Source organism: Alsobacter soli, from assembly GCF_003004785.1.
Lineage (GTDB): Bacteria > Pseudomonadota > Alphaproteobacteria > Rhizobiales > Beijerinckiaceae > Alsobacter > Alsobacter soli.
The window spans coordinates 55,230-109,709 of record NZ_PVZS01000002.1 but is presented as its reverse complement, the minus strand read 5'-3'; the positions used below and the strand labels follow the sequence as shown (position 1 = coordinate 109,709).

Here is a 54,480-nt window from a genome sequence, read left to right as displayed (position 1 = left end):
GACAGGCACGTGCGCGGCTGGGAGAAGGCGAGCGATCATGCGCCGGTCTGGATCCAGCTTGCCGAACCGGGCGACGGACCTGAGTGACGCGGCAGCTGTTTGACCGCCGGGCGGAGCCAGCCCGGGCTCGACTACCTCTGTTGGCAAAATGGCGAGCTACATGGGACCGTGTGAGACTGCCGCCGGCATTCATCCAGCAGGAGGAAGCCATGCTCTTCATGCTCAAGTGGAGCGAGAAGCCTCAGGGGTCCCCGTCGGCTTATGATGACGCACAGAAGCGAATCCTGGCCTTGTTCAGCCACTGGGATGTCGGCCCAGACGTCACGATTCACCAGTTCCTCACTCGAGTCGGCACGTTCAGCGGGTACATGGTCGTGGAGACGAGCGATCTCGCCAACTTGCACAGGATCTCCACGATCTACTCGACATTCAAGGTCGAGATCGAGCCTGTGATCGACGTGACCACGGCCACCAAGGTGGGGGCTGAAGGCGTGCATATGCGAGAGCAGTTGCTTCAGCGGCATTGATCGAAAGCGCCTCAAGCAGGCGCGAGGAGGCTTCCCGATGACGATCTCCGACCTGATCGCCGAGCTGGAGGAGCTTCGCGACGAGGTGGGCGGGGACGCTCCAGTTGCGATCGAGCGCGTCGCCCACGTTTTTGAAGACTTGGCCATCTGGACGGATCTCGCCATGAGGCAAGGAGCCGGTTGGCGCCTGGCCAGAGACGCTGAGCATGGGACCGCGACCCTGGTCGTGGTGCTCGGCTGATTTCCAGAGCGGTCGCGGCACAGCCTTGTCGCGCTGAAGTGGCCGAGCACACGATCCTCGGCGCGCTAACCATGCGGTGTTGGGCTGGCTGCTGCGCTTTGACAGGGCCTCACTCCGATTCGAGAATACCTGAGCGTCGTCAGCCCCCTGGCGGCATCGAGGCGTTCGCCTCGCCCTTGTTGGACGGCACAAAGGAGTTCTGCATGCGTCTCCACGCCCGTTGGACCATGGTCCCCTTCGCAGCCCTGGTCTCGCTCGTCGGGACTGCGACAGCCGCGGGGGCCGCCCAGTGCGGCAACTCCGCAGGGGGGTTCGAGGCCTGGAAGCAGGAATTCGCCAGCGAGGCGCGGGCGCGGGGCGTGGGGCCAACGGCCATCTCCGCCCTGATGAGCACGCACTACGCCACGGCCACCATCGCGGCGGACCGCGGGCAACACAGCTTCCGCCTGTCGCTGGACCAGTTCCTCGCGAAGCGCGGCGGCGCGGCGATCGTGTCGCGCGGACGCAGCCTTAAGCAGTCGCATTCGGCCATGTTCGCATCCATCGAGCAGCGCTACGGCGTGCCGCCTGGCCCGCTGATCGCGATCTGGGGCATGGAGACCGCCTTCGGCTCCCAGCGCGGCAACCAGAACACGCTCTCGGCCGTAGCCACGCTGGCGTATGACTGCCGGCGGTCCGCCTTCTTCACCGACCAGCTCTACGCCGCGCTCACCCTGGTCGACCGGGGCATCCTGACGGCCAGCACGCGCGGGTCCATGCACGGCGAGATCGGCCAGACCCAGTTCATGCCGAAGAACATCCTCAACTATGGCGTGGGCGGAAACCTGGACGTCACCGCCAACGCGCTGGCCTCCACGGCGAACTTCCTCAAGGCCCACGGCTGGCGCGCCGGCGCGGGCTACCAGCCGGGCGAAGCCAACTTCGCCGCCATCCAGGCCTGGAACGCGGCGTCAGTGTACCAGCGCGCCATCGCGCATATCGCCAGCCAGATCGACTGACGAGGCGCGCCCCCGGGATCGCCGGGGGCGCTTGCCCCTACTTGCGCATCAGCGACATCAACATGCAGGCGACCAGACCCACGCCGACCGCGGCGGCGAGCGGCTCCTTGGAAGCCTGGCTGCTCAGCCGGTTGGCGTAGTCGCGCCCCATGTCGTAGGCGCCGCTGAAGTCATAGTCGCCAAAGCGGCTGCGGGCCTGATCGGCGTAGTCGCTCGCCATGTCGCGGGCCATGTCGCGCGCCTGGCGGTACTGCGGCCGGAAATCGTAGTCGGACGACCGGCTCGGCCGGAACAGCGCATAGGCCACGAGGGCCCCGATGGCGGCCGTCGCGAAAGGATGCGACGTCACCGTGTCATAGGCGTATTCGCCGCCCTGGCGGGCCATGCGCGCCGCATCGTCCGTCGACATGTTGCGCACCGCGTCCGTGGCGTCGCTGACCTTCTGGCGCGCCGTATCGGCAGCCCTGGACGCCATGTCGGTGACATTGCCCAACGCGCCCGTGCCGGCGCCTTCGTTCTCAGCCATGTTCGCCTCCTTCTCGTGTTTGGAGGCATGGCAACGGGCGAAGGCCGAGCCTGTTCCAGCGGAACCGCGTTTCGCAGCCCCCGCCCGGGGCGGAGGCTGCGCTTGCTACTGCACCAGCTTGGAGCCGTTCTGGAGGGTGGCCAGCGGCTGCGAAGGCTGCATCTTGCTCGTGTCCACCCTGGTCGTCGTGGAGCCGGCGAACTTGATCTGGTCGGCGATGATCGGCATGAACGCGCTCGACTGGCCGAAGCTGCTGCCGCCGTTGAGGGTGAGCGTCTGGGTGGGCGTATAGATGGCGCCCGTGAGGGTCATGTTGGCGCCGCCGTTCAGGGTGTTGCCGGCGCCCACGTTGGACGCCTTGTCCTGCACGAGCAGCATGCCCGAATAGGTGCCGCTCGTCGGGGCTGAGAGATTGATGGTGCCCCCGGCGTTGAGCGTGAAGCCTGCGTTGCTCCCCGTCATGTAGAAGGTGACGCCGGAGCCCGAGACGCTGCCCTGGCTGTTGAGGGTGAGCGGGCCGTCCTTGATGATGTAGACGCCCGGCGAGAGGGTGACCGTCCCCTTGATGGTCAGGCCGCCGCAATAGACGCCCGGCCCGAGCGCCTTGGTCTGGCTCGGCTGCACCTGCATGTTGTTGTAGGCGCAGCCGCTTCCGGAGGCGGCCGGCAGGGCGGCGAAGGGGTCGGAGACCGGGAAGCACCCCGTCAGCGGCGCGGGCGTGAGCCCGGTTCCTCCGGCGACGCCTCCAACCGCGCAGAACCCGGCCGCGCTGACGACCGCGCCGCCCTGGATGGAGATGGCGCTGGGGCTCGCCGAATTGCTGTAGAGGGCGCAGCCGTCGGCCGCCAGCGTGGACGAGCCCGAGATGGTGATCGCGCCGCTGACCGAGCGGTTCAGGGCCAGGACGCAGGAGGAGGGCCCGCTGCGGGTCGGCTTGGCGGAGGATTTCACGCGGGCCGGGATGGTCGCGATGCCGGCGATGCCCAGCATCGACGTGCGGACGTCGAGGCTGGCCGTGACGGTCGTGGTCTGGCCATCCCAGGCGACGTTCACGGCGGGGGCGCCGGCCGACGCGTCGGTGAACATGGCCTGGGCGGCGCTGAGCCGCTGGGCGCCCGTGGCCAGCGCGCCCATGCTGGAGACGCGCAGCGCGGCGGCGTCGGCCTCGGCCTGCAGCTTCATCTGCACGGCGTATGCCTTGGAGAAGTCGACTGCGCCCGCCACCACGGCGGTCATGGGAACGCTGGCGACGGCGAAGACGATCGCAGCGGAGCCGGCGACATCCCGGCGAAAGGCTTGCAATGCACGCACGTTGAGGCCCTCTGCAACTCTCGGTTGCTAAGAGCCTGCCGCAAACCTTTCTAAAAGGTGTTTCCGAGCGGGGCTAAAGTTAAGGGATTTTAATCGGAAAAAATACGAGTCCTTTTGTTCGCATTCCCGGGCGGCTGGCCCCCTTCCCTCCGGGCGCTGACGATGGCTGAAACCTCAGGCGCGGGGCGCAGTCGTCCTCGGCCGGGGCCCAGCCCCGCTTGTTCCGGTGGCCGCCCCCCTCAGCGTCCGCCGTAGAAATAGTCCACCAGCAGCAGCGACAGTGCCGGCACATAGGTGCACAGCAGGAGCACGAGCACCAAGGCCAGGATGAAGGGCAGGTTGACCTTCGTGGTCTCCCAGATGTCCGCCTTGGCGATCGAGCACGCGGCGATGAGGACGCTGGCAACGGGCGGCGTCTGCTGGCCGATGGCGAGGTTCAGCGTCACCACCATGCCGAAGTGAATCGGGTCGATCCCGACGGCGGTGACCATGGGCATCACGATCGGCACGACCAGAATGATGGCGGCGGCCGAGTGGAGGAACATGCCCAGGATCAGGAAGGCTATGTTGAGCAGTAGCAGCACCGCGTATTTGTTCGTCGTGACGCCGCTGACGGCGTGCGCCAGGGCCTGCGGCAGCTTGGCCTCGGTCAGGAAGGTGCTGATGAGGGCGGAGGAGGCGACCAGCAGCATCACGACGGCCGTCTGAAGCCCCGCGTCGAGCAGCGCCTTTCGCAACTCCCGCCCGCTGAGCTCGCGGTACACGACGGTGCTGACGAACAGCGCCGCCGCGACCGCAAGGCCCGCGCCCTCCGTGGCGGTGACGAAGCCGCCGAACATGCCGCCGAGAATCACGAGGGGCAGGACAAAGGCCCAGATCGCCTCCTTGAAGGTCTTCCAGACGTTGGCGAGGGCGAAGCGCTCCTCCACGGGAAAATTGTAGCGCACCGCCTGCACGTAGGCGGCGACCGCCAGGCCGATCGCGCCGAGCAGGCCCGGCAGGAAGCCCGCCACGAAGAGCTTCACCACCGAGGTGTTCGCCATGACGGCATAGAGCACCATCGGAATGGAGGGCGGGATGATGATGGCGAGCGAGGCCGCCGAAGAGCACACCGCGGCCGAGAACTCCCGGGAGTAGCCGCGCTTGCGCATGGCCGGGATCAGGATGCTGCCCAGGGCCGCCACGTCGGCCACCGCCGAGCCGGAGATCTCGGCGAAGAAAAGCGAAGTGGCGATGGCCACCATGGACAGGCCGCCGCGGACAAAACCCACGAGGGCCGACGCAAAGGCGATGAGCCGCCGCGAGATCGACGAGGCGTTCATGACGCCGCCCGCAAGCACGAAAAGCGGGATGGCGAGCAGCGGGAAGGACCCGGCGCCCTCGTGCATGACGAGTGCGACGTTGGGCAGCATGCCTGCGCCCTGCGTGAGCACGATGGCGAGCACCGCGACCAGCCCCAGGGCGACCGCAATCGGCACGTTCAGGGCCGCAAGGCCCAGCATGCCTGCAAGCATCAGGCCGATGGTCATGGCGCCGCGCTCCCGGTGACGGCGCGGCCGAGCGCGGCGCCGGAAGCCTGGGACCGGTCGGCTTCGGCCGCGTTCAGGGCCTCCTCGATCTCGTGGTCCACGAAGCCCTCGCCCGCTGCGGCCTTGAGCAGTTCCGGCAGGCGCAGCGCCTCGGCGATCATGAAAAGAACGGCTCCGATGGGGATGGACGACTGCGTCAGCCGCAGAGGCACCTCCGGCAGGCTCACCATGTGGTCGCCGGCCAGCACGTCCAGCACCTCGAACCCCGTCCAGGCCAGGAGGCCGAAAAACAGGAACACGCAGGCCTCCGAGAAGATCGTGGCGGCCACGCGCAGCCTGGGCGGAAAGGCATTCACCAGGCCGGCGAATCCGATGTGAGCGCCCTTCAGGGCTGCCAGCGCGCTGCCGTAATAGGTCAGCCAAACCAGACCGATGGACGCGGTCTCGTCGTACCAGACCAGGGAGGCGCCGAGATAGCGGCAGGCGGCCCCAAGGACGATCAGGATCGTGAGCGCGCCGACAAGGGCGATCACGATCCATTCGAGGAAGCGCTCGAAGGCGTTGCGGATGGAAGCGAGGCTTTGCAAGGGGGAGGCCTTTCGCAGCGGCGCGGGGCGAACCGGCCGCAGCGCGGCCGGCCGGGCTTTCGGGCTCAGGCGGCCTTGCCGAGGGCGAGCGCCTTGTCGATGAGGTCCTTGCCCTCGGGCACCTGTTTGCTGAACTCGTCGAAGACGGACTGACTGGCCTTCAGGAAGGCGGCCTTGTCGACCTCGTTCACCTGCATGCCGGCGTCCTTGAGCTTCTTCAGGAAATCGTCGTCGAGCTCCGCCGCCAGCTTGAGTACGACGGGCTCCATCTCGCGCGCCGTTTCGGCGACAGCCTTCTGGACCTCCGGATCGAACCGGGACCAGCTACGCCCGGCGGTGAGGTAGGCGGGCGTGTAGACGTGACCGGTGAGGGACAGGTACTTCTGAACCTCATAGAAGCGGGCCGGATAGATCTGGGCGAAGGGGTTCTCCTGGCCGTCCATCACGCCCGTCTGCAGGGCGACGAACACCTCCGAGAAGCTCAGCGGGCTGGGGTTGGCGCCATAGGCCTTGAACATCTTCACCCGCCACTCACCGGCGGGGACGCGCAGCTTGATGCCCTGCAGGTCCTCGGGCTTCACGATGCGCTTCTTGTTGTTGGTGATGTGCCGGACGCCGTTTTCCCAGGTCGCCAGAATGCGAAAGCCATCCTTCTCGGCGGCGGGGGCCATGCTGGGGTAGAGGATCTGGTCGCGGATGCGGGCCATGTGCTCGCGGTCCTTGACCAGGTAGGGCATCTCGAACAAGCCGAAGAGGGCGACCAGGGAGGACATCACGGTGGACGGCAGCGCCAGGTCCACGGTGCCGAGCTTCAGCTTCTTCAAGAGATCGGAGTCGCTGCCGAGCTGGCTCGACCCGTAGACGGCCAGCTTGGCCTTGCCGCCGAGCCTGGCGTTCACGCGCTTGGCGAACTCCTGCGAGCATCGGTCGAACAGCGACCCGGGCTCGCCGACGTGGCCAAGCTTGATCTCCGTTTCCGCGCGGGCTGGGGCGGCGGCGAATACGCCGGCGCCGATGACCATCATGGCGGACCGCCTATTCATCTCCATGGCGTTCTCTCCCTTGTCACGCCGGCTTCTTGGCGAGCCGGCTGTGGCGATCCCTGCTGACGCTTACTGCATTCCTGGCGCTTCCTTGAGCCTCCCGTCTGTCCCTTACTCGGCCGCCCTGGCGGTCGCGAGGTTGCCGTTCAGATAAGACATCGCGGCCTCCACGCCTCCCGGGCGGTGCGGGACGCCGCAGGCGGCCAGCCCCATCTCCACGCCAGAGAGCGTGCCGGTGACCATCAGGTCGTGAAAGTCGCCCAGGTGGCCGATGCGGAACACGCGGTCCGCCAGCGGCCCAAGCCCGTTGCCGAGCGACAGGTTGGAGCGGCGCAGGATCTCGGCCCGCAGGCGGTCCGCGGAATGGCCTTCGGGCAAACGCACCGCGGTCAGGGCGGACGAGTACTCGCGCGGGTCGGCGCACTGGATCTCGAAGCCCCAGTGGCGCACCGCCCGGCGCGTCGCCTCGGCGGCCCGGTCGTGGCGGGCGAAGACGTTGTCCAGGCCCTCGTCGTGGAGCATATCGATCGCGACCTTGAGGCCCTGCAGCATGTTGGTCGCGGGCGTATAGGGGAAGAATCCGTTGGCGTTGGCGGCCAGCATCTCGTCCCACGCCCAGAAGGAGCGGGGGAAACCCGCGTCGCGGCTCGCCGCCAGCGCCTTCTGCGAGATCGCGTTGAAGGACAGGCCCGGCGGCAGCATCAGGCCCTTCTGGGAGCCTCCGACCGTGACGTCCACGCCCCACTCCTCGTGGTGGTAGTCGATCGAGCCGAGCGAGGAAATGGTGTCCACCATCAGAAGGGCCGGATGGCCGGCCCGGTCGAGGGCGCGGCGCACGGAGGCGATGTCGGAGGTGACGCCCGTCGATGTCTCGTTGTGGACCACCGCGACGGCCTTGACGGCCCCCCCGCGGTCCTGGCCGAGCCGGGCCTCGACCGCATCCGCCTTCACGCCGCTGCGCCAGTCGCCGGGCAGGAGCTCGACCTCGAGCCCCAGGCGCTTCGCCATGCGGCTCCAGAGCGTCGCGAACCAGCCGGTCTCGACCATGAGCACGCGGTCGCCCGGGGAGAGCGTATTGACGAGAGCGGCCTCCCAGGCCCCGGTTCCCGAGGCCGGATAGATGATGACCGGGTCCTCGGTCTGGAAGATCGTCCGGATCCCCGCCAGCACCTCGCGGCCGAGCGCCTGAAACTCCGGCCCGCGGTGATCGATGGTCGGCTTCGCGATCGCCGCCAGCACGGGCAAAGGCGTGTTCGTGGGGCCGGGAATCTGGAGGAAGTGACGGCCGGGTTGATGCGCCATGGTGTCCCGCGACGTTTGCGTTCTGAGTTTTGAATTTTGTATTATCTTTGGGCTGGCGCAACCGCAAATACTTCCGCGCCGTCGGGGAGCCCATCGGTGCTTGGAATGACGAAACGGCCAGCGCAGGCCATGGCCGCAGCGGGGAGCCGCGACATGGCGCTGGAGCGCCGTCTGTCCAAGGCCATGCAGGGGGAGGTCCGTTTCGACGCGTTCACGCGCGGGCGCTACGCCACGGACGCCTCCATCTACCAGATCATGCCGGTCGGGGTGACGTTCCCAAAGAGCGCCGCGGACGTCGAGGCCGCCCTCGTCATCGCACGCGAGAACGGCACGCCCGTCATCGCCCGCGGCGCCGGGACGTCGCAGAACGGCCAGCCGCTCGGGGCCGGCCTCGTGCTCGATTTCAGCCGGCACATGAACCGGGTGGAGTTCTATGATCCCGCTTCCGGCCACGTCACGGTGCAGCCGGGACATGTGCTGGCGCGCCTCAACGCCCGGCTCAAGGCCGACGGGCTGTTCTTCCCCGTGGAGCCCTCGACGGCCACCCGGTGCACCATCGGAGGCATGACGGCCAACAACTCGTCCGGGGCGCGGTCGCTGCGCTACGGCAAGATGGTGGACAACGTGGCCGCCATCGAGGCGCTGCTGCCGGACGGCCAGGCGTTCGCCTTTGGCGCGGGCGGGGCCGTGAGCGGCGCCAGCGTGGCCGGGACCCTCGCCAGGGCGATGACGTCGCTGGCGGACCGCGAGCGGGAGGAGATCGAGCGCGTCTTCCCCAAGGTCCAGCGCCGGGTCGGCGGCTACAACCTCGACGCCCTGCTCTCCCCTGCCCCCAACCTCGCCCACCTTCTGGTCGGGTCGGAGGGCACGCTGGCCCTGTCGACCAGCGTCACCCTGCAGCTGTCGCGCCTGCCGCGGCATCGGGTAATGGGCGTCTGTCATTTCCCCAGCTTCCGCTCGGCCATGGAGACGACCCGCCATCTGGTCGAGCTCGAACCCGTCGCGGTCGAACTGGTGGACAACAACGTCCTCGTGCTGGGCGCCGACATCCCGCTGTTCCGGCGCACGCTGTCCGACATCACCCGCGGCCAGCCCGATTGCCTGCTGATCGTGGAGTTCGCCGGGGACGACCTCACGGCGCTGCGCGCCGACCTGCGGCGGCTTGACGCCTGCATGGCCGACCTCGGCTTCCCGGACGCCGTGGTGGAGGTGGTGGAGCGCGCCCGGCAGGCGCAGGTGTGGGGCGTGCGCGAGGCCTGCCTCAACATCATGATGTCCATGCGCGGGGACGGGAAGCCGGTGTCCTTCATCGAAGACTGCGCCGTGCCTCTGGAGCACCTCGCCGACTACACCGACGCGGTGACGGCGCTCTTCGCCCAGCACGGAACGCGCGGCACCTGGTACGCGCACGCCTCCGTGGGCTGCCTCCACGTCCGTCCCATCCTCGACATGAAGACGGAGGACGGCGCCAGGCGCATGCGCGCCATCGCGGAGGCGGCCTGCGAGCTGGTCAAACGGTTCAAGGGGTCGCACTCGGGCGAGCACGGGGACGGCATCTCGCGCTCCGAGTTCCACGGCCGCATGTTCGGGACCCGGCTCGTTTCCGCCTTCGAACAGGTCAAGGACGGCTTCGACCCTGAGAACCAGCTCAATCCGGGCAAGATCGTCCGGCCCTACCGCATGGACGACCGCGAACTGATGCGCTTCGGGCCGGGCTACACCGCGGCGGAGCCGGCCCGCACGGCGCTGGATTGGAGCGCCTGGGGCGGCTTCGCGGGCGCGGTCGAGATGTGCAACAACAACGGCGCCTGCCGCTCGCACGCTTCGGGCGTGATGTGCCCGTCCTGGCGCGCCACACGCGACGAGCAGCACGTCACCCGCGGCCGCGCCAATTCGCTGCGCCTCGCCATCAGCGGCCAGCTCGGGCCAGACGCGTTCACGTCGCCCGAGATGAAGGACACGCTGGATCTCTGCGTCTCCTGCAAGGGCTGCCGCCGCGAATGCCCGACCGGCGTGGACATGGCGCGCATGAAGGTGGAGTTCCTCCACCATTGGCGCGCGCGCCACGGGTCAAGCCTGCGCGACAGGCTGATCGCGTTCCTGCCGCGCTATGCCCCTGCCCTGTCCCGGCTGCGTTTCTTCGCCAACCTTCGGGACGTCGTCCCCGGGCTCGCCCTCCTGTCAGAGAAGATGCTCGGCTTCAGCGCGCGGCGCTCGCTCCCGGTCTGGCGCAAGCCCTGGCGCGACGCCGCGCCGAGCGCGCCGGCGGCCGTGGTGGGCGATGGCCGGGACCTCGTGCTCTTCGCCGACACCTTCAACCGCTACTTCGAGCCCGGGAACCTGGCGGCGGCGCAGCGCGTGCTTGCGGCGGCCGGCTACCGGCTGCACGCGCCCGAGACGCCCGGCCGACGGCCGCTGTGCTGCGGCCGCACCTTCCTGTCCGGTGGCTTCCTGGAGCAGGCGCGTGAGGAGGCCCGCCGCACCGTGGCCGCGCTGGCGCCCTATGTGGCGGCGGGAGCCCGGGTGGTCGGGCTCGAGCCGTCGTGCCTGATGACGTTCAGGGACGAATACGAGGCGCTCGTTCCCGGGTCCGACACGTCGGCGCTCGCCTCGGCCAGCGCGCTCGCCGTCGAGACGCTGGCGGCCGACCTGGCGCAGGGCTGGGTGAGCCTGCCCCTGCGTGACCAGGGCGGACGCCAGGCTCTCCTTCATGGTCATTGCCATGAGAAGGCCTTCGGAGCTATGGGCGCGGTCGAAACCGTGCTTCGGTCCGTCCCCGGCCTCGCCGTGTCCGTGGTGGACTCCAGCTGCTGCGGCATGGCCGGCGCCTTCGGGTATGCGCGGGAGACCGCGGACGTGTCCTTCGCCATGGGCGAGCTCTCCCTGCTCCCCGCCGTGCGAAATGCGTCCCCGGGCGCGCTGGTGGTTGCCGACGGCGTGAGTTGCAGGCACCAGATCGGCGACGGCGCGCGGCGGGAGGCCGTTCACGTGCTCCGGGTGCTGGACGAGGCCCTGGAGCCGATGGAGGAGCCTGCATGACCGCGCCCGCCAGCCTTCGCGCCGAGCCTGCGGGCATCACGCGGCGCTACCTTCACGACGAGGTCGCAGGCCGGCTCCGGACCCTGATCCAGGACGGGGAACTGGAGCCGCGCGCCCGCATCAACGAGGCGGATCTCTGCGCCCGGTTCGGCATCTCGCGGACGCCCCTGCGCGAGGCGATCAAGATCCTGGCGACGGAAGGGCTCCTGGAGCTGCTGCCCAATCGCGGGGCGCGAGTGGCGAGCATTTCCGAGACCGAGCTCGACGACGTGCTGGACGTGATCTCGATCCTGGAGCGGCGCGCCGGGGAGCTTGCAGCCGCCCGGATCACGCCGGACGAGATCGCCGCCATCGCGCGGGACCACGACGCCATGGTGGAGGCCTGGAAGCGGGAGGACGAGCGGGCCTATTTCGTCCTGAACCGCCAGATCCACGACGCCATCATGGCGGCGGCGCGCAGCCCGACGCTGGCACAGGTTTACGCGAATCTCTCCGGCCGCGTGCAGCGGGCCCGCTACACGGCGCACAAGACGCCCGAACAGTGGCTGAAGGCCGTTCGGGAGCACGAGGACATGCTGCGCCTTCTGAAAGCCGGCGCCAGCAAGGAACTTGGCGAGCTCATGCGCAGACACGTGCTCGGCAAGCGGCCGGTGATCGCAGCCGCGTTCGGCTGAACGAAGGCGCCCGGATCAGGACCGGTCGATGCTGGCGCCTTGGTCCACGCGCGGAAAGTCGATCACGGCCGGTTGCGGCGGGGGCAGCAGGCGACGGCCACCGCCGGCATGGTACCGCAGGTCGGCCAGGGCGCGCATGGGCGGAGTCGCCAGGTCCATGGGCTTGGCGCGACGCCAGCGGAGTTTCACGGCGTTCTTGTCGCGGCTCAAACGGCGGGGCACTTCCTCCTCGACGATCAGGATCATCTTGCCGGTCATCGTGACCTCGAAGTCGAACTTACCGGTGAGCGGCATGGGAGCCTCCGATCGACGAGGTTGCGGGACGTCGGAGAACGCGCCGACAGGAGCCGCCGTTCCAGTCGGCCGACGCCATCGTCGACCCGGGAATCAGCTACACAGACGGTTTCCGCGCAGCCAGCGCGGGAAGCGGCGGGGGCGACGAAGCCATGCGGATCCTTCACACGGCGGACTGGCACATCGGCCAGACCCTGAACGGCTGGACCCGCGAGGCCGAGCACGGCGCCTTCCTGGCCCGGTTGCCGGAGCTTGTGGACGCGCACGGAGCCGACGCCCTGGTCGTGGCAGGCGACGTCTTCGACGGGGTCAATCCCTCGGCCGAGGCCACGCGCATGCTGTACGAGGCGCTGGTCGGCCTGCATCAGCGCCGGCCCCGGCTAACCACCATCATGGTGGCCGGCAACCACGACCCGGCGGGCCGCCTCGAAGCGCCGTCCGCCTTGCTTGAAGGCATCGGGGTTCGCGTGGTCGGGGTCATGCACCGGCGCGATGGCGCCATCGACCTCGACAGGCATCTCGTGCCGCTGCGGGACCGGGATGGCGAGGTCCGCGCCCATGTGCTGGCCATTCCGTATCTGCGCGCCGCAGACCTGCCCGGGCTGGGCCAGGCGGACGAGGAGCCCGGGTCGCCCGTGGTCCGCGCCACACGCCGGCTCTACGCGGAGGCTGTCGAAGCCGCGCGCAAGCGGATCGGGGGCGCCCCGCTGGTCGCAACCGGGCACCTGCATTGCGCGGGAGGCCTCGAATCCGACGGGGCCGAGCGCCGGATCCTCGTCGGCGGGGAGCATGCGGCGCCGCCGGACATCTTCCCTGACGACGTCGCCTATGTGGCGCTCGGCCACCTGCACCGCCCCCAACACGTCGGGCGCGAGACGGTGCGCTATTCGGGGTCGCCCTTCCCCCTGTCCGCCACGGAGCTGCCCTACGACCACGGCGTGAGCCTGGTCGAGTTGCGTCCGGACGGCGCGCACTGCGAGCACATCCGCGTGGCTCGCCCCGTGCCATGCCTGCGGTTGCCGCAGCGGGGCTCGCTCACCGCGGCCGAGTTGCCCGGCGCGGTGGCGGCGCTCGGCCTGGATCCGGCCTGCCCCCGCGAGGGCCAGCCTTTCGCCCATGTTGTGGTGCGGCCGGACGGGCCGGCGGCCGGCCTGGCGGGCGAGGTCGAGCGCGCGCTGGAGACGCTCCCGCTCCGCTGCGCGGGGGTCAAGATCGACTGGCCCGCGCGGACGGCAGCCGAGGAGGCGCCGCCTGCCCCCGTCAGCCTGGCGGATTGCGACCCCGGGGACCTGTTCGATCGCGCGTTCGAAGCCGCGCACGGGGCGCCGCCCGGCCCGGAGCACCGGGCGGCATTCGACGAAATCCGGCTGGGTGACTGACCATGCGCATCCTCGCCATCCGCGGCCGCAACCTGGCGAGCCTCGCCGAGAGCTTCGAGGTCAACCTGGACTCGGAGCCGCTGCGCTCGGCCGGGCTCTTCGCCATCACGGGCGAGACCGGGGCGGGCAAATCCACCATCCTGGACGCGCTCTGCCTCGCGCTCTACGGGGCCTGCCCGCGGCTGAGCGCCGGGGACGGCTCGCGCGAGACCGTCCCGGACGCCGGCGCGGAGATCCAGGCCACCGACCCGCGCTCCTGCCTGCGCCGCGGAGCGGCCGAGGGCTCGGCCGAGGTGGACTATGTGGGCGCGGACGGCGTCGCCTACCGGGCGTCCTGGACGGCGAGGCGGGCGCGGAACAAGGCCGATGGGGCTCTCCAGAACGTCGCGCGGAGCCTGAAGCGCGTCGAGGACGGCGCCGTGATCGAGGCCTCGCTGACCGGCGTACGGGCCGCGGTGGAGCGCACCACCGGCCTCACCTATGACGAGTTCCGCCGGACGGTGCTGCTCGCGCAGGGCGAGTTCGACGCGCTCCTGCGCGCCGACGCCAGCGCCCGGGCCGAACTGCTGGAGAAGATCACCGGCACGGCCATCTACCGGGAGATCTCGCGCCGCGCCTATGACCGCTGCGCAGGCGCAGAGGCCGCCGTTTCGGCGCTGGAAGCGCGCCGGGCGGAGCACCGGGCGTTGAGCGACGAGGATCGCGAGGCGCGCGCCCATGAGCGCCTCGCGCTTCAGGCCGAAGACGCCGCACAGGAGGAGCGCCGGCGCGCGGTCGAGGCCATGCTGCAGCGCCATGGCGCCATAGCGGCGTCACGCTCCGCCGCCATAGCGGCGGAGGCGGCCCTGGCCGAAGCCGAGCGCGCGGCTGAGGGCGCGGCCGAGGACCGGCGCCTCCTGGCCGCGATCGAGGCCGCCCAGCCCCTGCGAGAGCCCCTGGGCAGGCTCGCTGAGACGGAGCGCGCCCTCGCGGAGGCGGGCCCACGGGTGGAGGCCGCGCGGGGCGTGCTGGCCGAGGTTGAAGCCAAGGCTTGCGCGGCCGCAGCAGACGCGCAGGACGCGCGACAGAAGCTGGATCTCGCCGAGGCGACGATCGTGGCGTTCACGCCCGAGTGGGACCGCGCGGCTGGCCTCGACGCGGAGTCGGCCTGGGCGGAGCAGGAACTCGCGCGGGCCGAGCAGGCGCGATCAGAGGCGACGGCTCGGTCCGACGAGGCTGCGGCGGCGCTCGCGCGCAGGGAGAGCACGGCCGCCGCGGGCCGCGCCGCGGCTGGACTGGCGGAGGCGGAGGCGTCGCGCCTCGCGCCCCTGCGCGCCTTGGCGGAACGCTGGGACGAGGTGGACGCCAAGGTCCTGAAGCGGCGTGAGTTCGCCCAGGCGCGCGAGGCCCACCGGGCCGCCGCCGAGGCCGCCCGGGCGGAGATCTCGCGGCAGGAGGCGAGCCTGGCTGCGCTGGCCGAGCGGCACGCGGCGGCGGCGGCGGCCAGGCAGGCGGTGGAGGCGCAACTGGCCGAGCGCAGCGCGGCGCTCGCCGCCATCGACGAGGAGGGCGTGGCCAGGCGCAGGGACGGCCTCGGCGCCCTGCTCGAGCAATTGCGGGAGGCGGGCCGGGCGGCGGCGGAGCACGGGCGCGCGGCGGCGGCCGCCCTTGAGGCGACGCGCCAAGCCGCGGCGGCGGAAGCCGAGCTGGCGGAGGCGGCCGCGGCCGAGGGCGCCGCGCAGGCCCGGCGCGCGACCGCCCAAGCGCGCATCGACGCGCTCGAGGCGCCGCTCGCGCGCGCGGAGGACGCGGCGTCGTCCGAGGCCGCGCGCCTGCGCGCGCGACTCGCGCCCGGGGAGGCCTGTCCGGTGTGCGGGTCGACCGAGCATCCCGCTCACGCCAACGCGGCCCTGGCGGCCCTAGCGGCGGATCTGCGCGCCGGCGTCGAAGAGGCCCGGGCCGTCCGGGTCGCGGCTGAGACGGAGTTGCTGGCCGCGAGCGGCCGGAAGGCTGCGGCCAACTCGCGGATCGAAGAAGGGCGCGGGGCCGCCGGGCGGGCCGCACGCCAGGCCGAGGAGGCCTCGGGACGCTTCTCAGGGGCTCTGAAGGAGGCCCAGGGGCTCTGGACGGCGCTCGGCTTCCTGGCGCCCCTGCCCGACTTGCCCGAGGCGTTTACGGAGGGGCCGGCCGGGGCGGCCGCAGCCCAGCGGGCGGCCTGCGACGATGCGCTGACGCAGGCGAGGCGGCTGCGGGCCGACATCGCGCGGCTGGCGGAAAGCCGGGAGGCGCAGGCGCGCGCCCTCGAAAACGGGGTGCAGGCTCGCGCCGAGGCCGAGCAGGTGCGCTCGGAAGCCCAAACGGCTCTGCGCCTGTCGGAGCAGGCCTTGGCGACCACCCTGGAGAGGCTCGCCTCCGCAGACCGGGAGCTGGCGCCGTGGCTCGCGCCGGCGGGCGTCACGGGCGCGGACCTGGAGCGCGACGCTCCGGGCGCCCTTCAGCGCCTGCGAGGGCAGGCGCAGGCCTGGCGAGCGGCGCATGCCGCCCTGGCGCAAGCGGACGAGGCCCTGCGCGAGGCCGAGACGCGCCTCGTCGAGGCGCAGCATGCGGCGGAAGCGGCGGCCGGACGCCTCGACGAGGCCATTCGCGAGCAGGGCGTCCGCGGCGCCCAGCTATCGGAGAAGCGCAGGGCCCGCGCCGCCCTGCTGGGCGGCGAGGCCACCGAGGTCCACCGCGGCAGGGCGGCAGCGGCGCGCAACGCCGCGGCGCATTGGCGTGAACGCGCCACGCGCGACGCGGCCGAAGCCCAAGCCGCGCTCGCGGCCGCCCGCGAGGCGTCGAGCCTCGCGGAGGCCGCCCACACGCGGGCGGCGGAGGACCGCGAGGCGGCGGGGAACGCCGCCGCCCAGGCGCTCGCCGGCATGGGCCTCGCCCACGCGGAAGCCGCAGCCTTGCTGGCCACCCCCGCCGAAGCCGTGGCGGATTTGCGCGACCGGCTGCGGTCGCTTGACGACGCGGTGACAGGAGCGCGGTCCGCCGTCGCCCAGCGCAGGAGCGACCTCGCGGCCGCCCTCGCCGCCGGTCCCCCTGAAACCTCGGCCGAGCAGCTCGAGGAGGAGCGCGCGGCGCTGAGCGCGCAGCAACGCCTACGCCAGGGCCGCATCGGCGCCCTTGAAAGCGAGCTGCGACAGGACGACGAGCAACGGGCCCGCCTCGCCGGCCTGGCCGCCGAACTCGAAGCGGCCCAGGCCCGGGCCGGGGTCTGGAAAGCCGTGAGCGCCGCGATCGGCTCGCGGGACGGCGCCCGCTTCGCGCGGTTCGCGCAGAGCGTGACGCTCGACCTCCTAGTTGAACTCGCCAACCGGCGGCTCGCTGACCTGAAGCCCCGGTACCGGCTGGCGCGGTCCCCCGGCCAGGACCTCGGACTGCATGTGATCGACCGGGACATGGGCGACGAGCGCCGATCCACCCGCAGCCTGTCAGGCGGCGAGCGCTTCCTGGTCTCTCTCGCCCTGGCTTTGGCGCTTTCGGGACTGGGCGGACGGCAGACCTTCGCAGACACGCTGTTCATCGACGAAGGCTTCGGGTCGCTCGACGCGGACAGCCTCGATGTCGCCATCGACGCGCTCGAGGCTTTGCAGAGCCAGGGCCGAACCGTGGGGGTGATCAGCCATGTGGAAACCATGAAGGACCGCATTCCGGTGCAGGTGCAGGTTCTCCGGCAGGGAGCGGGTCGCAGCGTGGTCCGTGTGGCGGCTCCCGAGGGCTGGGCGGCCTCGTTCTGATGGCAGCGCGCGATCCAGGCTGGACCTGTGGCCGAGCAGGCGCGCCGCGGGGGAGCAATCCGGCGCGGGCCTCGCTCAAAGGCCGTTCATGATGCGGCGGTATTCGTCCTCGCTGAAGGCCTTCAGGGTTCGGGTCCGCACTGCGCCGTTCTGGCAGAGCCGCAGGCCAAACCGCGCATAGGACTCGTCGTCAGGCGCGTCGACGATGCACACCATGTCGACGTCGCCCATGGTCATGAAGGCTTCTTCGATCTTCACTCCGAAGCCTTGCCCCATCTCCCGGGCCTGATCGAGCCGCTTGGGGGAATCCTTCGCGGCCTGAATGCCCTGATCGGTCCAGGTGATCAGGCTGATGTATTTCATCGATCCCTCCCCTTCGCTTGCGGCCTGTGGACACGAAAACGCCCCCGTGCGCGCAACGGGGGCGCATGGAGGCCCGTCGTCGGGCCACGTCTAGTCGGGTGGCGTGTCCTCCGCTTGGGGTGATGGACCCATCTCCGACCTCCTGAGCCACTGGCTCTGGCCTGCCCCGATCCTGGCTGTCGCCGCGTGTCCGATCGCTGTGCGAAGGGCTGCGCTGAAGGCCAAGCCCATGGCTCGTGCGGGCGTCCCGGCGGGCAGACGAGAACATGCTACACCCTTCCCGGCCGGCAGCGGCGTCGCCTGTGGCATTAGTCCGGACGCCTTAGGCCGGGCCATTCCCGGAAAACGGGACAGCCTTTCCGAAACAGGCTCGCCTCGTCGCAGGCGCCCGTGTATCCAGGTCCGACGGGGCCAGAGCCAAGGCCCGCGAGGGAGGGATCAGGATGGCCGGTGCGACCAAGACGGCGCTGGTGACGGGCGCGGCGCGCGGCATCGGACTGGCGACGGCCAGGCGCTTCCTCGGCGCGGGGTGGAACGTCGGGCTGCTCGACATCGACGCCGAAACCCTGGCCCGCAGCATGGGGCAGCTGGAAGCCCCGGACCGGGCGCTTGAGTTGCGCTGCGACGTGGCCGACCCGGACCAGGTGGCCGAGGCGGTCGCGAGCCTGAATGCGCGGTTCGGACGGATAGACGCGCTGGTCAACAACGCCGGCGTCGCCGTGTTCAAGCCGCTGCTCGACACCACCCATGAGGAGTGGTCGCGGGTGCTCGCAGTGAACCTGACCGGTCCCTTCCTGCTCACGCAGGCGGCTGCGCCCATCATGGCGGAGACGGGCGGCGCGATCGTCAACATCACGTCCATCTCGGGCCTGCGCGCCTCAACGCTGCGCGTCGCCTACGGCACCAGCAAGGCGGCCCTGGCGCACCTGACGAAGCAGCAGGCCGCAGAACTCGCGGGGCTTGGAATCCGGGTCAACGCCGTTGCGCCGGGACCCGTGGATACGGCGATGGCCAAGGAGGTGCACAGCCCCGCCATCCGCGCCGACTACCACGACGCCATTCCGCTCAACCGCTACGGCCTGGAGGAGGAAATCGCCGAGGCCGTGTTTTTCCTGTGCAGCGATCGGGCCAGCTACGTGACCGGCCAGACGCTTGCCGTGGATGGGGGCTTCGACGCGGCGGGGATTGGGCTGCCGACGCTGCGGGGACAAGGGCGCAACGGCTGAGACGCGGCTGGCCCTGCGGGGCCGCTCTCACCAGAGGCGCCATGAGCGCCGGGGACGAGCCCGTCAGCCCGCGACCCGCATGGCCGCCGCGCGCTGTTCCGCCTCAAGGCGGCCCAGGGTGGCGGTGAGCCAAGCCCCCTTCTGGATCACGTCCATGGCGGCCCAGGAGAGGTCGTCGATTTGCGCCTGGTCGTGCTCTTCAAGCACGGCGCGAAGCTGCTCAAAAAAAATGGTTTCCCCCGCGTGCTGAAGCACGTTCTCGTTCGCAGCCAACATCCGCACGCCCCCGAGTGATAGAATGCTAGCCGTCATTGGGCGACGGCCGGCTTCTTAAAATTTAATTTCGTTAAATGTCCGCCGTCAACGGGAGGTCCAACTTCAACCGAGCATTTCGAGCATCTTTTCGAAGCTTGTGTCTCCAGCGCCGCTCCGAGCGGCGCCGCTCCTGATTACGGGCGTGCCCGAACTCTGTCGCAAAATGGATCCGGAACGGCCTTTTAGACATTCTGAGGTTTGCGAGCTCGTTCAGCCGAGCTGTCGCGGGCCGAGGAGCGGACGATGTCGACACACGCCGTCTTGAACGCTCAACGCAAAGAGGACTGCATCATCGACCAGGGTTGGTCCCGCTATACAGTCGACGACCACGCCATCTGGAAGATCCTCTACACCCGGCAGCAGCGCGCCCTGGCCGGCCACGTCTGCCGGGAATATCTCGACGGCCTGGAGGCGCTCGGAATCGACGATGGGGGCATTCCAGACTTCCAGGTCGTGAACCGCAGTCTGCGAGAACGCACAGGATGGGAGGTTGTGGCCGTGCCCGGCCTCATCCCCTCGCGGCCGTTTTTCGAGATGCTCGCCAACCGGCAGTTCCCGGCCGGGACCTTCATCCGGACACGCGAGCAACTGGACTATCTCGAGGAGCCGGACATCTTCCACGACGTCTTCGGGCATGTGCCGCTCCTCTCGCATCCGGACTACGCCAACTACATGGCCGCCTACGGCCGGCTGGGCCTGGAGGCGATCGCGCGCAAGGGCGTGAAGTTCCTGGCTCGCCTGAACTGGTACACCATCGAGTTCGGGCTCCTGCGCAGGCCTGAGGGCGTGCGCATCTACGGCGCCGGCATCGTCTCTTCCTTCGGCGAGGCCAATTATTTGGTGGGTGACCCCTCGGCCCACCATGTCGCCTTCGATCTCGATCGGGTGGCCCGCACCGGCTACTACATCGACGATTTCCAGGCGACGTACTTCGTCATCGACGATTTCCGGCAGCTGTTCGAGATCCTGGAGGCGCGGGATTTCGCCGACCTGTTCGAGGCGTGGCGGGCGCGGCCGGCGCTCACGCCGTTCGACATCGTAGCGTCCGACGACGTTCTGAGGCGCGGCAGCGGAGCTTACTGTGCCGGCTTCCCGGCGACCAAGGCCTTGAAGTGAGGCCCGCGCACTGCACCTCAGGAGGCGGTTGAGCCGTCTCTCCCCGGATGGCAGCCAGTGCCTGGGAAGGCGCGTCGGCTCCGATGCGGCGTTAGCTTGCCTAGTGGCTCGCCCTTCTGGACGCGAGCGCATCCAAGGCCCTCTGCACTCTCTCCCGTCGCTCCCGCAGGCCAAGCTGAGACCATCGGGTCTTGTCCACGGGCGAACCAAAGCGCGCGAGATGCTGACATATGATCTCCAGCAACTCGGCAGGGCCAAGGCCAATCGCAACAGCAGTTTCGAGTTCACTGGCGGGGCATGACACGGCAGATCCTCAAAGCTTAAGAGTCGCGACCAACCTGAATAACAAACGTAACACGACGGGTCATTGAATGAAACATTTTCTCTCATGTTCTGCAAAAAATCAAATGTTCTGAGACTCGCAAATTCCCGGGCCGGCAGGCGGCATGGCCCGGCGCGGTTATCGCCGAAGACGGACCGGGGCTTGCGAGCACCATCACGATCGCGCGGGTGTGGCTATTCGGGGATGCGCCCCTAGGCGGCGCACGCGGGCGCGGAAGGCGGAAACGAACCGGGATGAGGTCGGGGTTCGTGCGACTCGCATCCTGGTTCGGTTAAGATGCCGTGGCCCCTAGCACACCCGTGGTTACAGCTCCATGTCGTCCGAACACACCCTCGCAGCATCCGCTCGTCGCTGGGCCCTCGAACTCACGCGCCGCCGGAGCGTCACAGGCACGGCAGACGAGGCGAGCTTCGGGCCGTGGCTCGCGGAGCGGCTGCGCCGCGAGCCAGCATTCGGGAGAGCCGAGGTCTGGAGCTTCCCCGTGGCTGCCGGGGACGGCCGGCACGTGGTGGCGATGCTGATCCGGGGCAAGGGCAGGAGGACGACGGTCCTGACCGGTCACTATGACACGGTGTCGGTCTCGGACTATGGAGAGCTTGAGCCGTTCGCGACCGAGCCGGACGCTTTGACCGGCCGTCTTCAGGAGAAGCTTCAAACCGCCTCCTCGGCCGCCGAGCGGCGCGCGCGATACGACCTCGGTTCGGGCGCATTCCTGCCCGCGCGCGGGCTCCTCGACATGAAAGCAGGGCTTGCCGCCGGCCTGGCGGTGGCTGAGGGCTTCGCCGCGTCCCCGGGTGAGGGAAACATCCTGTTTCTGGCGGTTCCGGACGAGGAGGCCAATTCGGCGGGCGCGCGGGCTGCTGCGCAGAAGCTGCCCAGCTTCGCGTCGGAACACGGCCTCGACCTAGTGGCGGCGGTGAATCTGGACGCGATCGCGGATGACGGCGACGGCTCGGATGGGCGGGCGATCGCGCTGGGCACGGTCGGGAAGCTGTTGCTGACCGCCTTCGTGGCGGGGCGGGCGACCCATGCCGGATTCCCTCTCGCCGGCCTCAACGCCGCGGTTCTCGCCGGCGCCGTCGCCCAGCGCGTGGAGTGGGCGCCGGAACTCGCCGATCCCGGCTGGTCGCGCGCCACGCCGCCGAGCCTGCTCGGCATTCGTGACGACAAGGTCGGCTACGACGTGACGACGCCGGGGGCAGCCTTCGCCACCTTCAACGTGCTCTTCGTCAGCCGCACCCCGGCCGAGATCCTCGACCGGTTCGACGCCCTGTGTCGCGAAGCCCTGGCCGGAGTCCTGGAGCAGTTGAGGCGCCGCGCCGTTGGCGCCTCGGGGGCGGGCCCGGATGCTGTCGCGGAAGTCCCGGTGCTGCGGTTCGAGCAAGTGGCCGCGAAGGCGCGCAGCGCGTCGCCGGGAGACTTGGAGGCCGCCTTGGCGGAGGCAGCAAGCCTCAATGCCCCTCTGCCTGAACGATGTCGGCTCCTGACCGAGCGGGCGTGGCGAGCGAGCGGCCTGTCCGGCCCTGCTGTCGTGACCGGGTTTGGATCCGTGCCCTACCTCCCGACCCGCTTGTCACAACGGCAGGACGCTCAGCGCCTCGCGGCCTGCTGCGAGCGCGCGGCCCGGGAGGCGGCCGGCCCGACCGTCCGCTGCACGGACGTGTTCGCCGGCATCTCCGACATGAGCTTCCTCGGCGAGGCTGACGAATCCTCGCTTGCGCTGATCGGCGCCAACACGCCGGCCTGGCCCCTTCTCGGCTTGGCGGACCGCGGATGCATAGCGGGGTTGCCGATCGTCAACGCCGGACCATGGGGTCGCGACTACCACACCCCGCTGGAACGGATGCACGTCAGCTACGGCTTTGAGGTCCTCCCGCGGATGGTCGACAGCATCGCGAGACGTATGCTGCAGCCCTGCTAAGTCCCGGTGGGAGTCTCAGGCGGTCCGGGCGGGGATCGCGCTCTCCAGGCGCAATCTGTTAACTGGCGTTTCCTTGTCCCCGTTCTCCGTCCTGGCTGTCCATGGGCCTGTGGCTCCGCTCTCTTAAGGTCGCTGGCTCGGGGGAGGGCAAGCGCCTCCGGTCCTCCGCACCTCGCTAAGGGCGCCGGGACCATTCTGAATGACCGGGCTCGTCAGGGCTTCCGGCACACCCGCAGCCGCGCTCCAGATGCGCCCCACTGAAGCCGCAACCAGGGTGGATCTGGAAGTTGGGATACCCGCGCTGGGCGGCGGCAACTCAGTATGACGCGCGGCCGCCCGAGATGTCGAACACGCCGCCGGTCGAGAACGAGCAGTCGTCCGTGCAAAGCCAGGCGACCAGACGCGCCACCTCGTCCACAGCCACGAAGCGCCCGGCAGGGATCCGGCCCTCGATCTCCGCCCGCCGCTCGGGCGTGAGCAGCTTCGCCATGGCGGTTTCCGCCGCGGCCGGCGTGACCGCCGTGACCACGACGCCGTCCCGGGCGGTCTCCTTGGCCAGCGTCTTGGTCAAGGCGATCAGGGCCGCCTTGGAGGCGGCGTAGGCGCCGGCCATCGGCATGCCCTCCTTGCCCTGGATCGAGGACATGTTGACGATATGGCCCCGGAGGGGAGCGGCGTCCTGGCCGCGCATGCGCGGCGTGACCGCCCGGGCCATGAGGTAGGCCCCCACCAGGTTGACTTCGAGCACGCGTCGGAAATCGGCCGGGGAGGTTTCCCAAACCGGCCTCACCTCTCCCAGGACCCCCGCATTGTTGACCAGAATGTCGATGCGCCCGCCCGTCGCGAAAGCGGCGACGGCTTCCTCAACCTCCTGCTCCCGCGTGATGTCGACCACGCGGGCCGCGACGCGCGCCCCGGCGAAGGCGGCGCGGGCCGCTTGCAGACCGTCCCCGTTCACGTCCCAGAGTTCGACCGTCGCGCCCCCGGCGAGCAAGGCCTGCGCGATCCCGATGCCGAACCCGCCGGCGCCGCCGGTCACGATGGCGCGCTTGCCCCCAAGATCATAGGCATTCATCGCCTCACCCGGCCGCCCAGGGAGTTTTCAGCCGCGCATATTCGAGGCGATACACGCCGACGACCGCCTCGCCGTCCAGGGCGACGCCCGGGAAGCGGAGCAGCGCCTCGGCCGCCTGCCGCACCTCGCGGGCGCCGCAGCCTTCCACCAGGAGCACGTGTTCCGGCGCAGCGAGGATATCCGCGCGGCCCCGGCTCTCGGCCGTGCGCTCGCCGCTCGCGGCCGCATCCGTGACGCACAGGTGTACGCCAGTCAGCCGGGGAGACGCGGCCACCCGGGGGACGGCCTCCTCGGCCAGGATCCGCTCGACCTCGGCTCGCCGTTCCGGCGCCACGTCAAAACGAATGGTGGCCAGCATGCCACCCGCGCCCGGGCCGACGCTCGCCCGGACGCGCGTGAGGGCCCGGGACGTATTGCGGAACGCCTGCGTGGCGGAGCGCGTCCACGGGGTCGGCGCGTTGAGGCGGGACGCATAGTCCTGGCCGACGAGCACTTGGGGCGTGTCCGTCTCATAGAGCGTGAAGAACTCGGGCGACGTCGCCTCGTCCTCCCGGATGTAGCGCCGACCGCGCCGGAAGCCCGGGATGCCGACGCGCTCGGGCATGTGCTCGACGATATGCCACGCGTAGAACGCGTCCCGTCCCTCGGGCGTGATGTCGTTCCAGATCAGGACTGCGCCTTCGCCAGCCAACATGCGCTCCTCCTCCTCGTTCGGCCTGGCGCCTCAGGACCCGCCCTTGCCCGCGAAGGCGTTCGTGAAGAACGCATCGGCCGGTTTGTCGGTCTGCAGGTCCTGGTACTGCTTCATGAGGTCGATGGTGTCCTGCCAGTCCTTGAGCGCGAATTGCCCCAACGGCAGCGACTTGGAGGCTTCCGAGTTCATCAGGGCGACGCCGGCCTTGAGTTGCGCCATGGCGAGGTCGGCCTCCATGTCGGGCTTGACCTTCTGCCCCGCCTTGACGGACGCCTCGGGCTCCTTCAGGGCCGCCTCGAAGCTGCGCGCGGTGGCCTTGACGAAGCGGCGCACCAGGTCCGGGTTCGACTTGATGGTGTCCTCGTTGGCGATGATGGTCAGTCCCATGGTGTTGACGCCGTTGGCCGCATAGCCGAAGTCGACCAGCGGAACGCCCTGGCGCGGCAGCGTGATCGACTGGTTGTCGAGCCCGGCCATCAGGGCCTCGGCCTTCTTCTCGGCCACGGCCACCATCTTGCCCGCGCCCTCGACGCGCAGAATCTTCACCTTCGAGGCGTCAACGCCGTTGCGGGCGAACAGCGCCGGCAGGAGCTGAAGCCCCGCCTCGCCCGGCGCGCTCGCGACCGTCTTGCCCTCGATGTCCTTCAGGGTCCTCACGCCGGCGTCGGCGCGAGCCGACAAGGCGTAGGGTGACGAGCTCGTGATCGCCATGACGGCCCGCACCGGGGCGCCCTTGCTGACGCCCGCGACCACCGAACCGCCGTCGGCCAGCCCGAACGTGTCCCCCTTGGCCCCGACCGTCTGGACGGCGCGCACGGAACCCTGGCCTTCGCCGATGGTGAGGTCGATGCCCTCGTCCTTGTAGTAGCCACGCTCGAGGCCAAGATAGAACGGCGTGTGGAACCCGTAGGCGATCCAATTGAGGCGGAAGGTGACCTTGTCAGCGGCCGCCGCCGGCGCCGCTGCGAGGAGCATGGCGGCGACCACGCCCAGCGAAATACGTCTCATTGGACCCTCCCGAGGATGTTGTTCAAGGATTGCCGGACAGCTCCGGTTCAGCGCTGCGGCGGGACACGTGCCATGGAATGGCGACGCGCTCGATCGCTTCCACCGCCCCGTAAAGCGCCAGGCCCATGAGGCTCACGACCAGGATGGTGGCGAACGCCATGGGGGTGTCCATGTTGTTGGAATAGCCGACCAGCAGGTAGCCGAGTCCCCGGTCGGATGCGACGAACTCCGCCACCAGCGCGCCCGTCGCCGAGAGCGCCGCAGCCACCTTGAAGCCGGTGAACAGGGTGGGCAGAGCGTGCGGCAACTGCACCTTCCAGAAGATGCGCCCTGGCCCCGCGCCAGTGGCGCGGGCCAGGTCGAGGATGTCCGGGTCGACCGAGCGGAAGGCGGTGACGGCGCTGACCACGATCGGAAAGAAGGAGAGCAGGAAGACCAGCAGCACCTTCGGCAAAAGCCCATAGCCGAACCAGATCAGGAACAGCGGCGCGACGGCGATCTTGGGCACGATCTGCAGGAATACGATGACCGGGTAGAGCGTGTCGCGAAAGCCCTGCCAGAACGCCACCAGCAGGGCCAGGAGCACGCCGACGGCCACCGCCAGCACGTAGCCGGCCAGCATCGGCTGCAGGGTGGCGAGCGCCCCATCCACGATGGTCGGCATGCGCGTCGACATCTGCGCCAGAACCGTCGTGGGCTTGGGGAGGATGTAGGGCTTCACACCCAACAGCAGAACAGCGGCCTCCCACACGACGAAGATGGCCGCGAAAGTCGCCACGACCTTCCAGTGGTCGTGCACGAGCCTGCGAACGGCGCTCATCCCAGGAACCTCCCCGTCGCCGACCAGCGGCGCTTTTCAAGCGCTGCGCGCGTTGACGGCGCCGCGCTCATCTTTCTACATTGAACATCGTTCCACAAAGAACGGTGTTCGGCAACATGCGCGTCGTGAAGTCCCAGCTGCACAGCGCCCTCGACCTGATCGAGGCGATGTCGCGCGCCGCCGCCCCGGCGGGAGTGTCGGATCTGGCGATCCAACTCGGGCTGCCAAAGAGCGGCGTGCACCGGCTCTTGGCGCAGCTCGTCGAGAAGGGGTGGGCCGAACAGGACCCCGCCACGCAGCGGTACCGTTTGACGCTTCGCTTCGCCCTCATGGGGAAACGCATGCTGTCGGAGGCGCGGGTGGAGGACATCTGCCAGCCGATCCTCGACGCGCTGGCGCGCGAGACGGGCGAACTGGTGCGCCTCTCCTGCGTCCAGGACAGGCGGCTGGCCTGGCTGGGATCCGCCCAGGGCGCGCCGCCCGGCCTGATGTACGCCCCGTCCATGACGGGTCGCATCCCCTTGCATGCGACGGCCAACGGCAAGGCCTGGCTGTCCACTCTCCCCGAGCACGAAGCCATCGCGATTCTGCTGGAGGAAGGGCTGGGCGACACCGGCGCGACGGGCCCCAACGCCATGCGGGACGTGGAAGGGCTCCTCGCCGCTCTGCGTCTGACGCGAGATCGCGGGTGGGCGATCGCGCTGGAGGAGGCCGAGCCCGGCATCGTCGCCATCGCCGCGCCGATCGCTCCAGGCGGCGGGGTCACGATCGGCGCGGTCAGCGTCGCCGGCCCCGTGCAGCGCATCCCACCCTCACTCCACGAAAACCTCGCACGACGGGTCTGCGAGGCCGCCGCGGAGATCGCCGACCGCTGGCCGATGCCGGCCCCCGTTTCCCGGAGAACCGCCTGATGCCCATCAGCCTGCGCAACGTCGGCAAGACCTACCGCCGCGGCGGCATGATCACGCACGCCTTGGACAGGGTGGACCTAGACATCGCGGACGGCGAGTTCGTCTCCATCGTTGGCCCGTCCGGCTGCGGCAAGTCGACCTTGTTGCGCCTGCTGACCGGCCTGCTTCCGGCCAGTTCGGGCGAGATTCTCGTCAACGGAGAGCCCGTGACCCGTCCCAGCGGCGAGATCGGCATCGTTTTTCAGGCCCCGGTGCTGCTGGACTGGCGCAGCGTGCGCGACAACCTTCTGTTCCAAGTGGAGATGCGCGGCCTGCGCAAGTCGGACTATGTCGGCCGCGCGGACGAGCTGCTCGGCCGCGTCGGGCTGTCCGAGTTCGCGAACCGCTATCCCTACGAGCTCTCAGGGGGCATGCGCCAACGCTGCGCCATCGCGCGCTCGCTGATCCACGATCCCGTCATGCTCATCATGGACGAGCCGTTCGGCGCACTCGACGCCCTCACGCGCGAACAGATGCGGCTTGATCTCGAGGCGTTGTGGATGGCGACGCGCAAGACCGTGCTGTTCATCACCCACTCCATCGACGAGGCGGTCCTGCTGTCGGACCGCGTCGTGGTGATGAGCCCGCGTCCGGGCCGGATCGAGCGCATCATTCCCATCGAGATGCCGCGGCCGCGCGGGCTGGACGGGCGAAAGCGTCCGGAATTCATCGGCATCTCCGACGAGATCACCGACATCTTCCTGTCCCGCGGGGTGCTGTCCCGCGGCGCGTCCTCGTGACGGAATCGCACGTCCGAGGCCATCCCGTGTCGCGTCCGCAAGCCCCGCGACCTTCGTCGGTCGAGCAGCGTTATGCTCCTGGCGAAAGGTCGTCTGCCTTGCCCGTCGCAGCCTCGATCGAGATCCGATCCGCGGCGAGATCGGCCAGAAGCCCGACATGCACGTCCAGGGCGTCGATGACCGGATAGCCCGGATCCTGCCCGTCGAAGGCGAGGTTGAGGTCTGTGCCCGCCAGCACGATCGCCTCGGCGCCTCGCGCCATCATGCGCCTGCCTGCGTCGATGAAGGCGGCGCGCTGCTCGGCCGAGCAGACGCCGGCCACCGCCACCTCCTGGTACATCTGGCCGAGAAACTCGATTTCCTCGTCCAGCGCCAGCGCCTCAGTCCGTGCGAGCTGCCCGTATAGCCGGGTCCGCATCACCACGCGCGTGCCCAGAAGCCCAACCTTCCGCACCCCGCGGCTCGCGAAATAGCTGTCCAGCGGAGCCACGCCCGAAACCATCGGCAGGGGTGCGATCCTTGCGAGTTCCGCCGCGCAGAAGTGCGCGCCGAGAGACGTGAGCGCGAAACAGGAGCAGCCTGCGTCCTTCAGCCTTCGGGCGAGGGGAAGGAAGGCGAGCGCCTGCTCCTCCCGACGATCCGCCAGATTGTTGCCGATCAGCTCCTGGATGTCGCCGTGCGCGAAGGTCAGGTCGAGCCTGGCCGCACCCCGCTCCGATGCGCGCGCCACGAGACGTTGATAGTAGACCACGGTTGCGGCGACCCCGATGCCGCCGATCAGCCCGATATGCATGCCCGATCCTCCTGACGATCTCTCACTCCGGCGGCAAGGCCCATGGGCTCGCGCATAACAGGTCACTCTTTTTCAAGGGCCAGAATATTGACAGTGGAATTTAGCAGATCGATAAAAATCTTTCGGGAGTTTTGTTGATGCGAGAAAAATGGGACCGCGCGGATCGACGCCTCGCCAAGCTGCTGTCTCGCGAGGGACGGGAAGGCGTGAGCGATCTGGCCGCTCGCCTGGGTCTGAGCCCGCCAACTGTCCGTTCCCGCTTGAAAACCCTCGTTGAAGCCAATTTGCTCAAGATCGTCGGGGTTCTCAACGTGGCAGAACGCCCGGAGCTGATCGCCGCGATCATCGGCATCCATGCCAATGGTCACGGCCGTCTCGATGAGGTCGCTCAACGCATGGCCGAGCTGCCCTTTGTCACATCGGTCAGCATCGTGACGGGCCGGTACGACCTCATCGCCGAGGTGCTGTTCGAAGGTGACATGCAAGACCTCTACCGTGTCACCAGCACGCTGCTGCCGGGGCTTGCCGAACCCGGGGTGATCCAGGGAAGCGAAACCTTCGTGGTGATGAAATCTCACAACAAGTGGGTCAGTCTGCCGAAGGGTGTCTGGGACGAGGATGCTGGCGGGGCCCAGACCGCTTCCGGGTCGAGTGAGAGTCGGTCACAGCGGAAACCGGCCGGCGGGAGTCGGTCGGCCGACACCATCAAGGGAGCGAAGAGATGAGCAAGATCAGCGCCTTCATCGTGACAGCGGCCCTAGCAGGGCGTTGAAGAACTCAATCCCGTTCGCAGACGAAGCCCGAGTCGTCGGCCTGGTGGATGAAGACATGGCCGACGAGGCGACCGGCGGTTCCGAGCCTGACCCAGCCGCGACCGCAGACGTCGTCGCCATCATCTTCGCCTTGCCAGGAGAACTCGGCGCAGGCAGCGCCGTCCCGTGAGCCGTAGCGGACATCGAGGAAGCCCTTGACGGCGACGAAGGCGATCTCCCCGTCTGATGCACCCTGGAAGGTGAGATGGGCCTCTTCGGCGAGGTCGAGAACGTCATTGTCCCAGACATCCATCTCGACGATGCGCCAGCGGCCGGCGAAGGCCCTTGGCGAAGGCGGGGGCTTTCGCCATCAGCCGGGTTCCGCCAGGAGGCGCGGCAGGCAGACCAGGTTGTAGGCCGCGGCCGCAAAGGTGAAGGCCCACCCGACCCGATCGAGGCCACGCAGCATCGGCCGGCGCAGCCCCGCGACCGTCTTCATCCAGCCGAAGGCCTCCTCGATGCGCTTGCGCGCGCGCTGGCTCGCCGCATAGCCGAGATGGCGCGTCGTTCGCCCGTCGATGGCCGAGCGCCCGAAGCGACGCGTCGTGTTCTGGGCGACGTGGGGCCGCACGTTCATGCTGCGCAGCTCGTTCACGAAGTCGGCGGTGTCGTAGCCCTTGTCGGCGGCGAGCGTCACCGCGACGGGACGGTCAGCGCGAGCTTCGATCATGGCCAGCGCGGCCAGGCGCTCGGCATGGCCGCTGGCCTGCGTCAGGCAGGCGTTCACGAGCAGGCCAGAGCGGTTCTCCATCAGCGCGTGGCAGAGGAAGCAGAGCCGGGCCTCCATGCCCGGCCCCTTGCGATACAACTTCGCGTCCGGGTCGGTGGTGCTGGCGTGCGTGGCGTTGGAGCGCGTCTCGCCCCGGAAGTTGGCATCCGCGTTGCGCCCGCCCGCAGGCGGGTCTTGATCCTTTGGCCGGTCGACCGGCTTGAAGCTCTTCATCGAGGCCCAGGCCTGAACCAGCGTCCCGTCGACGCTGAAGTGTTCGGTGGACAAGAGCCGCTTCACCCGGGGCTGAGCCAGAATGGCGTTCAGGAGCCGACCCGCGACAGCGCCCTCCAGCAACCGGTCCCGGTTCTTCGAGAAGGTCGAATGATCCCAGGCCGGATCGTCGATCCCGAGCCCGACGAACCAGCGAAACAGCAGATCGAACTCCAGCCGCTCCATGAGCTGCCGCTCGGAGCGGATCGAATAGAACGCCTGCAGCAGCATGGCCCGCAGCAGCTTCTCGGGCGGGATCGAGGGCCGTCCCGTGCGGGAGTAGAGCGCCGCGAAATCGGCCTCCATGGCCGCGAGCGCCTCGTTGACCACCACCCGGATCGACCGCAGCGGATGGTCCTTCCGGACCCGCGCCTCCAGATCCACATAGCTGAACAGCGCGCCCGTTCTCTCGTCCGAACCCCGCAAATCACCCTCCAGGCCGATCCAGCCTGAATGAATCACGTCTCGGACCCGCTCGCGAGCGACTTCTTCAACAGCCTGCTAGCCCTCTTCGGGCAGGCCGCAAGCTCGGCGAAGGTTCAAGCGGGAACGCTGGACGAGATCCTCAAGCGCGGCGAACTTCGCGTGGCCGTGCAGACCCAGGGCCCTCCGTTCTCGTTCATGGACAAGAACGGCAACCGCACGGGCTCCGCCGTCGAGCTCGCGAAGCTGATGGCCGACAAGATCGGCGTCAAGGTCGTGTATCTCGACTTCGACTGGGATGGCTTGCTTCCGGCCCTGATGTCGGGAAAGGCCGACATCCTGGCCGCCGACATGACCCCGACGCTGGCGCGAGCGACCAAGGTCGCCTTCACCAAGCCGTTCATGTATGTGGGCGCGGTCGCCTTCGCGAAGAGTGGAGGCCCGATCAAATCGCTTGAAGACTGCAAGAAGCCCGGCGCCACCATCGCCGTCCTGCTGGGCTCATCCGGTGAAAAGCTCGCACCGTCTGTTTTTCCGCAGGGCAAGTTGAAGTCCTTCAAGGGCGGGGGCACGCTGCTGCTGGACGCCGTGGCGAACGGCCAGGTCGACTGTGGGCTGAATGACAACTCGGCCGTCAAGGCACAGGCCACCGCTTACGATCCGGGCACGATCACCATTTTCCCGGAACTACTTTCCAAAGAGCCGCTGGCCTACGCGGTGCGCTACGATTCGCTAGACCTGCTCACCTGGGCCAACCTGTTCATCGACACCACCACCCTGGATGGCAGCCTGCAGGCTAACCTCGACTACTGGGTCAACTCAGGAAAGTGGAAGGCCGATCACTGAGCTGTCTGGGCTCCGCGGGTCAGTCCCGCGGAGCCCTCGCCTACACCCCCCATTGACGCGGAGCACGATGCTAGGGTCCTTGAACACGCGCGTGATGCTGGAATACCTGCCCGCGATCTGGCAGGGCTTCTTGTCCACGCTGATGTTGTCGGCTGCGGGGTTCGCAGGCGCGCTGGCGCTGGGGATCGTCGCGTGCGCATTGAGCATCCAGCCTTTGCGGTGGCTGCGGCTGAGCGCTACCGCTTATGTGGACGCGATCCGCGCGACGCCGCTGCTTGCGCAACTCTACTTCCTTTACTTCGGCCTGCCCCGCCTGGGCGTCGTGCTCCCGGAGGCGCTGATCGGCGTCGTCGCCCTGTCGCTGAACTCGGGCGCGTACGTGGCCGAAATCATCCGGTCGGGAATCCTGGCGATCTCCAGAGGCCAGGTTGAGGCGGCAATCAGTTCTGGCATGACCTATCTGCAGCGGATGCGGCTGATCATCCTGCCCCAGGCGCTGCGCCCGACAATTTCGCCGCTGATCGGCCAAGCCATCGTGCTGGTCAAGGACAGCTCCCTCCTGTCGCTGATCTCGGTGGTGGAGCTGACGCGGGCCGGCCAGATGATCGCCATCGACCGCTTCATGCCGGTCGAGGGGCTCGTCGCCACCGCCCTGGCCTATCTGCTGCTCTACTACCTGCTCAAGCTTGTGGCTGGCGCCTGGTCGCACCAGAACCGCCTGCCGGGCCCGGCCTGAGGGCTCGTGAATGTTCTGGCTGCAGCTCAATCGTGTCGTCGGCTACTGGCCCGTGCTGCTGAAAGGCCTCGGCATGACGGTGGCCCTCTCGGTGCTCGCGCTGCTGATCGGGTCCGTCATCGGCTTCGCCCTTGGCATCCTGCGCGCCGGGCCGAACAGGACGCTGTCCCGTGCGGTCGGACTTTACGTCGACTTCTTCCGTGGCACGCCTTTCCTTCTGCAAGTGTTCATCGTGTTCTTCATCTTGCCGCAGGTCGGCATCGAGCTGTCCGCCTTCACAGCCGGGGTCGTCGCCCTGTCGAATGTCGCGGGCTGCTTCATCGGTGAGATCGTCGCCGCAGGCATTCAGTCAGTTCCCGCGGGCCAGAAGGAGGCCGCCGCTGCATCGGGCTTTACACGCGCGCAACAGATGAGGCTGATCGTACTGCCGCAGGCTGTGCGGGTGGTGACGCCTTCGCTGGTGGGACAGTTCGTGCTCCTGATCAAGGACAGCTCCGTCGTCTCCGCAATCGGGCTCCTCGACCTCACGCGCTCGGGCTGGATGATCGTGCAGAACGTTCCGAACGGCCTGCTGGTCTTCGGCATCGTCGGACTCGGCTACTTCGTCATCTGCTATCCGTTGATCTGGCTGTCGCGCCGCATGGAGCGGCGCGGCCAGGCGCCAGTCCTGTAACCGGGCAGCCGCATCGCCGCCGGCCAAGGAACACCCATGATCGAATTCACCGATGTCCACAAATGGTTCGGCTCGCTGCACGTGCTGAATGACATCAGCCTCACGGTGACGAAAGGCGAGGTCGTCGTGGTCTGCGGGCGATCCGGTTCGGGCAAGAGCACGTTGATTCGCTGCATCAACGGGCTGGAGCCCTTCCAGAAGGGAAGGCTGGTGGTCGACGGCTTCGATCTCGGCAGCTCCTCCGTGCGCTTGCGCGAGTTGCGGATGGAGGTGGGCTTCGTCTTCCAGAGCTTCAACTTGTACCCGCACAAGACGGCCCTCGAGAACGTGACGATCGCGCCCATCCATGTGCGCGGGTTGTCTAAAGCCGAGGCCGAGGTCCGTGGCCGCGCCCTGCTCGAAAAGGTCGGCTTGGGCGACCGGATGCAGAACTACCCTCACCAGCTCTCCGGCGGCCAGCAGCAGCGGGTGGCCATCGCCCGCTCCCTGTGCATGCAGCCGAAAATCATGCTTTTCGACGAGCCGACCTCCGCTCTCGACCCCGAGATGATCAACGAGGTGCTCGAGGTCATGGTCAGCCTCGCCCGCGAGGGGATGACGATGATGGTGGTCACCCACGAGATGGGGTTCGCCCGCAAGGTGGCCGACCGGGTGATCTTCATGGATCGGGGCGCCATCGTCGAGACGGCTGATCCCGAGACCTTCTTCACCGCCGCGAAAAGCGAACGCACGCGCGACTTCCTGAGCAAGGTGCTGCACCACTGACCGGCTCGGCGCGCGCCGAACCGGTCTTGCGGAATCGGCCACGGCGCGTTCGGCGATCCGGCCGCCGCCATGTCCGCTCGGCCACGGCTCCCTGGCGCTCGGTCGCCCGGTCACGATTTCGGTCCGAACGTCCCGCCTCCCGCCATCGCGCCCCAATTGGTCGGCAGCAGGTCCAATGTCTCCTATCCCGCCCCGCAGCTTCCGCACGGTCCTGAGATGACAGGCTTCCCCGTAACGCTTGCAACGCCTCCCGCCTTTACCGGCCCGCTGCCGGAGGCGGTCGACGTCGCGGTCATCGGCGGCGGCATCATCGGCCTGATGGCGGCCTGGTCGGTCGCGTCCGAGGGCAAGCGCGTTCTGCTGTGCGAAAAGGGGCGTCTCGCAGGCGAGCAGTCGAGCCGGAACTGGGGGTGGATCCGCCAGCAGGGGCGCGACGTTGCGGAGCTGCCGGTCATGATGGAGGCGATCCGCCTATGGGCCGACCTGCCGAGAGCTCTGCGCGACGCCATCGGCTTCCGCCAGCGGGGAATCACCTATTTCGCCCGCACCGAAACGCGCATGGACGCCTTCGCCCGCTGGCTCGACCTCGCCCGCCCCTATGGCGTCGACAGCCGCCTGTTGTCGCGCCGCGAGACTGAGGCGATGCTGCCAAACGCCGCCGGGTGGACCGGAGCCCTGCACACGCCGTCTGACGCCATGGCGGAGCCCTTTGTCACGGTGCCTGTTCTCGCCCGCGCGGCGGCGGAGGCAGGCGTTGTCATTCGCGAGGGCTGCGCCGTGCGCGGGCTCGAGACCTCCTCCGGCCGTCTCTCGGCCATCGTCACCGAAGCCGGGACGGTGCGCTGCACACAAGCCATTCTCGCCGGAGGCGCGTGGTCGGCGCTGTTCCTGCGCTCGGTCGGCGTCGCCCTGCCCCAGCTTTCCGTTCTCTCCAGCGTGTCGGCCACCGCCCGGCTGCCCGCATTTTTCCAGGGCGCCGCGTGTGACGACCGTTTCGCTTTCCGACGCCGCGCCGACGGCAGCTATCTTCTCACCCCGTGGTCCTTCCATGAATTCTACATAGGCCCGGACGCCTTCCGCAACCTGCGCGCGTTCCTGCCGCAGATCCGCGCCGACCTGTCGAGCACGCGCTTTCATCCTGCCGCGCCCAGGGGCTACCCGGACGCCTGGAGCACGCCGCGGCGCTGGAACACGACGGACGAAAGCCCGTTCGAACGGTGCCGCATCCTGAACCCGCGCCCGAATGGGCCCGAGATCGCGCGCCTGCAAAACCACTTCGCCGCCGCCTTCCCGGCGATCGGCGTGCCGGAAATCACCGCAACCTGGGCTGGCATGATCGACGTGCTGCCCGATGCCCTGCCGGTGATCGATCACGCCCCCCTGCCCGGCCTGATCCTCGCCACAGGCATGAGTGGACACGGCTTCGGCATAGCCCCGGGCATAGCCAAAGTGGTGGCCGACCTCGCCGCTGGCCGGAGGCCGCGCCTGGACGCGGCCGCATTCCGCTACGGGCGTTTCGGCAACGGGACGAGCCTGGCGAAGAGCTCCGCCTTATGAGCGCGCACTCCCGCGCCCCAGCCCCCGGCTGGACGTCGTCGAGGATCGCACCTGAGCTGGCGGTGACCACTGGCCCGTGATGGGCTGCTCTGCCGAGGCCGCCGCCGCTTCGCTGCGCCGCTTATGCGCCTGAGCCGCCGCGCTCGACGCGGCTTCACTTGACGAGCTCGACGCGCCGGTTCTTCGCCCGGCCCTCCTAGGTCTGATTGTCCGCGAGCGGCGCCTTGTCGCCTAGGCCGACCGCCGTGAGGCGCCCCTGTTTGATGCCGTGTTTCATCAACCAGCTGACCACCGCGGCGGCCCGCAGCTGGGACAACTTCTGGTTGGCGGCAGGCTGACCGATGTTGTCGGTGTGTCCCTCGACCCGCAGCTTCAAGTCTTCATGGGTTTTGAGCAGGCGCTCGATCTCCGCGAGAACAGATTCGGAGTCGGCCCGGATGCCCGCCCTGGCCGTATCGAAATTGATCCCGTAGACGACGACCCGGCCGCTTGACCCCAGCTGGTCGAAAAAGCTGTCCGCGTCGGCGTTGAGCTTCTGCTCCATCACTCCGGGCTCGGCGATCACCACGTGGGACTCCACCCACGACCCCTGATCTGATGCGCCGACGTTGACGTAGACGGCAGGCTTGCCGTACCGGTCGAGCCGGAAGGCTCCGAAGGTGTCGCCGTTGATCAGCGCATGCGTCGGAAGCTTGGCACGGCGCCCGCTGACAAGCTTGAGGAAGCCGACTTTGGCCAGCGCGTTCTCGTATTGGCGCAAGATCTCGAGGGCGGACGTGCCCGGCTTGTGCTCGTATGTGAATTTCGTGATGCGCCCCTCGACGTCCTCGGTCGTGGCCTCCTGCTCGTCCCCCTCCCCTTTCGCTGTCGAACGCCTTCTGATCGTATTCGTCCACCCGCGCATCCGGGTAGAACCTGACGATCGGATGCTCCTTGGCGCCCTCGACATTCGGGTCTTTCCAGTCGGCCAATACGGGCGAGCTCAAGCTGATGGTCAAAATCGCTGCCACGACATGGCGTCTCATATGCCCGCTCCCCGTCCACTGGAATTTCCGAGTGAATCTGCTCACCCTGGCTTCTCACCATCCAAGGCTGGTCACAACGATTTGTGCGCGCGCCCATAGACAGATTGGCGCCTTCGGCAACGCCGATCGGGATCCCGCTGGCGAGTCTGACCCAGCCTCAGCCACCCGTTCGCGGTTGGGGCCGCCCAAGCGGCGTCGCGCAGATGGGCAGCACCAAAGCATCCCGGCCGCCCAAGACGGAAACAACCGTCCCCGGCGCCTTCGCCGCTGCATTCCGGTCTTCAGCGGATCGAGGGGGCGTATTGAATGCCGCCCTGGCTCCAGAGGCGGTTCAGACTGCGGGGCAGCCCGACGGGACTCCCCGCCCCGAGGTTGCGGTCGAAGGACTCGCCGTAGTTGCCGACATGTCGGACGATGCGCGCCACCCAGTCCTTGCTGAGCCCAATCGTCTCGCCCAGGTTGCCCTCAGCCCCGAGCAGGCGACGGATCTCGGGGTTTTCGGACCTCAGCATGGCATCGAGGTTGGCCTGGGTGACCCCAAGCTCTTCCGCGTCGAGCCAGGCGAACAAGGTCCACCGCACGAGGGTCAGCCAGGTCTCGTCGCCCTTGCGCACCCAGGGCCCGAGCGGCTCCTTGGAGATCGCCTCGGGCAGGATGACGTGGTCGCCGGGCTGCGCCATCTTGAGCCGCAGGGCGGCGAGCTGAGACATGTCCGTGGAGAGCGCGTCGCATCGCCCGGTCTCATAAGCCTGGGTCACGTCGTCGATCGCCTGGAAGGTGACCGGCTTGAAGTGCAGGTTGTTGGTGCGCGCGTAGTCGCCCAGGTTGAGCTCGTTGGTCGTCCCCTGGGCGACGCAGACCGAGGCGCCGTCCAGCTCCTTGACGCTGCCTACCTTGGTCGACTTGCGCACGAGGAAACCCTGGCCGTCGTAGTAGTTCACGGCGGCGAAGATGACACCCTGCCCCGAGTCCCGCGCCAGGGTCCAGGTGGTGGTGCGCGGCAGCACGTCCACCTCGCCGCTCTGGAGCGCGATCAGGCGGTCCTTGCTGGACAGGGAGACGTAACGGACCTTGTCCGGGTCGTTGAAAATCGCCGCCGACAGGGCGCGGCAGAAATCCGTGTCGAAGCCTTTCCATTTGCCGGTCGCGTCCGGGAGGGAGAAGCCGGGGACGCCCTGGCTGGTCCCGCATGCCAGCTCGCCGCGGGCCTTCACCTTCTCCAGCGTGGTCTGGGCTTCAGCCTGCGCCACCGCCCCGATCAGGCACCATGCGGCCAGCGCCGCGCCCATGAGCCTCTTCATTCGCTCCTCCCCTTCTTTTTGCGTGTCTTGACGGCGGCCTCGGCCGCCGGCCCGCTCGAAAGCACGGCGATCAGTCCCGCGGCCGCGTCGGCGATGTGGGCGTCGAGGGCGCGGCACGCGCCCTCGACGTCGCGCTCCCGGCAGAGCCTCAAAAGCGACCGGTGCTCCCGCTGCATGCGATCCCGGTGGCCCATGACCCGGGCCGGCACGGGCAGATGCCGATAGGCGTTGAGGTACATCTTGCGCGCGATGGAGACCGCCTGCGGCCGGGCCGCCGGGCGGTAAAGCGCGACGTGGAAGGCCCAGTTCAGGTCCGACCACTGCTCTGGCGCGGCGGCGTCGAGCTCGGCCAGGATCGCCTCGGCGCGGAGGAAATCGTCCGCAGCGAGGTTCGGAATCGAGAGCCGCAGCAGCCAGGCCTCCAGCTGGGCGCGAATTTCGTAAGCCTCGCGCAGCTCGTCGAGCGACAGGCGGGTGACGACCGCGCCCTTGTGGGACACGATCCGGACCAGGCCCTCGGCCTCAAGCTGGTTCAGAGCCTCGCGCACCGGGACGCGGCTGACCCCGAGCTCCTCGGCGATTCTCTCCTGGCGCAGCTGCTCCCCTCCCGGGATGTCGCCCGACAGGATTTGTTCGCGCAGCGCCTCCAGGACCTGCGCGGCCGCCGTACTCCGCTCCAGCTTCGAAAAGGCCATGAGGCCCCCCGATTTGCGTTCCCGATTGGATCCAATATACGATCGACGTCCAATGCGGAAGGGGCGTCGATGATCCTGGTCACCAACAACGAAGGCACAAAGGGCGCACCCATCACGGCGCAGCTGCTCGCCCGCGGGACCTCGGCGCTGGACGCCGTCGAGGCGGGCGTGCGCGGGGTCGAGAGCGACCCCGGCGTGCGCACCGTCGGCAAGGGCGGATGGCCGAACCTGATCGGCGAAATCGAGCTCGACGCCGCGATCATGGACGGGGACACCTTGCGCACCGGCTCCGTGGGGGCCCTCAAGGGATTCGCCCATCCCATCAGCGTCGCCCGGGCCGTCCTCGAGCGGCTTCCCCACGAGATGCTGGTGGGCGAAGGGGCGGCGCGCTTCGCCGCCGAGATCGGGGCGGAGCAGGACGACAACCTGCTCCCCGACACCATGGATCCGTGGAAGGCCTGGTTCTCGCGGGAGTTGTCGCCAGAGGAGCAAGACGCCTTCCCGGGCATCGCCCTGGCCGAACACTGCCGCGCGGCGATCGATCCGGAGAAGCCGATGGGAACCACCGTGTTCCTGGCGCTCGACGGGCGCGGCTCGATCGCCGGCGGCGTCTCCACGGCCGGTTGGGCCTTCAAGTACCCGGGACGGCTTGGGGACAGCCCCGTCATCGGGGCCGGGATGTACGCCGACTCCGCATACGGCGCGGCCGCCTGCACCGGCGCGGGCGAGATGGCCATCCGCACCTCCGCGGCCCGCTCCGCCGTGCTTTACATGAAGATGGGCATGACCATCCGCGAGGCCCTGGACGAGGTCGTCCGGGACCTTGCGAGACTGAAAGGCGGCCTGGTGGACCGGATCACGCTGCACGCGGTCTCCCGCACCGGCGAGCACCGGGTCCTCGCGGTGAACGCGCCGAAGCCGTGGTTCTACTGGCTGTGGGACGGCGAAGGCGCCCCACGCTGGACCGAAGCGGAGCGCGCGGCCAGCCGTTGACGTGCGCCATCGCGGCAGCAGGAAACAAGCTGGTTAGAGGGCGTTGGTCGCTCGTCATGTCGATGGCGACAGAGAGCCCCATCGCCCGCCGTCGGCACCGCCCTTGGGTTCAACGGCTCCGCACTAGCGGCCCTAGGCCGAGAACCACTGGTTTGGCGTGGCTTCAGCCACGTCCAGCGCCCGGCTGAGATGAGACCGGACCAGTTCTTGCGCGCGTTGGCCGTCGCCGTCGAGGATCGCGCGAGCGATCAGACGATGCTCGGCGACCGAGGCTGCGATATTCTCGGGCTTCAGCGTGCCGACGATCTGATACATCAAAGCCGGAAGCCGAAGCTGGCGCGTCAGCTTCATCAGCTGCTCGTTGCCGCTGGCCTGGGTGATGGCGTCGTGGAAGCGATGGTTCTCGTTGATGTAATCCGGACCGGCGAGCCTAGGCGTCTGGTCCCAGATCGGACCGATCTCGCGCTCGAACCGCTCCCTCACCTCGGCCTCGCCGACCGCTTGGGCGGCGAGTTGCGCCGCCAGCGCTTCTAACCCCACGCGGATCTGGAAGAGCTCCCTCATCTCGCGCAGAGTCAGGCGCCGGACGAGCGCTCCCCGGTTGGGAACCATCTCGACCAGGCCTTCGGCTGAGAGACGTCGCAAGGCCTCGCGAAGCGGGCCGCGGCTGACGCGCAGGTCGCGCGTGAGATCGGCTTCGATGAGGCGCTGGCCGGGCGCGTAGCGTCCCTGCATCACCCCGGCGCGCAGGTGATCGAGCACGTAGTCGACCGTGCCGCCCCGATGACGACCTTCGTCCACGCCTTCAGAGCAAGGCCTGCTGTTTGCGGTCCCGACCATGGCTGGCTCGGTATCAGGTGGACAGCCCGTTGACAACGGATCGCCCGGCAATATTGTCATACAAAAATCGGAAACAAAACGCTGCGCTGCAGCGGGAGGAAAGGCCGGCATGCGCTCCGCGCCGCTTCGAGGCGGCTCGATGCATGACCCGGGCGGACAGGAGCGCTCATGTTGATCGGCAAATCGGCGCCCGCGGTGAGCGGGATGTGCACATCCACGCCGGATCGGATCGAGATCCGGGGGCTCGATCTCGCCGGGGATCTCATGGGGCGCTTCGGGTTCACCGAGTTCTTCTATTTCCTGGTGACAGGCGAGAGGCCGTCCGAGCAGCAGCGCTTCTTCCTGGACCTGCTGCTCATCTCCATCGCGGAGCACGGGCTCACCCCGACCGCGCAGGCGGCCCGTATGACGCTCGCGGCGGCGCCCGACAGCCTGCAAAGCGCGGTCGCGGCCGGCATCCTGGGTTGCGGCACCGTCGTCCTGGGCAGCTCAGAGCTGTGCGCGCAAATTCTGTCGGACGCCGCCGCCAGGGTTGACGGCGGCGCGAGCCCGGCCGAAGCGACCCTGCAGATCGCAACCGAGATCCGGAGCCGCAGGGGCAAGGTCCCCGGCTTCGGTCACCCGATCCACCATCCTGTGGACCCGCGGACCGAACGGATCCTCGCCCTGGCCGACGAGCGCGGAGTCTCCGGCCGCTACGTGGAGCTCCTGAAGGCGTTCCGCGGCGCTGTGGCCCAGGTCTGGGGCAAGCCCATGCCCCTCAACGTCTCCGGGCCGATCGCAGCTGTTCTCATGGATCTGGGCTTCCCGGCGACGATGACCAAGGCCATTCCGATTCTGGCGCGAACGGCGGGCCTGCTCGGCCACCTGGCCGAGGAGCAGCGCCGCCCCATCGGCTTCCTCCTGGCTCACCATGCCGAAGAAGCCGTCGCGTACGACCCGACGAACTGAGGACGCGCCCATGTTGCAGGAACCCGCGATCGAGACCCTGCCCTGGGCGGAGCAGAAAGCCCAGGACGACGCCCTGTACCGCGAGCAGGTGCGCTATCTTTTCGAGCGGTCCCGCTTCTTCACGGACAAACTCAACGGCTCCGGGTTCCGCACGCCTGAATCCGTGGGCGGGCTCGACGACATCGCCGACCTGCCGCTGACGGAGAAGGACGAGCTGCGGGCCAGCCGCTCCGAGGCCGACCCGATCGGAACTCACCTGGCCGCTCCCATGGAGGAGATCGTCCGCATCTTCTCCACGAGCGGCACGACCGGGATCCCCAGCTACATCCCGCTCACGGCCGGCGACCTGGACAACTGGGTGCGAACCTCCGCGCGCAGCTACGGCGCTTCCGGCCTCTCTCGCGGCCAGCGGATCATCTCCACCTACAACGCGGGGCCCTTCGTTGCGGGCGCGGCGCTCGACGCGTTCCCGCGGCTCGGGCTCTGCCACATCCCGGTCGGCACGGGCAACACCGAGCGCCTGCTCGCGGCGGTGAAGCTGCTGAAACCACAGGTCCTGGCCTGCACCCCTTCCTACGCGCTGCACCTGGCCGAGATCGGCGCGGAGCGGGGGCTGGACCTGCCGGGCGGCAGCATCGAGCGCATCATGGTGGCCGGAGAACCCGGTGGCGGCGAGCCGGCCATGCGGGCCAAGCTGGAGGCGGCATGGGGCGCCAAGGTCACGGAAGCCATGGGCATCGGCGACATCTCGGTTTCGCTCTGGGGCGAGTGCGAGGAGCAGCACGGGATGCACTTCTCCGGGCGCGGCTTCGTCCACTTCGAACTGATCGAGCCGGAAACCGGGAAGTCCGTGCCCATCGAGGATGGGGCTCGCGGGGAACTCGTCTACACGCACCTGAAGCACCGCGGAGCGCCGCAACTGCGGTTCCGCAGCCGCGACCACGTCGTCGTCCACACCGGCCCGTGCGCATGCGGGCGCACCTCGCCACGCGTGCGCTGCATCGGCCGCACCGACGACATGCTGATCGTGCGCGGCGTGAACGTGTTCCCCTCCGCCATCCGCGAAGTGGTCAACCGCTACGCCCCCGCGGTCACCGGCGTGATCTCGGTCCGCCCCGCAGCCAAGGGCGTGAAGCAGGCACCGCCGCTCAAGGTGCTGGTGGAACTGCGTGAAGGCGAGGAGGCCTCGGACGCGCTGAGCGAACGCATCGAACACGACATCCGCGCCACCCTTGTGGTGACCACGCGGGTGACGCTGACCCCCGTCGGCTCGCTGCCCCGAAGCGAGTACAAGTCGAGGCTCCTCGACTTCTCCGAGGCCGCCGAGGAGCGGGTCGATGACTGACCGAATGGAATCATCGCGGGGCGCCGCGTCATGACCACGGCCGTCATCCAGGCAGTTCTGCTCGCGCTCTCGATGGCGGCCCTCTACGCAGCGGTGGCCGCGGGCCTGACGTTGACCGTCGGCGTCACGCGCATCATCAACTTCGCCCATGGCGAGTTCGTCATGCTCGGCGCGTTTCTGACGTACTGGCTCTACACGCGCTTCGGCCTGTCGCCCTGGTTCGGCATGGCGGCGTCCGGCGTCGCGCTCGCGATCCTCTCCGCGGCCGTATATCGCGGGTTTCTCGCGAGGGTCCTCAAGCAGGACGAACACAACCAGCTCCTGGCGACGCTTGGCCTCTCCATCCTCATCCTGAACCTCGCGATCATCGCGTGGTCGCCCGACCCGCGCGTCATGCAGGCGCCGCCCCTGTTGCCGACCCTCAACCTCGGCGGCGTGACCGTCCCGGGCAACAACATCGCCGTCGCGCTCGTCGGGCTCATCCTGTTCGTGGCGATGTATGCGATCCGCAATTACACGCGCTACGGAACGCAGATGCGCTTTGCGAGCGACGACCCCACCCTTGCAGCGCACGCCGGCATCAACGTCGACCGCGTCTTCGAGCTGTCCTTCGTCATCGGAGGCGCCGCCGCGGGCGTTTCGGGCGGACTGGTCGCGCTGGTGCTTTACGTCCAGCCCACGATCGGCGTCGACCTCGTCATCCGCGCCTTCGCCATCATCGCGCTCGGAGGTCTCGGAAACATTCCCGGCGCCCTGATTGGCAGCGCCATCCTGGCCTTGACCGAGGGACTGACCAGCACCTTCGTGCCGCAGGGCGGCAGCTGGGGATTCGGCATCGCCTTCGTCATCCTGCTGCTCGTGCTGGTGGTTCGTCCCAGCGGCCTTTTCGGCAAGCAGGCGCATCCATGAATCGCTCGCTGCTCACCCGCCTGGGCCTCTACGCCGCGATCGCGGCCCCGTCGATGCTCCTGGTCGCGACCGACCAGCCCTTCCTGATCCAGGTGGCGATCGGAACGCTCATCTCGGCCATCCTGGCGCTCGCGTGGGACATCCTGTCCCGCACCGGCCAGGTCTCCCTCGGCCACGCCGCCTTCTTCGGAATCGGGGGCTACGGGTCGGCGCTGCTGACGCCGGTTCTCGGCCCCGTCCTAGGATGGGCCGCGGGCATCCTGCTGTGCGGCCTGGTGGCGGTCCTGCTGGGGGCCGTCACGCTGCGCCTGCGCCGGCTCTATTTCACGATCGCGACCCTGTCGTTCAGCCTCTCCATCCAGGTGCTCATCCTGGTCACCCCGGGCCTCACCGGCGGGTCGACCGGGATCATGCCGCCGGTGATCGCCGGAGGGTCCCCTCCCCTCCAGCTTCTGTTCGTCACCGGCTGCCTTGTGGTGGCCGCCGGCGTCAGCGACGTCTTCCTGGGCCGGCGCTTCCGGCCTGCGTTCTTCATGATCCGCAACAACCCCGAGCTCGCGGCCGCCTCCGGCGTCCCGGTGACCCGCCTCAAGATCCTGGCCTTCGCCGTGTCCGGCATGGTCGCCGGCCTGGCGGGCTCCTGCTACTGCGGGCTCTACGGCTACGTCATCCCGGACGACGTTTTCACGACGAATTGGAACGTTCTCCCGCTTGCAGTCACGGTCCTGGGCGGCATGGACACCACGCTCGGTCCCATTGTCGGCGCGGTCGTGCTTCGCCTGCTGGAGGAGCTCGCGCGCCAGGCGGTGGGCGGCGTCGGATACCAGGTGGTCTACGGGGCCGTGATCATCCTGTTCATCGTCGGGTTGCCGGAGGGTCTGGCGGGCCTCGGCCGTGTTGTCCTGCGCCGGTTTAGGCCGCCGGGCGAAGGCACCCGCATCAAGGCGAGGCTGGCGTCATGACCGGCGTGCGCGTCCGAGGCTGCACCGTCGCATTCGGCGGCCTGCGCGCCATCGACGACCTCACCCTGGACATTCCCGCGAACGCCGTCACGGCGCTGATCGGGCCGAACGGCTCGGGCAAGAGCACCTTCGTCAACATGGTCTCAGGCCAGATTCCGCCGCGTGGCGGCCAGGTGCTGCTGGACACGGATGCTGTGACCGGGCTCCGGCCCGACCGGATCGTCCACAAGGGTCTCGCCCGGACGTATCAGGTGCCGCGCGTGCCCAAGGAGCTCACCATCGATGAGGTGATCTCGGTGCCGCTGCTCTACGCCCGCTCCGACCGCCCCCTGCCCGGGGGCGCCCGCAGCGCCGCCGATCTCGCGCGCTACTGCGGGCTGCGGCCGGAGGTCACCACCCGGTGCGGGCGCCTGTCGGTCTCCGACCTGCGCCGCCTGGAGATCGCCCGCGCCCTGGCCTGCCGTCCCAGGGTCCTCCTCCTGGACGAGTCCATGGCTGGTCTCAGCCTTGAAGATACGGACCAGGTGATCGGGCTCGTCCGGGACATCCACGCCAGCGGCGTCACCGTGGTGGTGATCGAGCACGTCATGAGGATCATCGCCCGGCTGTGCAGCCATGCGATCGTGCTGAACCAGGGCAGGCTCCTGGCCGAAGGCCCCCCGCCCCAGGTTCTCACAATGGCCAGCGTGCGCGAGGCCTATCTCGGGAAGGGGTTCACGCTGTGAACAGGTTCGAGGCCAGCCTGGAGCGGGCGGGTTACGGCGAGCTCGTCGTCATACCCCAGCTCGCGATCCAGGTGTCCGGCGGAGAGATGCTCGTGCTCCTCGGGCCCAACGGGGCTGGCAAGACCACGGCCCTGAAGGCGCTGGTCGGCGACGTGGACGTCGGCCGGCGCGCGCTGCGGCTCGACGGCGCGGACCTGTCCGGGACCCCAGGCTGGCGTCTGGCCCATGCCGGGATCGCCTTTGTGCCGGATGGGGCGCGCTGCTTTGGAACCGCCACCGTGCACGAGAACCTGCGCGGCGCGTTCGAGGCCACCCACCGCCACGCCGACGCGGCCTCCCGGAGGCGGCTCTTCGATCGCGCCTTCGACCTCTTCCCCATCCTGCGCCAGCGCCTGGACCAGTTGGCCGGATCCATGAGCGGCGGCCAGCGCCAGATGCTGGCGATCGCCCGGGCGCTCATGATCCAGCCGAAGGTCCTGATCCTGGACGAGCCTACCGCCGGGCTCGCCCCGAAGCTGGTCGAGGAGTTGTTCGAGGCTCTTGGGCGCATCAAAACGACAAGCGGCTGCGCCATCGTGATGGCCGAGCAGAACTTCGCGGCGGCGGTGAGCGTCGCCGACCACTGCCTCGTCTTGGACGAGGGCCGCCCGGCCCTGGCGGGCACGGTCGAGCAGGTGCGAAGCAACGAGAAGCTGAGGGTCGCCTATCTGGGACTGTGAGGCGGCGAAGCCGCACCGGAATGCGCAGAGGTCCGCCGCGAAGACGGACCCGTGGGGAGGGAGGAAGACCATGTTCGCAAAGCTCGGCCGCCTGTTGGCCACCGCCGCCGTCGTCGCCGGAGCCGCGCTGGCTCCTGCGGCCGCGCAGCAGCAACAACCCATCAAGATCGGGGTTCCGCTGCCGCTCACCGGGCCGCTCGCGGGCGGCGGCAACCAGATCCTCTGGGGGATCCAGTACGCCGCAGACGAGGTGAACGAGGCCGGCGGCCTGTTCGGCCGCAAGATCGAGCTCATCGTCGAGGACACCAAGGGGGAACCCAACACGTCGGCTGGCGTGGCGGCCAAGCTGACGGCTCAGGACAAGGTCGACGCGGTGGTCGGCGGCTTCGGCAGCACCGCCGATTTCGCCCTGTTGAGCGCCCTCCAGCGCTCCGAGCCGATTTTCGTGCACCCGGGCTCCTCGTCCGTGCGGCTGGAGGAGACCTTCGGCAAGAACGACTGGTACTACCACGTCTACATCTGGGACTATCACCGCCAGAAGGCCGCGGTGAACTTCTTCAAGAGCATCCCCGGCGTGAAGACGCTCGCCATCGCCTTCGAAGACAAGCTCTACGGAACGGACGGGGCGAAGTTCACAGAGCAGTACGCGAAGGAAGCCGGTCTGGACGTGGTCATGAAGGAGCCGTTCCGCGCCGGAACGCCTGATTTCTCGCCCATCCTCAACCGCGCCAAGGGCCTCAACCCGGACGTGCTGTTCGTGATCGGCTATTCGGGCGACAACATCCAGGTCGCCCGCCAGGCCGCCCAGCTCGGGATCAAGCCGAAGCTGCTGGTCACCCAGGGCGCGGGCGAGAAGCGCTCCGACTTCGGGCCGGCCGGGGACAACGTCGTAGTGATCGACCTCTGGTCGGCCAAGCAGACGACCCCGGGGCTGGCCGAGTGGGTCAAGAAGGCGGAGGCGAAGCGCGGCGCGGAGGTCGTGTCGAGCGCCGTGCAGGGCTACGTCGCGATGCAGACCCTGACCGACGCCGCCAAGGCCGCCGGCTCCTGGGACCGCACCAAGATCCTGGCGAACCTGGGATCCATGACCTTCGACACGCCGTACGGCAAGGTCGCCTACACGCCCTCGGAGATGGGCGGCAAGCACCAGCTCATCACCGAGAAGAGCATGATCGCGGTCCAGTACAAACCGGACGGCGGACAGGAGGTGGTGTGGCCGGCCGAGAAGGCCGCGGCCAAGATCACCTATCCGGCCCAATAGGCCGCCGAGCCACCGGACGGCGGCGCCGCCGCCGTCCGCCAGTCGCCTCCAGAGGATCGAAGCCCATGCCCGCCAGCCTTTCCGAACGCCTGGCCCAGCCCGGCCTGATCGTCGCGCCCGGCGTCTACGACATGGTCTCGGCCAAGATCGCGGACCGCGCCGGCTTCGACGCCCTGTACATGACCGGTTTCGGCGTGGTCGCCTCCCATCTCGGCTACCCGGACGCCGGGCTCGCCACCTACTCGGACATGGTCGGGCGGGTCCGGCAGATCGCGGAGGGCGTGGCGACGCCGCTGATCGCGGACGGCGACACGGGCTATGGCGGGCTCCTGAACGTGGACCACACGGTTCGCGGCTACGAGGCCGCGGGGGCTCAGGCCATCCAGCTCGAAGATCAGGAGTTCCCGAAGAAGTGCGGCCACACCCCGAGCCGGCGCGTGATCCCCCTGGACGAGGCCGCGCACAAGATCCGGGTCGCCGCCGCGGCGCGGTCGTCGAAGGCGTTCAAGATCATCGCGCGCACCGACGCCCGCACGGCTCACGGCCTCGACGAGGCTCTGCGCCGCGGCGAGGCCTTCCTCAAGGCCGGGGCGGACATCCTGTTCATCGAATCGCCCGAGACGGAAGAGGAGATGCGCCGCATCGGGTCCACCTTCGACGCGCCGCTGCTGGCCAACATGGTCGAAGGCGGCCGGACGCCGATCCTGTCCCGAAGCGAACTCGAGTCGCTCGGATACAAGATCGCGATCTATCCGGTGGCGGGCCTGCTCGCGGCGACGGCCGCCCTGTCCTCTCTCTACGGCCATCTCAGGTCCACCGGATCGAGCGCGGCGTGGAGCGGAGAACTCGCGGCCTTCTCCGACTTCGTCCGCATGATCGGGTTTGAGCGCGTCTGGGACTTCGAGAAGCGCAACGCCGTCTAGCGCGAGCGGAAGGCTCGGGGTGCCGACGGCGCTGGCCGGGCCGGGCCCGCGAGGCGACCCTCCCTGCCCACGGGACGGCGGCGGAGTTCGGCTGCGATCAGACCGGTCGCGCGGCTTCCGGCGCCGGGGCGTCAGACGGCCAGGAATCCCCCGTCGACCGGCAAGGTGTGCCCCGTGATCATGGACGCGCCCGGGCCGGCGAGGAACAGGATCGCGGAGGCCACTTCGGCCGGCTCCGCGATGCGACCCAGCGGCGTCATCGCCTCGATCCGGCCAAGCAGTTCGGGGTCCTCCAGGATGGGCCGGATGAAGGGCGTGCGCACATAGGTCGGGGCCACGGCGTTCACCCTGATGCCGGACGAGGCCCATTCCACGGCGAGGGCGCGGGTCATGTTCACCACCGCGCCCTTGCTCGCCTGGTACGAGATGTTGGGGTAGAGGCCGCCGCCCGAGAACCCCATGATGGAGGAGACGTTCACGATCGCTCCGCCGCGGGCCGCCGCCATGCGCCGCGCCGCGATGCGGCAGGCGAGGAAGGTCCCGGTCATGTTCACGGCCAGCACCCTGTCCCAGTCGGCGACCGCGAGCTCGACCGCAGGCCGCCGAATCGCGAGCCCTGCGCTGTTGACCAGGATGTCGGGCGCGCCCAGCCGTTCGGCGATGTCCGCGAACGCCGCTTCGAGTTCGGCTTCGCTGGTCACGTCGGCCTGAAAGGCCAGGGCGCCGCGCGCGCCCAACGCGGCGACGCTGTCCTGCTGGATGGCGTTCCGGTCCAGCAGGGCGACGACCGCGCCGGCGGCGGCCAGGGCCTCGGCGGCGGCGCGGCCTATGCCGCTGGCCGCCCCTGTCACAACAGCCACCCTGCCGTCGAGGTCTCCGGAACTCATGACTGCTCCTCCTGCAATCGCGCTACTCGAGGTCCAGAGCTTCAAGCCGGCCCCCGAGCCGGGATGAGGGAGCAGAAATCCATTTGGCCGTCGAGCCCTTTCACGAACATCGACAGGGTGAGCTGGTGAACCAGGGCCGCGCAGGACACCATTTTCACGAAGAGCAGAAGCATTGGGTGAGCACATTCGCGCGCGCCGACTTCGAGGTGCTCCAAGTGAGCAACGAGACCGTGATTCTGCGGATACCCGAACGGTCGCCCCGCCCGCCCGCGATTGCAATGGAGCGCATCGACCCGAGCGCTCGCCCTCTGATCGAGCTAGGAGCGATCTTGTCCACGATCATCGGGCTGTCGGTCAGACCCGCGTTCAAGGACATCCTTTAAGCCTCTCAGGCGGACGTCCAGCCGCCCCGGCGCTCCCCACGCGCGCAGGCAGGCTTGCGGCGGTCGGCAGCGTGGCGGAGCGATCTTGCTCGGGGTTCCGGCCGGACGGCACATCCGCTGCGTCAGTCGTCTCGGGTCTGCGCCGGGGAACTGGAAGCTTCCTCCTCCCAGGCCGGACCGGAGTGCAGCAGAAGAATGGACCACCCGTTCGCGTCCTCGAGCTCGACGCCAACCGGAGACCGGAGGTCGGCCTTGAGATCGTCGAAATGCTGACGGGCGTGCAGGATCGCCTCCCGTTCGCTGGCGGCCTCGAAGCCGTGAGGATCCAGCACGCAATGCCGGGCGATGTTCATGTGCAGATGGTAGCGCTTCACCGCCGCCCTCCCTTGGGCCGAGGGGCAGAACACGGTCGGCCGCCAGCGCGTTGGCGCTGACGGCCGCTGTGGACGCGCCGAGCTGTTGACCTCGCCCGCGCATCTGCCCCGAACCTGAGGAATCTATGCTCTTTCTGACGCCGGCGAGCCAGTTGGGGCGAACCCTGTCGGTAGAAACCGAAACTGGGGCGACGCTTCTACCTGGCGAGCGGGTTAGGGGTGGCGCCCCGTCAGGATGCGGTGGCGCAACTTGCGCCACCTGACCCGTAGCCGAAAGAAGAAGGCCTTCCATGCGGGTAGCATCGTCATGGCTGCCCGTCGCGATTTGTTGATCCACAGCTTTATTAAGCCTCGAATCTCGCTGTTGTTCCTATCGCGGAACTAAGCCGTAAGTAGTGCGCCGGGTGAACAGACGGACAATCCCTACCGATCTGCGCCCCTCATCGCCATCCAGGGCCGTCTGCCTTTTGGAGTGGCCCCTCTTTCTCCCTGCTTCTCCGGCCGATGTCAGTAATGGTCACCTGTCCGGCATTCGCCCCTCCCATGTCGGAGATGAGCCGGGCTGCTCTTCGTGAGCCTCACTTCTGTGATAGCCTTTATCATGGCCGTGTGGCGGTGCTGCGATGGTGACGATCCGACCCGCGAAGCTCGACGATCTCGAAGCCGCCGACGCGCTCGTCGTCGCGATCATCAACGACCTCACCATGCGCCACGGCTTCGGTCAGATCGCAAACCCGAGCCCGCCCCGGCTGCAGCGCTTCTCCCTGGCCGATGATCCCGACGGCCTATGGGTGGCCGAGCACAAGGATGAACTGGTCGGCTTCGGCTTCTCGTGGGCTTGTGACGAATTGTGGTTCTTGGCCCAGCTATTCGTAAATCCAGACGCCCAGTCCAGCGGGGTTGGCCGCGAGCTACTCGCGAAGACACTGGCCCATGGCGCGCAGCGGGACGCGCGGGCCAAGGCGCTGATCACTTTCGCGTTCAACCGGGCGGCCCAGGGCCTCTACATGCGTCATGGGCTCTACCCGATCACACCGTTGTACGTGATGAGCGCTGGCCTCGAGACCGTGGCAGCGCGGCCGCTCTCGACCGCGTTGCGCGTCGAGCCGCTCGAAGGCTCCATTGCTCCGCCCGAACTCCTGAGGCCGATTGACAGGGCGGCTCTCGGTTTTTCCCGCGCAAAGCACCACAGCTACATGCTGACCGAAGGTGGGCTGACCGGGAAGGCGCTGTGGGCGGGTGCCAATTGCGTCGGCTACTTTTACGTGGGGCCGGACGGGCACATCGGACCTCTCGCCGTCACGACCGTGGACCACGTGGCCGATGCGTTCGCGGCGGCGCTCCTGGCTGTCAAAGGAACTCCAGCCAAACAGGTATCAGCGTTCGTGCCCGCCTCCATTCCCGCCGTGCTCGATCTCGCCTTGCGCCTGGGTATGCGGATTACGCTGCCCATGCTGCTGATGGCCGACGGCCTTCAACGGCCTTGGGATCGCTACATGCCCCGAAATCCCGGGCTCATGTGAGACACGGGCCGAAACGTACGTTCCGGCTGAATACAGCGAATATAAGCGCGTCTGCCGTCAGACAGGATGCCCGCAGATTGGAACAACCACCCTTGCCTGTGCGGGTCCATTGCGGCTGCCGGCGAATCGCTCCTGAGCGTCTGCCCCAAGCAGAGCAATTCCAGAGGGAGGCCTTCATCGCGCCTCCCTGGCCCATGCCAGGGACAATCCGCGCCAAATGGCGGCTCTGACGCCCACGACCGTTCAGTCGCCGGTATCGAAACGCCTCAGCGCCTCCCGGTCGATCTCGATACCCAACCCCGGCGCGGTCGGGACCGCCACCACGCCGCGGCGGTGGCTGATGGGCGTCGCCAGAAGGGCCGCCCGGACCGGGTGCTCGGTCTGGTCGAATTCGAGCATGGGCTCAACGGGATCCAGGGACGGCGGCGTGAAGGACGGCAACACGGCCAGGAGTTGCAGGGCGGCGGCGACGGCCACTCCGCTGCCCCATACATGGGGGGCGTAGCGCACGCCGTAGGCGCAGGCCATGTCGGCGATCTTCTTGCATTCCGACAGCCCTCCGGCCGAGCATGTGTCCGGCTGCACATAGTCCACGGCGCGGGTGGTGATCAGCTCCCGGAAACCGTACCGGGTGAACTCGCACTCGCCGCTCGCCACCGGGATGGTCAGGGCCGCCCGAACCTCCTGGTGCCCCCGAACGTCCTCCGGCGGCACCGGCTCCTCGAACCAGCCGATGTCCAACTCCTCGACCAGCCGGCCGAGCCGGATCGCCGCGACGGCGTCGTAGGCGTGGTTGGCGTCGATCATCAGCCCGACATCGGACCCGATTGCATTGCGGACCGCGTGCGTCGCCCGCACGTCTCTCTCGATGCCGAAACCGACCTTCAGCTTCACGGCCTTGAAGCCCTCGGCGGCGTAGCCGGCGGCCTCCTCGGCAAGGTACTGCTCGGGGCTGCCCTGCTCCCGTCCGTAGAGGCCCGTGGCGTAGGCGTTGACCTGCGTCCGCAGGGGGCCGCCCATCAGGCGGTGGATCGGCTCGCCGAAGAACTTGCCCTTGAGATCCCACAGGGCGATATCGACGCCACTGAGCGCCTGGATGATCGAACCCTTCTGGCCGTGGTCGCGGTAGCGTGCGTAGAGCTCCTGCCAGATCCATTCGCTGCGCAGCGCGTCCTGTCCGACGAGGAACGGGGCCATGGCCCGGACGATGGCCGCGTTGATGCGCGCCGGACCGTAGGATTCGCCCCACCCCACCAGGCCCTGGTCGGTCTGGATCTCGACGATCATGGACGCGCGGGTGGCGTACCACGCTCGCGAATAGGCGAAGGGCTGCGTCAGCGGGGCTTCCAGGACGTAGGTCCGGACGGCGGTGATCTTCATGGTTCCTCCCTGCGGATCGGGCGTTGACAGGCGCGTTCAAGACAATAAGTATTACGATATGACTTTGGCAAGCCGCTCGTCATCGCGCCCGTTCAAGCGCAGCCTGAAGGACCAGGTGGTCGAAAGCCTGGGGGGCGACATCGTGGCCGGCCGGCTGGCGCCGGGCGCCCTCCTGCCGGCCGAGGACGTGCTCCTGGCCCGCTACGACGTGAGCCGGACGGTGCTGCGGGAAGCGGTCAACGTGCTCGCCGCCAAGGGGCTGCTCGACCCCCGGCCGAAGCGCGGCACCGTGATCCGGCCGCCATCCGACTGGAGCCAGCTCGACCCGGACATCCTGGAGTGGCGCGAGGCGAACGGGATCGAGTTCCCGGGCGCCGAGGAAGTGGTGCTCGACCAATTGATGGAGATCCGGCGCATCGTCGAGCCAGGGGCCGCCGCTCTCGCCGCCGTACGCGCCACCGATTCGGACCTGGCGCTGATGCGCGCCGCCTACGAGGGAATGGAGCGCGCGACGGTGGCGGAGGCGTTCATGGAGGCCGACCTCGCCTTCCATCTCGCCTGCCTCAGCGCCGGCCACAACGATTTCCTGCTGCCCGTCGCTCACGCCATCCGCAGCGCCATGATGACATCCTTGCGCGTCACCAACCGCGATCCGCACGAGAATCGCAGCGTTTCCCTGCCTCTGCACCGCGCCGTGCTGGACGCCATCATCGCCCGTGATCCGGCCGCCGCGCGCGCAGCGATGGAAATCCACCTCGACGACACCGAGCAGCGCCGGGCCCGAGCCGGCCGCGTCACCCCGGGCGGAGCGGCCCGGCCGTCGCCGCCGCGCCGGCCGGATCCCTAGGCCAACCCCACTAAAACCACGACCCGACGACCGGGAGGAACACTTGAGACTACACACGATCGCGCTCGCGCTGGCGGCCACGGTGGCCGGCCTCGCCTCAACCGGCGGGACAGCCCTGGCGCAAACCTACAGCTTCAGGGCCGCCCACTATTTCAAGGAGGAGCACCCCTGGAACAAGGGACTCGCCTACTTCGCCGACCGGGCGAAGGAGGAAAGCAAGGGCCGCATCCAGATCGACATCTTCAACGGGGGCATGCTGGGCAGCGAGGCCCAGACCCTGCAGTTCGTGAAGGACGGCTCCCTCGACTTCGTTGTGGCCGATCCCTCCGCGGGGTCGCCCTTCGCAAAGGAGCTCGACTTCTTCGCCCTGCCGTTTCTGTTCCGGGACTACGCCCACTGGCAGGCGTCGCTCGACGGTGAGCCGGGCAAGAGCTACGCCCAGACCATCGAGGCCAAGACGGGGATGAAGATCCTTGGCTACTGGGGCGGATCGAGCCGCAACGTGCTGTCGACCAAGAAGCCGGTGACGAACATCGACGACATGAAGGGCTTCCGCCTGCGCCTGGTGTCGAGCCCGCTCAAGGTGAACGTGTGGAAGGCCGTCGGAGCGGCGCCGACGCCCATCGCCTTCATGGAGACCTACCTCGCCATGAAGTCCGGCGTCGTGGACGGCATGGAGAACGAGTCCGTCTCCGTGCGCGACATGAAATTCTACGAGCCTGCGCCCTATATCGCCCGGACGGAGCACGAGTTCACGGTGCGGCCGCTGTTCATGTCGAAGAAGTCGTTCGACAAGCTGCCAGCCGACCTCCAGCAGATCGTGCTGAAGGCGGCGCAGGAGGCCACGGCTTACGAGCGCAAGGCGGAGGCCGAGGCGAATGAGGCCGCCGAAGCCGAGATGGCCAACAAACTGAACGTCAAGTTCAACGCCATCGACAAGGCCCCGTTCAAGGCGGCGACGAAGCCGGTCATCGCCGAGTTCGCGTCCAGCATGGGCCTGTCCGATCTGCTGAAGACCATCGACGCCATACAGTGACCCTTCAGGAGGCCGGCGCCTGTCGCTCCGGC

General features: G+C 68.6%; 55 protein-coding genes (1 of these 55 cut by a window edge). 32 read left to right on the top strand and 23 right to left on the bottom strand.

Features of this window, described 5'->3' with window-relative positions:
* The 4 genes from xth to SLNSH_RS02125 form a co-directional block, all read left to right on the top strand.
* Positions 1-87: the 3' end of an exodeoxyribonuclease III gene (gene xth, locus SLNSH_RS02140; protein ID WP_106335012.1), read on the top strand. Its footprint begins 705 nt before the window's first position; only the last 87 of its 792 coding nucleotides appear in the window; its start codon lies beyond the left edge, outside the window; it ends in the stop codon at positions 85-87.
* A 122-nt stretch (positions 88-209) separates the two neighbouring features.
* Positions 210-527 carry a DUF3303 domain-containing protein gene (locus SLNSH_RS02135; RefSeq protein ID WP_106335011.1) on the top strand — a complete coding sequence of 106 codons (318 nt, stop codon included), beginning with the start codon at positions 210-212 and terminating at the stop codon, positions 525-527.
* A gap of 37 nt (positions 528-564) precedes the next feature.
* Entirely contained in the window at positions 565-768 is a 204-nt protein-coding gene (locus SLNSH_RS02130) for a hypothetical protein (RefSeq protein ID WP_106335010.1), read from the top strand.
* 227 nt (positions 769-995) lie between these two features.
* A complete protein-coding gene (locus SLNSH_RS02125) occupies positions 996-1,766 on the top strand; it encodes a lytic murein transglycosylase (RefSeq protein WP_245421993.1) in 771 nt (256 codons plus the stop codon).
* A gap of 37 nt (positions 1,767-1,803) precedes the next feature.
* Here the strand turns inward: SLNSH_RS02125 and SLNSH_RS02120 are convergent, their stop codons facing one another.
* From SLNSH_RS02120 to SLNSH_RS02095, 6 genes are all read right to left on the bottom strand, one after another.
* The gene (locus tag SLNSH_RS02120) at positions 1,804-2,292 is read right to left on the bottom strand and encodes a hypothetical protein (protein ID WP_106335008.1); all 489 of its coding nucleotides are present in this window, start codon (positions 2,290-2,292) and stop codon (positions 1,804-1,806) included.
* 105 nt (positions 2,293-2,397) lie between these two features.
* On the bottom strand, positions 2,398-3,603 hold the full coding sequence (locus tag SLNSH_RS02115; protein WP_146140160.1) for a TadE/TadG family type IV pilus assembly protein: 1,206 nt from the start codon (positions 3,601-3,603) through the stop codon (positions 2,398-2,400).
* 239 nt (positions 3,604-3,842) lie between these two features.
* A complete protein-coding gene (locus tag SLNSH_RS02110; protein WP_196240198.1) occupies positions 3,843-5,132 on the bottom strand; it encodes a TRAP transporter large permease in 1,290 nt (429 codons plus the stop codon).
* Positions 5,129-5,719 (bottom strand): TRAP transporter small permease, encoded by a 591-nt coding sequence (locus tag SLNSH_RS02105; RefSeq protein WP_106335006.1) that lies wholly within the window; start codon positions 5,717-5,719, stop codon positions 5,129-5,131. The genes SLNSH_RS02110 and SLNSH_RS02105 overlap by 4 nt, the downstream gene beginning before the upstream one ends.
* A gap of 65 nt (positions 5,720-5,784) precedes the next feature.
* Entirely contained in the window at positions 5,785-6,768 is a 984-nt protein-coding gene (locus tag SLNSH_RS02100) for a TRAP transporter substrate-binding protein (RefSeq protein ID WP_245421965.1), read from the bottom strand.
* Positions 6,769-6,873: 105 nt separating this feature from the next.
* Positions 6,874-8,064, bottom strand: a complete 1,191-nt coding sequence (locus tag SLNSH_RS02095) for a pyridoxal-phosphate-dependent aminotransferase family protein (RefSeq protein ID WP_106335005.1) — start codon at positions 8,062-8,064, stop codon at positions 6,874-6,876.
* 105 nt (positions 8,065-8,169) lie between these two features.
* Between SLNSH_RS02095 and SLNSH_RS02090 the strand changes: the two genes are divergently transcribed.
* Together SLNSH_RS02090 and SLNSH_RS02085 are read left to right on the top strand one after the other, a co-directional pair.
* Entirely contained in the window at positions 8,170-11,103 is a 2,934-nt protein-coding gene (locus SLNSH_RS02090; RefSeq protein ID WP_106335004.1) for an FAD-binding and (Fe-S)-binding domain-containing protein, read from the top strand.
* Positions 11,100-11,777: a GntR family transcriptional regulator gene (locus SLNSH_RS02085; protein WP_106335003.1), complete on the top strand. Its 678-nt coding sequence runs from the start codon at positions 11,100-11,102 to the stop codon at positions 11,775-11,777. Before SLNSH_RS02090 ends, SLNSH_RS02085 begins: the two co-directional genes overlap by 4 nt.
* 15 nt (positions 11,778-11,792) lie before the next feature.
* Here SLNSH_RS02085 and SLNSH_RS02080 read toward each other — a convergent pair whose 3' ends face one another.
* Entirely contained in the window at positions 11,793-12,071 is a 279-nt protein-coding gene (locus tag SLNSH_RS02080; protein ID WP_106335002.1) for a hypothetical protein, read from the bottom strand.
* Between the two features lie 152 nt (positions 12,072-12,223).
* On the opposite strand from SLNSH_RS02080, the gene sbcD reads away from it, so the two are divergent.
* Complete coding sequence (gene sbcD / locus SLNSH_RS02075; protein ID WP_106335001.1) at positions 12,224-13,450, top strand: exonuclease subunit SbcD; 1,227 nt, start codon at positions 12,224-12,226, stop codon at positions 13,448-13,450.
* 2 nt (positions 13,451-13,452) lie between these two features.
* Positions 13,453-17,211, top strand: a complete 3,759-nt coding sequence (locus tag SLNSH_RS02070) for an AAA family ATPase (RefSeq protein WP_106335000.1) — start codon at positions 13,453-13,455, stop codon at positions 17,209-17,211.
* 75 nt (positions 17,212-17,286) lie between these two features.
* Here the strand turns inward: SLNSH_RS02070 and SLNSH_RS02065 are convergent, their stop codons facing one another.
* Complete coding sequence (locus tag SLNSH_RS02065) at positions 17,287-17,574, bottom strand: GYD domain-containing protein (protein ID WP_106334999.1); 288 nt, start codon at positions 17,572-17,574, stop codon at positions 17,287-17,289.
* 443 nt (positions 17,575-18,017) lie between these two features.
* Here SLNSH_RS02065 and SLNSH_RS02060 point away from each other — a divergent pair, with 443 nt between their 5' ends.
* On the top strand, positions 18,018-18,800 hold the full coding sequence (locus tag SLNSH_RS02060; RefSeq protein WP_106334998.1) for an SDR family NAD(P)-dependent oxidoreductase: 783 nt from the start codon (positions 18,018-18,020) through the stop codon (positions 18,798-18,800).
* Between the two features lie 63 nt (positions 18,801-18,863).
* Here SLNSH_RS02060 and SLNSH_RS02055 read toward each other — a convergent pair whose 3' ends face one another.
* Complete coding sequence (locus tag SLNSH_RS02055) at positions 18,864-19,076, bottom strand: hypothetical protein (protein WP_146140159.1); 213 nt, start codon at positions 19,074-19,076, stop codon at positions 18,864-18,866.
* Positions 19,077-19,358: 282 nt separating this feature from the next.
* On the opposite strand from SLNSH_RS02055, the gene phhA reads away from it, so the two are divergent.
* Entirely contained in the window at positions 19,359-20,231 is an 873-nt protein-coding gene (gene phhA, locus SLNSH_RS02050) for a phenylalanine 4-monooxygenase (protein WP_106334996.1), read from the top strand.
* 656 nt (positions 20,232-20,887) lie between these two features.
* Entirely contained in the window at positions 20,888-22,495 is a 1,608-nt protein-coding gene (locus SLNSH_RS02045; RefSeq protein WP_106334995.1) for a M20/M25/M40 family metallo-hydrolase, read from the top strand.
* A gap of 316 nt (positions 22,496-22,811) precedes the next feature.
* Here the strand turns inward: SLNSH_RS02045 and SLNSH_RS02040 are convergent, their stop codons facing one another.
* Genes SLNSH_RS02040 through SLNSH_RS02025 form a run of 4 tightly spaced genes read right to left on the bottom strand, consistent with a single transcriptional unit; the run spans position 22,812 to position 26,092 of the window.
* Positions 22,812-23,570 carry an SDR family NAD(P)-dependent oxidoreductase gene (locus tag SLNSH_RS02040; protein WP_106334994.1) on the bottom strand — a complete coding sequence of 253 codons (759 nt, stop codon included), beginning with the start codon at positions 23,568-23,570 and terminating at the stop codon, positions 22,812-22,814.
* Positions 23,571-23,574: 4 nt separating this feature from the next.
* Positions 23,575-24,264 (bottom strand): hypothetical protein, encoded by a 690-nt coding sequence (locus tag SLNSH_RS02035; RefSeq protein ID WP_106334993.1) that lies wholly within the window; start codon positions 24,262-24,264, stop codon positions 23,575-23,577.
* A 30-nt stretch (positions 24,265-24,294) separates the two neighbouring features.
* A complete protein-coding gene (locus tag SLNSH_RS02030; protein ID WP_106334992.1) occupies positions 24,295-25,272 on the bottom strand; it encodes an ABC transporter substrate-binding protein in 978 nt (325 codons plus the stop codon).
* A 22-nt stretch (positions 25,273-25,294) separates the two neighbouring features.
* A complete protein-coding gene (locus tag SLNSH_RS02025) occupies positions 25,295-26,092 on the bottom strand; it encodes an ABC transporter permease (protein ID WP_106334991.1) in 798 nt (265 codons plus the stop codon).
* A 116-nt stretch (positions 26,093-26,208) separates the two neighbouring features.
* On the opposite strand from SLNSH_RS02025, the gene SLNSH_RS02020 reads away from it, so the two are divergent.
* Together SLNSH_RS02020 and SLNSH_RS02015 are read left to right on the top strand one after the other, a co-directional pair.
* Complete coding sequence (locus SLNSH_RS02020; RefSeq protein WP_106335163.1) at positions 26,209-27,003, top strand: IclR family transcriptional regulator; 795 nt, start codon at positions 26,209-26,211, stop codon at positions 27,001-27,003.
* On the top strand, positions 27,003-27,782 hold the full coding sequence (locus SLNSH_RS02015) for an ABC transporter ATP-binding protein (RefSeq protein ID WP_106334990.1): 780 nt from the start codon (positions 27,003-27,005) through the stop codon (positions 27,780-27,782). Before SLNSH_RS02020 ends, SLNSH_RS02015 begins: the two co-directional genes overlap by 1 nt.
* Before the next feature lie 70 nt (positions 27,783-27,852).
* On the opposite strand, the gene SLNSH_RS02010 is transcribed toward SLNSH_RS02015, so the two are convergent.
* A complete protein-coding gene (locus SLNSH_RS02010; RefSeq protein ID WP_106334989.1) occupies positions 27,853-28,575 on the bottom strand; it encodes an aspartate/glutamate racemase family protein in 723 nt (240 codons plus the stop codon).
* A 137-nt stretch (positions 28,576-28,712) separates the two neighbouring features.
* Here SLNSH_RS02010 and SLNSH_RS02005 point away from each other — a divergent pair, with 137 nt between their 5' ends.
* Positions 28,713-29,300: an Lrp/AsnC family transcriptional regulator gene (locus SLNSH_RS02005; protein ID WP_106334988.1), complete on the top strand. Its 588-nt coding sequence runs from the start codon at positions 28,713-28,715 to the stop codon at positions 29,298-29,300.
* Between the two features lie 52 nt (positions 29,301-29,352).
* Here the strand turns inward: SLNSH_RS02005 and SLNSH_RS02000 are convergent, their stop codons facing one another.
* The gene (locus SLNSH_RS02000; RefSeq protein WP_106334987.1) at positions 29,353-29,640 is read right to left on the bottom strand and encodes a hypothetical protein; all 288 of its coding nucleotides are present in this window, start codon (positions 29,638-29,640) and stop codon (positions 29,353-29,355) included.
* Between the two features lie 57 nt (positions 29,641-29,697).
* On the bottom strand, positions 29,698-30,795 hold the full coding sequence (locus tag SLNSH_RS01995; protein WP_106334986.1) for an IS5 family transposase: 1,098 nt from the start codon (positions 30,793-30,795) through the stop codon (positions 29,698-29,700).
* A 27-nt stretch (positions 30,796-30,822) separates the two neighbouring features.
* Here SLNSH_RS01995 and SLNSH_RS01990 point away from each other — a divergent pair, with 27 nt between their 5' ends.
* The 5 genes from SLNSH_RS01990 to SLNSH_RS01970 all read left to right on the top strand — a co-directional run bounded on the left by SLNSH_RS01990 (position 30,823) and on the right by SLNSH_RS01970 (position 35,369).
* Positions 30,823-31,638: an ABC transporter substrate-binding protein gene (locus SLNSH_RS01990; protein WP_106334985.1), complete on the top strand. Its 816-nt coding sequence runs from the start codon at positions 30,823-30,825 to the stop codon at positions 31,636-31,638.
* A 67-nt stretch (positions 31,639-31,705) separates the two neighbouring features.
* Positions 31,706-32,374 carry an amino acid ABC transporter permease gene (locus SLNSH_RS01985; protein WP_106334984.1) on the top strand — a complete coding sequence of 223 codons (669 nt, stop codon included), beginning with the start codon at positions 31,706-31,708 and terminating at the stop codon, positions 32,372-32,374.
* A 10-nt stretch (positions 32,375-32,384) separates the two neighbouring features.
* Positions 32,385-33,047, top strand: coding sequence for an amino acid ABC transporter permease (locus SLNSH_RS01980; protein ID WP_106334983.1), 663 nt, complete (start codon positions 32,385-32,387; stop codon positions 33,045-33,047).
* A 36-nt stretch (positions 33,048-33,083) separates the two neighbouring features.
* The gene (locus SLNSH_RS01975) at positions 33,084-33,812 is read left to right on the top strand and encodes an amino acid ABC transporter ATP-binding protein (protein ID WP_106334982.1); all 729 of its coding nucleotides are present in this window, start codon (positions 33,084-33,086) and stop codon (positions 33,810-33,812) included.
* Between the two features lie 216 nt (positions 33,813-34,028).
* The gene (locus SLNSH_RS01970) at positions 34,029-35,369 is read left to right on the top strand and encodes an NAD(P)/FAD-dependent oxidoreductase (protein ID WP_106335162.1); all 1,341 of its coding nucleotides are present in this window, start codon (positions 34,029-34,031) and stop codon (positions 35,367-35,369) included.
* A 196-nt stretch (positions 35,370-35,565) separates the two neighbouring features.
* Here SLNSH_RS01970 and SLNSH_RS01965 read toward each other — a convergent pair whose 3' ends face one another.
* The 3 genes from SLNSH_RS01965 to SLNSH_RS01955 form a co-directional block, all read right to left on the bottom strand.
* Complete coding sequence (locus SLNSH_RS01965) at positions 35,566-36,273, bottom strand: OmpA family protein (RefSeq protein WP_158266643.1); 708 nt, start codon at positions 36,271-36,273, stop codon at positions 35,566-35,568.
* Between the two features lie 402 nt (positions 36,274-36,675).
* The gene (locus SLNSH_RS01960) at positions 36,676-37,695 is read right to left on the bottom strand and encodes an amino acid ABC transporter substrate-binding protein (RefSeq protein WP_106334980.1); all 1,020 of its coding nucleotides are present in this window, start codon (positions 37,693-37,695) and stop codon (positions 36,676-36,678) included.
* The gene (locus SLNSH_RS01955; protein WP_106334979.1) at positions 37,692-38,390 is read right to left on the bottom strand and encodes a GntR family transcriptional regulator; all 699 of its coding nucleotides are present in this window, start codon (positions 38,388-38,390) and stop codon (positions 37,692-37,694) included. The genes SLNSH_RS01960 and SLNSH_RS01955 overlap by 4 nt, the downstream gene beginning before the upstream one ends.
* A gap of 69 nt (positions 38,391-38,459) precedes the next feature.
* On the opposite strand from SLNSH_RS01955, the gene SLNSH_RS01950 reads away from it, so the two are divergent.
* Complete coding sequence (locus tag SLNSH_RS01950; protein WP_106334978.1) at positions 38,460-39,383, top strand: glycosylasparaginase; 924 nt, start codon at positions 38,460-38,462, stop codon at positions 39,381-39,383.
* A gap of 132 nt (positions 39,384-39,515) precedes the next feature.
* On the opposite strand, the gene SLNSH_RS01945 is transcribed toward SLNSH_RS01950, so the two are convergent.
* Positions 39,516-40,334, bottom strand: a complete 819-nt coding sequence (locus SLNSH_RS01945) for a GntR family transcriptional regulator (protein WP_210202466.1) — start codon at positions 40,332-40,334, stop codon at positions 39,516-39,518.
* A gap of 57 nt (positions 40,335-40,391) precedes the next feature.
* On the opposite strand from SLNSH_RS01945, the gene SLNSH_RS01940 reads away from it, so the two are divergent.
* The 8 genes from SLNSH_RS01940 (at position 40,392) to SLNSH_RS01905 (ending at position 48,018) form a co-directional block, all read left to right on the top strand.
* Positions 40,392-41,174 carry a citryl-CoA lyase gene (locus SLNSH_RS01940; RefSeq protein ID WP_106334976.1) on the top strand — a complete coding sequence of 261 codons (783 nt, stop codon included), beginning with the start codon at positions 40,392-40,394 and terminating at the stop codon, positions 41,172-41,174.
* 10 nt (positions 41,175-41,184) lie between these two features.
* Positions 41,185-42,519 (top strand): phenylacetate--CoA ligase family protein, encoded by a 1,335-nt coding sequence (locus SLNSH_RS01935; RefSeq protein ID WP_106334975.1) that lies wholly within the window; start codon positions 41,185-41,187, stop codon positions 42,517-42,519.
* A 30-nt stretch (positions 42,520-42,549) separates the two neighbouring features.
* The gene (locus tag SLNSH_RS01930; protein ID WP_106334974.1) at positions 42,550-43,428 is read left to right on the top strand and encodes a branched-chain amino acid ABC transporter permease; all 879 of its coding nucleotides are present in this window, start codon (positions 42,550-42,552) and stop codon (positions 43,426-43,428) included.
* Positions 43,425-44,390: a branched-chain amino acid ABC transporter permease gene (locus SLNSH_RS01925; protein WP_106334973.1), complete on the top strand. Its 966-nt coding sequence runs from the start codon at positions 43,425-43,427 to the stop codon at positions 44,388-44,390. Before SLNSH_RS01930 ends, SLNSH_RS01925 begins: the two co-directional genes overlap by 4 nt.
* The gene (locus SLNSH_RS01920) at positions 44,387-45,115 is read left to right on the top strand and encodes an ABC transporter ATP-binding protein (protein WP_106334972.1); all 729 of its coding nucleotides are present in this window, start codon (positions 44,387-44,389) and stop codon (positions 45,113-45,115) included. Before SLNSH_RS01925 ends, SLNSH_RS01920 begins: the two co-directional genes overlap by 4 nt.
* Positions 45,112-45,834, top strand: coding sequence for an ABC transporter ATP-binding protein (locus SLNSH_RS01915; protein WP_106334971.1), 723 nt, complete (start codon positions 45,112-45,114; stop codon positions 45,832-45,834). Before SLNSH_RS01920 ends, SLNSH_RS01915 begins: the two co-directional genes overlap by 4 nt.
* Positions 45,835-45,904: 70 nt before the next feature.
* Positions 45,905-47,095 carry an ABC transporter substrate-binding protein gene (locus SLNSH_RS01910; protein WP_106334970.1) on the top strand — a complete coding sequence of 397 codons (1,191 nt, stop codon included), beginning with the start codon at positions 45,905-45,907 and terminating at the stop codon, positions 47,093-47,095.
* A 65-nt stretch (positions 47,096-47,160) separates the two neighbouring features.
* A complete protein-coding gene (locus SLNSH_RS01905) occupies positions 47,161-48,018 on the top strand; it encodes an isocitrate lyase/PEP mutase family protein (protein WP_106334969.1) in 858 nt (285 codons plus the stop codon).
* Positions 48,019-48,149: 131 nt separating this feature from the next.
* On the opposite strand, the gene SLNSH_RS01900 is transcribed toward SLNSH_RS01905, so the two are convergent.
* Entirely contained in the window at positions 48,150-48,905 is a 756-nt protein-coding gene (locus SLNSH_RS01900) for an SDR family NAD(P)-dependent oxidoreductase (RefSeq protein WP_106334968.1), read from the bottom strand.
* 83 nt (positions 48,906-48,988) lie between these two features.
* Here SLNSH_RS01900 and SLNSH_RS01895 point away from each other — a divergent pair, with 83 nt between their 5' ends.
* Positions 48,989-49,288, top strand: coding sequence for a hypothetical protein (locus SLNSH_RS01895; protein ID WP_146140158.1), 300 nt, complete (start codon positions 48,989-48,991; stop codon positions 49,286-49,288).
* Positions 49,289-49,410: 122 nt separating this feature from the next.
* On the opposite strand, the gene SLNSH_RS01890 is transcribed toward SLNSH_RS01895, so the two are convergent.
* Positions 49,411-49,662: a hypothetical protein gene (locus SLNSH_RS01890; protein WP_106334966.1), complete on the bottom strand. Its 252-nt coding sequence runs from the start codon at positions 49,660-49,662 to the stop codon at positions 49,411-49,413.
* A 623-nt stretch (positions 49,663-50,285) separates the two neighbouring features.
* On the opposite strand from SLNSH_RS01890, the gene SLNSH_RS01885 reads away from it, so the two are divergent.
* The gene (locus SLNSH_RS01885; RefSeq protein ID WP_106334965.1) at positions 50,286-51,185 is read left to right on the top strand and encodes a GNAT family N-acetyltransferase; all 900 of its coding nucleotides are present in this window, start codon (positions 50,286-50,288) and stop codon (positions 51,183-51,185) included.
* A gap of 243 nt (positions 51,186-51,428) precedes the next feature.
* On the opposite strand, the gene SLNSH_RS01880 is transcribed toward SLNSH_RS01885, so the two are convergent.
* Positions 51,429-52,565: a mandelate racemase/muconate lactonizing enzyme family protein gene (locus SLNSH_RS01880; RefSeq protein ID WP_106334964.1), complete on the bottom strand. Its 1,137-nt coding sequence runs from the start codon at positions 52,563-52,565 to the stop codon at positions 51,429-51,431.
* Between the two features lie 58 nt (positions 52,566-52,623).
* Here SLNSH_RS01880 and SLNSH_RS01875 point away from each other — a divergent pair, with 58 nt between their 5' ends.
* Together SLNSH_RS01875 and SLNSH_RS01870 are read left to right on the top strand one after the other, a co-directional pair.
* Positions 52,624-53,412, top strand: coding sequence for a FadR/GntR family transcriptional regulator (locus SLNSH_RS01875; RefSeq protein ID WP_158266642.1), 789 nt, complete (start codon positions 52,624-52,626; stop codon positions 53,410-53,412).
* Between the two features lie 43 nt (positions 53,413-53,455).
* Positions 53,456-54,448 (top strand): TRAP transporter substrate-binding protein, encoded by a 993-nt coding sequence (locus tag SLNSH_RS01870; protein WP_158266641.1) that lies wholly within the window; start codon positions 53,456-53,458, stop codon positions 54,446-54,448.
* The last annotated feature ends 32 nt before the right edge of the window (positions 54,449-54,480 follow it).

Coding starts and splice junctions, on each gene's coding strand:
- SLNSH_RS01955 (WP_106334979.1), bottom strand. CDS start 38,390: ATGGCCTTTTCGAAGCTGGAGCGGAGTACGGCGGCCGCGCAGGTCCTG.
- SLNSH_RS01980 (WP_106334983.1), top strand. CDS start 32,385: ATGTTCTGGCTGCAGCTCAATCGTGTCGTCGGCTACTGGCCCGTGCTG.
- SLNSH_RS01920 (WP_106334972.1), top strand. CDS start 44,387: ATGACCGGCGTGCGCGTCCGAGGCTGCACCGTCGCATTCGGCGGCCTG.
- SLNSH_RS02085 (WP_106335003.1), top strand. CDS start 11,100: ATGACCGCGCCCGCCAGCCTTCGCGCCGAGCCTGCGGGCATCACGCGG.
- SLNSH_RS01900 (WP_106334968.1), bottom strand. CDS start 48,905: ATGAGTTCCGGAGACCTCGACGGCAGGGTGGCTGTTGTGACAGGGGCG.
- SLNSH_RS02045 (WP_106334995.1), top strand. CDS start 20,888: ATGTCGTCCGAACACACCCTCGCAGCATCCGCTCGTCGCTGGGCCCTC.
- SLNSH_RS01965 (WP_158266643.1), bottom strand. CDS start 36,273: ATGCGCGGGTGGACGAATACGATCAGAAGGCGTTCGACAGCGAAAGGG.
- phhA (WP_106334996.1), top strand. CDS start 19,359: ATGTCGACACACGCCGTCTTGAACGCTCAACGCAAAGAGGACTGCATC.
- SLNSH_RS01935 (WP_106334975.1), top strand. CDS start 41,185: ATGTTGCAGGAACCCGCGATCGAGACCCTGCCCTGGGCGGAGCAGAAA.
- SLNSH_RS01990 (WP_106334985.1), top strand. CDS start 30,823: ATGAATCACGTCTCGGACCCGCTCGCGAGCGACTTCTTCAACAGCCTG.
- SLNSH_RS02030 (WP_106334992.1), bottom strand. CDS start 25,272: ATGAGACGTATTTCGCTGGGCGTGGTCGCCGCCATGCTCCTCGCAGCG.
- SLNSH_RS01945 (WP_210202466.1), bottom strand. CDS start 40,334: ATGCCGGCCTTTCCTCCCGCTGCAGCGCAGCGTTTTGTTTCCGATTTT.
- SLNSH_RS02065 (WP_106334999.1), bottom strand. CDS start 17,574: ATGAAATACATCAGCCTGATCACCTGGACCGATCAGGGCATTCAGGCC.
- SLNSH_RS02135 (WP_106335011.1), top strand. CDS start 210: ATGCTCTTCATGCTCAAGTGGAGCGAGAAGCCTCAGGGGTCCCCGTCG.
- SLNSH_RS01925 (WP_106334973.1), top strand. CDS start 43,425: ATGAATCGCTCGCTGCTCACCCGCCTGGGCCTCTACGCCGCGATCGCG.
- SLNSH_RS01875 (WP_158266642.1), top strand. CDS start 52,624: ATGACTTTGGCAAGCCGCTCGTCATCGCGCCCGTTCAAGCGCAGCCTG.
- SLNSH_RS02100 (WP_245421965.1), bottom strand. CDS start 6,768: ATGGAGATGAATAGGCGGTCCGCCATGATGGTCATCGGCGCCGGCGTA.
- SLNSH_RS02025 (WP_106334991.1), bottom strand. CDS start 26,092: ATGAGCGCCGTTCGCAGGCTCGTGCACGACCACTGGAAGGTCGTGGCG.
- SLNSH_RS02015 (WP_106334990.1), top strand. CDS start 27,003: ATGCCCATCAGCCTGCGCAACGTCGGCAAGACCTACCGCCGCGGCGGC.
- SLNSH_RS02110 (WP_196240198.1), bottom strand. CDS start 5,132: ATGACCATCGGCCTGATGCTTGCAGGCATGCTGGGCCTTGCGGCCCTG.
- SLNSH_RS02080 (WP_106335002.1), bottom strand. CDS start 12,071: ATGCCGCTCACCGGTAAGTTCGACTTCGAGGTCACGATGACCGGCAAG.
- SLNSH_RS02005 (WP_106334988.1), top strand. CDS start 28,713: ATGCGAGAAAAATGGGACCGCGCGGATCGACGCCTCGCCAAGCTGCTG.
- SLNSH_RS02070 (WP_106335000.1), top strand. CDS start 13,453: ATGCGCATCCTCGCCATCCGCGGCCGCAACCTGGCGAGCCTCGCCGAG.
- SLNSH_RS01930 (WP_106334974.1), top strand. CDS start 42,550: ATGACCACGGCCGTCATCCAGGCAGTTCTGCTCGCGCTCTCGATGGCG.
- SLNSH_RS01885 (WP_106334965.1), top strand. CDS start 50,286: ATGGTGACGATCCGACCCGCGAAGCTCGACGATCTCGAAGCCGCCGAC.
- SLNSH_RS01985 (WP_106334984.1), top strand. CDS start 31,706: ATGCTAGGGTCCTTGAACACGCGCGTGATGCTGGAATACCTGCCCGCG.
- SLNSH_RS02020 (WP_106335163.1), top strand. CDS start 26,209: ATGCGCGTCGTGAAGTCCCAGCTGCACAGCGCCCTCGACCTGATCGAG.
- SLNSH_RS01950 (WP_106334978.1), top strand. CDS start 38,460: ATGATCCTGGTCACCAACAACGAAGGCACAAAGGGCGCACCCATCACG.
- sbcD (WP_106335001.1), top strand. CDS start 12,224: ATGCGGATCCTTCACACGGCGGACTGGCACATCGGCCAGACCCTGAAC.
- SLNSH_RS02130 (WP_106335010.1), top strand. CDS start 565: ATGACGATCTCCGACCTGATCGCCGAGCTGGAGGAGCTTCGCGACGAG.
- SLNSH_RS01975 (WP_106334982.1), top strand. CDS start 33,084: ATGATCGAATTCACCGATGTCCACAAATGGTTCGGCTCGCTGCACGTG.
- SLNSH_RS02055 (WP_146140159.1), bottom strand. CDS start 19,076: ATGTTGGCTGCGAACGAGAACGTGCTTCAGCACGCGGGGGAAACCATT.
- SLNSH_RS02125 (WP_245421993.1), top strand. CDS start 996: ATGGTCCCCTTCGCAGCCCTGGTCTCGCTCGTCGGGACTGCGACAGCC.
- SLNSH_RS01970 (WP_106335162.1), top strand. CDS start 34,029: ATGACAGGCTTCCCCGTAACGCTTGCAACGCCTCCCGCCTTTACCGGC.
- SLNSH_RS02035 (WP_106334993.1), bottom strand. CDS start 24,264: ATGTTGGCTGGCGAAGGCGCAGTCCTGATCTGGAACGACATCACGCCC.
- SLNSH_RS01880 (WP_106334964.1), bottom strand. CDS start 52,565: ATGAAGATCACCGCCGTCCGGACCTACGTCCTGGAAGCCCCGCTGACG.
- SLNSH_RS02090 (WP_106335004.1), top strand. CDS start 8,170: ATGACGAAACGGCCAGCGCAGGCCATGGCCGCAGCGGGGAGCCGCGAC.
- SLNSH_RS02000 (WP_106334987.1), bottom strand. CDS start 29,640: ATGGATGTCTGGGACAATGACGTTCTCGACCTCGCCGAAGAGGCCCAT.
- SLNSH_RS02120 (WP_106335008.1), bottom strand. CDS start 2,292: ATGGCTGAGAACGAAGGCGCCGGCACGGGCGCGTTGGGCAATGTCACC.
- SLNSH_RS01910 (WP_106334970.1), top strand. CDS start 45,905: ATGTTCGCAAAGCTCGGCCGCCTGTTGGCCACCGCCGCCGTCGTCGCC.
- SLNSH_RS01905 (WP_106334969.1), top strand. CDS start 47,161: ATGCCCGCCAGCCTTTCCGAACGCCTGGCCCAGCCCGGCCTGATCGTC.
- SLNSH_RS02040 (WP_106334994.1), bottom strand. CDS start 23,570: ATGAATGCCTATGATCTTGGGGGCAAGCGCGCCATCGTGACCGGCGGC.
- SLNSH_RS02095 (WP_106335005.1), bottom strand. CDS start 8,064: ATGGCGCATCAACCCGGCCGTCACTTCCTCCAGATTCCCGGCCCCACG.
- SLNSH_RS02010 (WP_106334989.1), bottom strand. CDS start 28,575: ATGCATATCGGGCTGATCGGCGGCATCGGGGTCGCCGCAACCGTGGTC.
- SLNSH_RS02060 (WP_106334998.1), top strand. CDS start 18,018: ATGGCCGGTGCGACCAAGACGGCGCTGGTGACGGGCGCGGCGCGCGGC.
- SLNSH_RS01940 (WP_106334976.1), top strand. CDS start 40,392: ATGTTGATCGGCAAATCGGCGCCCGCGGTGAGCGGGATGTGCACATCC.
- SLNSH_RS01960 (WP_106334980.1), bottom strand. CDS start 37,695: ATGAAGAGGCTCATGGGCGCGGCGCTGGCCGCATGGTGCCTGATCGGG.